Genomic DNA, 56799 nt, shown 5'->3' on the forward strand with positions numbered 1-56799 from the left:
ATCATGCACGGTTCCCGACGCGATCCCACGAATTGAGCGGTAAGATCAACTATACTAGCGGCAAATACTCTCCTCTGTGCAGGCCGCATCATGACCACACAACGCCTCACCCGTGACTGGCGTCTCCCTACCGCTGGGTTGATGCTTCTGGTAATTCTCTTTGCCGGTTTTACCCTGCACACGCACTGGAACGCCTTTATCCAGTGGTGTCTTGCCACACAAATTACCCTGCACCGTTATCTGGTGATGTATCTGCTGCAGCTTAATAATCACCAGTACAGCGGAGGATTATGGCTGTTAACGGGGGCTTTCCTTTATGGTGTTCTTCACGCCATTGGCCCCGGGCACGGAAAATTCATTGTGACAACCTATCTGACTACCAATAAGGAAAGTGAGCTGGCCGCCCGGGTCGTTCCCTTCCTGGGCAGCCTGATGCAGGGCGTGAGCGCCATTCTGTTTGTCTTTATTCTTGCTGTGGGGTTTAACCTCGCCTCAGGGGATATCAGTACCAGCCGCTGGTACGTGGAGAAGATCAGCGCAGTTCTTATTGGCGCATTCGGCGCATTTGTCATTTACCAGGCGCTGAAGAGTCTGCGCCCGCGCAGGATGTCTGTCTCTGCCATTAAGCCACTTCATCAGCACGGCGAACACTGTGGCTGCAGCCATCACGGCGTAGGTACAGACCTGACGCAGGGCGACTGGAAAACCCGTCTGGGCGTGATTCTGGCGATTGGCGCACGCCCGTGCAGCGGGGCGATCATGATTCTGATGTTTTCGAACGCGCTGGGCATTGTCACCTGGGGGGTGGCCGCAGTCATGACCATGTCTCTGGGAACCGCCCTCTCTATTGTGGGGCTGTCCCTTGCTGTAAGGTACGCCCGCGAACGCACGGTGACCTGGTTCGGAGAAAGCGCCTCATTAAGATGGCTGGTACCGGCAGTCAAAATAGCCGGAGGGATAGTCCTGATCCTGTTCGCGACAGTGCTGTTCCTGACGGTGATCCCCATCAGTGCCAATGGCGACTACATCGCTGCCGGATGCTAATAAAAGAAAACCCGCCGTTGGCGGGTTTATTTATTACTCGTTGATGCGTGGATGCTGATCCACCAGTCGGGAGCGTTTTTTCTGCAGCTCTTCAATCTCGGCGTCAATATCCTCAATCTTCTGCTCTACATTATCGTAGTGCTCACGCAGGATCTCTTTCGCTTCCTGGATATCCGATGCCGCAGGCGTTGCGCCTTTCAGAGGACGATTTGCCGTCTCCTTCATGGTAATACCGGTAATCAAACCAATCACCGCGATCACCATCAGGTAATAAGCAGGCATCATCAGGTTCTGTGTGCTCTCCACCAGCGAGGCGGCAAGCGTTGGGGTCAGACCGGCAATCAGCACCGAGATGTTAAAGGCTGCGGCCAGCGCGCTGTAGCGAATGTGGGTCGGGAACATTGCGGGCAGCGTTGAGGCCATCACCCCGATAAAGCAGTTAAGGATCACCGCCAGCATCAGCAGACCGGCAAAAATCAGCCCCAGCACATCACTGTTAATAAGAATAAATGCCGGGATTGCCAGAGCAAACAGCGCAACGCTTCCCAGAATAATGAACGGTCGACGACCAAAACGGTCGCTCAACAGGCCCATAATCGGTTGCACAAACAGCATACCCACCATGATGGCGATAATAATCAGCACACCGTGATCTTCCGAATAGTGCAGGTTATGCGACAGATAGCTCGGCATGTAGGTCAACAGCATGTAGTAGGTCACGTTGGTAGAAATCACCAGACCAATACAGGTCAGCAGGCTGCGCCAGTGCTTAGTGGCAATCTCTTTGAACGATACCTTAGGACCATCCTGCAGCCCTTCGCGGTCACCCTGCTCCAGTTTATCGACGTGCTGCTGGAAAGCAGGCGTCTCTTCCAGCGCATGACGCAGGTAGAGGCCAATAATCCCCAGCGGCAATGCCAGGAAGAACGGAATACGCCAGCCCCAGTCGAGGAAGTTATCTTCACCCACCACGGTTGAAATCAGCACCACGACGCCCGCACCCAGGACAAACCCGGCAATCGAGCCGAAGTCCAGCCAACTTCCCATAAAACCGCGCTTACGGTCCGGGGAATACTCGGCAACGAAGATCGAGGCACCGGTATATTCACCGCCTACGGAGAAGCCCTGGGCCATCTTACAAATCAGCAGGAGAATGGGTGCCCAAATGCCGATGGTGGCGTAAGACGGTATAAGGCCGATACAGAATGTACTGATCGACATAATAACGATGGTGATAGCAAGGATCTTCTGGCGACCATATTTATCGCCGAGCATACCGAAGAACAGACCGCCCAGCGGGCGAATCAGGAAGGGAACGGAGAACGTACCCAGTGCGGCAATCATCTGCAGGCTGGGATCGGCCCCGGGGAAAAACACTTTACCTAACGCATAGGCCACAAAACCGTAGACACCAAAATCGAACCATTCCATCGCATTACCGAGCGAGGCTGCGGTAATCGCTTTACGCAGCTTTGCGTCATCAATAATGGTGACGTCGCGAAGCGTGATGGGTTTAATCTTTTTCCTTCTCAGCATAGCTATCCTCGTTGACTCGGCCCTGTCTGTTTCACAGTCCAGTATGCGTTCTGTGAACCATGGGATCCGCTCCATGCGAATCGCCTTATTCAAGCGTAGCAGGTTTACTTACATTGACGTTTTACATCGATACAACCGAACCTGTTGACGCCTGCCTGGGCAGTTAATGACCTTTTTACCCTACCAGCGTTTATATTTGTGATCAACTTCACATATATTTTTGCGTCTGGTCAACTCAGTCCAATTTTTGTCAAGGAATGCCAATAAGCACTTCCTTACCCTCCCCAAAAGAACATCCTCACGCGCGTTTTTATTTCTTTCGTAACAGAAAAACAAACCACGTTAATTCACATCAACTTTACATAAATTTTCATCAACAGGATCCGGCCTCAAGCTTTACATTGAATATGTGACAAAGATAACTAAAACGATGTTTTATTTTCATTGAATCAATATTCCAATGATCGCATGATAAATCCGAATACAACGTTTTATGTGTTTTCAAAAGAGGCTAATCGCGAGCACACATTTAATTATGTTGCTGGGTCATCGAAAAAAGACGGCAAGCAATAAGAGCAATCAATTGAATTTATTGACTAATTTTTAACACCTATCCCCCGTGCTGCGGGATCCGATGTGAGGTTTGTCTATGAAGATTAAAGCCACGATAGAACGCATTCCTGGCGGTATGATGCTGGTTCCGCTGGTGCTGGGCGCGATCCTGAATACCCTTGCTCCCAATACCGGAGCTTATTTTGGCGGTTTCACTAAAGGCATGATAACGGGCACGGTTCCGATTCTTGCCGTCTGGTTTTTTTGTATCGGCGCGTCCATTAATTTGCGGGCAACGGGTACCGTATTACGGAAATCCGGAACGCTGGTGATAACCAAAATAGCGGTAGCCTGGGCGGCGGCAATGATATGCGCAATGTTCATTCCAGAGAATGGAATTCAGACCGGGTTCTTCGCGGGATTATCGGTCCTGGCAATTGTCTCGGCGATGGACATGACCAACGGCGGATTATACGCCAGCCTGATGAACCAGTACGGAACGAAAGAAGAGTCCGGCGCATTTGTGTTGATGTCACTGGAGTCCGGCCCATTAATGACGATGCTGATCCTGGGGTCTGCTGGCCTGGCCTCGTTTGAACCCCACCACTTTGTCGGCGCGATCCTGCCCTTCCTGGTCGGTTTCGCCCTTGGCAATCTCGATCGCGATCTGCGTGATTTCTTCAGCAAAGCCACGCCGGTGCTGATCCCTTTCTTCGGTTTCGCACTGGGGAACACCATCAACCTGAAGGTCATTCTCGATACAGGCCTGCTGGGCATTGTGCTGGGTGTCGCCGTGATCGTCATCACCGGCATTCCGCTGATTATTGCTGACCGCGTAATCGGAGGAGGAAACGGCACGGCGGGCGTCGCCGCCTCTTCAGCCGCAGGTGCTGCTGTCGCAAACCCGATGATTATTGCTCAGATTAACCCGGCCTTCGAACCGGTCGCTGCTTCAGCGACAGCACTGGTTGCCGCGAGCGTGATTGTCACCGCGATTCTGGTGCCCATCATCACGGCGCTGTATGCGAAGCGCTACGGGAATATGCATGAGACCCAGCCTGAACCGAAGCCAATAGAAGCGAATCATTAACACACCGCACCAGATCATCCCCTCTCCCCTCGGGGAGAGGATCGGGGTGATAAGGTATTCATCCAAAAATTTCTTCCACCATCCCGTCCACCAGCCGTTTTGCCGAACAGAGCCGCGGCATGCCCAGCGCGACGGTCTGCCAGTTTTGCGTCACTGACCAGCTCACCGGATGTTGATCCGCCTGACACCAGTCCCCCAGCCAGCCCAGCATATCTTTATGATCGATTAAGCCCGGAGAGGCCGGCGTTGTAAGCCACTGGTGATAGAAATGGCGGGTCGTGGGTGACGCATTGATCCCCTGCGCCAGATAATTAGCCGCCATGCTGCGCAGGTTATCCTTAAGCATTGCCGCCACATCTTCATTCGCGAGGCGGCATGCGTCACCAAATGCCCCCCAGCGCAGCTCTTCCAGGACGATAAAACAGCGCCCGGCCAGCGACCAGCCATCATAATGTCCGGCCCGCCAGCGGGTAAAAATCTGCTCGCTGTGCTCGCCCGCCTGCACCGTCAGCCCGCGCTGGGTTAGCGCCTTCTCTTTCCAGGCGGCGCGTTGGGTAAAATGAGAAGAGAGTTCAGCGTACTGCTGCATCAGTCCGGGGGACTGCTGGGCGCGCGGGTGCGTCTGCTGGCGCAAAGCAATCAGTTTCTCTGCCATCAGCGTCAGCGCGAGATGACCCGGGTCAAGCATGCCGGCCAGTTTTTCCGCCAGCCCCAGGCGCAGCGCCGCATTTTCATTGAGCATACCCGCCATCGCCCAGGGGCGTAGCCGGGTATGCGTCATGATTTCCTGAGTCAAACGCTCACGAAACTGAAGCTGTTGAGGTCCCAGGTGAGGATGACGCGCCGCGTCCACTCCCTGAACCAGATCGACCATAAATTTTGGATTAATACACTCCAGCGTTCGCCCGGGGCCATCCAGTAGTGGTGTTGTCATGGTTGCTCTGCCGCGAATAGAGTTTGAATATCATCGCGTAACAGTCGGGTATCTTCCTGTATCCACGTCGCAGTAGTAATACTTTGCTTCAACAACTGGCAGAGCGCTCGGGTTGAATGCTCATTCTGTTGACGCACTGCGAGGCTATCACGCAAGCTTTCCTGTAACCCGGTCAGGCACAACGAAAATTCTGCAAAGAACGTTGCCATTCCTGCCGTAACAGAGACATCGACCTGCGCGGACAAAGCTTTACGTATTTGTTCACAAAACAGCTCAATATGTTGCTTAAATCTGTCATGTAGCTGCGCAATATCGATAACATAGCGCGTGCGCGTTTCCACATACTCATCCCAGCCCCAGCCCGGATTATTGAGCCAACGAGAGACTGTTTCACGCATGCTGCTCCCGCCGGATGGGTGGCCAGCCTGGCTGTCATCCTGCGCAATCGCATCGTTAAACAGCGCTCGCGTATTGAAGTTAAGCTGGCTTGCCTGAAACGCGGGGAAACTGATCCGCGCCCGAAAACCCGCATGGCTCAGATGCTCTTTAATACGCGTTTCGATGGGGCGCATGGCTTCGTTCAGGGAACGCGCCAGCGTAGATTCAAGCTGGTCGAAGCGTAACGCCAGCTCCCGGCAAATCTTCGTCTGTGCATCCAGCATCACCAGCTCGCAGGAGGAGCGGATTTTACTCAGCGCGATCTGCGCCTGCCCTTCATCTTCCAGAACCAGCTGTTTCAGCTCGTGCAGCTCGTCACCGCGAAGGTTCTGCCGATCGATACCTGCCAAATCAAGAATATGCTGAGCGCTGAACACCTCACCAATCGCCTGGTGAAGCGCAGTTTTTTGGGCTCCCATAAAGTCCGTAGTGGCGTTCAGAGCCTCTTCAACCTCATGTTTCACCTCATCGCTCACCACGCTCTGACGCGTCTGCAGAAGCGCCATGTCCTCTTCCAGACGTGCGATGTTCAGTTCCAGCGCCTCAAAAGCCACCGTCAATCCCTGATAGCGGAAGTCGAGGTACTCCCGGGCATTTTGCGCGTAGTTAAGCAGCTTATGCGAGGCCGAACGCAGCGCGTAAAGCGAAGCATTGGCATAGGCGGCGTAAATCAGTTTGCGTATCGGTTGTTCGAATAGCGAATCTTCCCAGAGCAAATCGGCAGAATGACGAATATGGTCGATATCGTCCAGGTCCGCCGTGCGCCAGCGACGTCCAAGCGCAGCTTCAGCAAAATCCTGCACCCAGGGTTGCTCCTGATGATCCGGTAGTTGTCCGTGGGTACTCATCTCGTAGCGAGCGCGGTTCGCCAGATAGGCCCACATGGACGAAACGGGGTAGATCTGGCCAGGCGAAATATTGCCTTTCATTAAGGTGCCGGAGATCATCGCCCGGATCTGCTCTTCATCGTCGCTATTGCGATCTTTCTGATCGAATTTATTGACCAGCGCATACAGCGGCACGGATTTTCCCGCCGCAGAAATGGCCTGGCGGACTTCTTCATCAGAGATGGATTTAAGCTGGGTATAATCCATCACGGCCAGCACCGCCGACGCGCGGGACAACTGCTCGCTGAGCATTTTTTGCAGGTGCGGCTGTCCGGCCTCATTCGGCCCGGGCGTATCGAGCAGCGTCAGCTGTCCGAGGTGAGCATCCAGACCCGCAAGATGCACGAACTCCACTTCAATTACCGGGATATGTTCGATAGCCGCATACTCAGAGAACGGAAACTCTACACCTAATGCCTGGGAAAGCCTCACCAGGTCGTTGAGACTTTTCAGACAGTGAAATATCGGCTGTGCGCCCAGGTGATGCTTCTCAAACGCTTCCCCTTTTTCAATGCGCTCCAGCAGCGTATTCATGTCTTTATCAATTTCCAGACGCTGAGCCAGCTTCCCGCGGTCGTAATCGCATAGCTTTTTCTGGAGCAGTTGGATCAATTCATCAATGGGCGAGGCATGCGAGAAATGCAGCACCGGCTCCTTCTGACCCGGCGTGTGGCGAATCAGGGTAGGAAGTGCCGTCATCGGACGATTGCGATTCGGCAACACTTCGGTCCCCACAATCGCATTAATGGTGGTTGATTTCCCCGCCTTCATGGTGCCCACAATAGCCAGGACCATTTCCAGCCGGGTTATTTTTCGTAATTCATTATTCAGCATCGCCTGCTGCGCTTCGACGCCGCGCGCGCTAAAATGCAAAGGTAAAACGTTGTTCTTTTCACCCGTAATAGCAGCCGCAGTGCTCTCCAGCATCGCAGTCGGCATTGATTTCAACGTATCGAGGTTTTGCAGGGCAAGCTGTAGCAAACGCTCAGCTTCCTGGCTTAATTCAAAAATGGTCTGTGTGTGCATGATAAAAGCCTTTCCTTAACGCAAATTTATTACTTTTATTAAGCCACTGGTATTAATTATGTTGTTCAGGCTTATATGATTACGTGTGGAAAACATGTTCGCCGAAATATAACTGATTGATGATAATCAGAAATAATTCACTATCCTTGCATGGCGTGTATAGCTTCCCTCCTGGCCTGACAGCCAAAAGAAAAAAAGCGTAGCCCATTTTTAAGAAACTTCAGGATATATCATCATTATTTCCCCCCTAAAAAGAGAGGTAATACCCCACTGCCATAAGATATGTAGAGCAGCGAAGTCCAGAGATAAATAACAATGTGTCGCTTCACCTTATCCGAAATGAAGGAACGTAGCAATTTGCCGCAATAAAATATTCGATATATTTAGCGTCATTTCTTCCCACCGTGTTAATGAGGTCAGCATCGCTTAACTGACTGACAGGAAGTGTCACTCCCGATACGTTTTTTGCATTTTTTTAATTCACAATGTCACCGACAAACGTGTGGATTTGCGCTATACTTGCCGCCTTTTTCGGCACGCTGCCGTCATTTAGCTGGCACTTTCCAGCGCGTTTACACTTTTTGAGGATACCGATATGTCACTCCCACACTGCCCAAAATGCAATTCTGAATACACCTATGAAGATAATGGCATGTTCATCTGCCCGGAATGCGCTCATGAGTGGAATGATGCCGAACCATCAAACGATGCTGATGCACTTGTCGTCAAAGATGCGAACGGCAATCTGCTGGCGGACGGCGACAGCGTAACCGTGATTAAAGATCTGAAAGTGAAAGGCAGCTCTTCCATGCTGAAGATCGGCACCAAAGTGAAGAATATCCGTCTGGTTGAAGGCGATCATAATATCGACTGCAAAATTGACGGCTTCGGTCCGATGAAGCTGAAATCAGAGTTTGTGAAAAAGAACTGATTTACCCGCCCGGTGGCGCTTCGCTTACCGGGCTTTCGGGCACTACACTTAACGGGCTTATCTTACGTGAGGTAAAGATTATGCCGTTAAGTCCCTACATCTCTTTTGCCGGCAACTGCGCTGAGGCCACCGCCTTTTACCAGCAAGCCGTCGGCGCAGAACTTCTCTATAAAATCACCTTCGGTGAAATGCCAAAAAGCGATAACAACGAAGAAGGCTGTCCGTCCGGTATGCAATTTCCGGATTCGGCTATCGCCCACTCCAACGTCCGCATTGCGGGCAGCGATATCATGATGAGCGACGGGATGCCGCCCGGCAGCAACGCGCAGTACGCGGGTTTTACGCTGGTGCTTGACACCCAGGACGTCCATGAAGGCAAACGCTGGTTCGACAACCTCGCCGCGGGCGGGAACATCGACATGGCCTGGCAGGAAACCTTCTGGGCACATGGTTTTGGTAGAGTCACCGATAAGTACGGCGTGCCGTGGATGATTAACGTCGTTAAGCAACAAACGTCGTAGGCAGGACACGCGCAGCGCAGCCAGCAAAAGCGCGCGGTGGCGCTGCGCTTACCGGGCCTACAGTAACTGTCATCGCTTTCACTTCAACTCTTCAAACTCCCGCAACCTGCACTTAACCCAAATGTCACATTGATGCGCCAGCATGAGGCCACATTTATCGTGAGGCCCAGCACATGCAAACCGTCATCCGCGTCGAGAAACTGAGCAAGACCTTCAATCACAACAAGGCTCTGCATGCCGTTGATCTGACCGTCCGGCAGGGCGACATGGTGGCGCTGCTGGGGCCATCCGGCTCGGGTAAATCTACCCTTCTGCGCCATTTGAGCGGGCTTATCACCGGCGATAAAACGCCGGAAAGCCACGTCGAGCTGCTGGGTAATACCGTACAGCGCGCCGGGCGTCTGGCGAGCGATATCCGCAAGAGCCGCGCCCAGACGGGCTACATCTTCCAGCAGTTCAACCTGGTAAACCGCCTGACGGTGCTGCAGAACGTGCTGATTGGCGCGCTCGGCAGCACCCCGTTCTGGCGCACCTGTCTGCGCTGGTTCTCCCCTTCCCAGAAGCAGGAAGCCTTACAGGCGCTGACCCGCGTCGGCATGGCGCACTTCGCCCACCAGCGCGTCTCCACCCTGTCCGGTGGGCAACAGCAGCGCGTAGCGATTGCGCGCGCGCTGATGCAGAAAGCGCAAATCATTCTTGCCGACGAACCCATCGCCTCGCTGGACCCGGAGTCCGCCCGCATCGTGATGGAGACCCTGCGCGACATTAACCAGAACGACGGCATCACCGTAGTGGTCACGCTGCATCAGGTGGATTACGCCCTGCGCTACTGCGAGCGCATCGTCGCCCTGCGTCAGGGGCACGTGTTCTTTGATGGCGCGAGCCATCAGTTTGATAACGAACGTTTTGACCATCTCTACCGCAGCATTAACCGCGTCGAAGAGAACGCGCAGGCTGCTTAATTAAACCCGATCCGAGGAAAGTACATGAGCTACAAAGCCGTTGCCGCGCTGGCCTTTACCAGCATGTTCAGCATCAGCACCCTGTTAAGCCCAGCGTATGCGGAAGAGCAGGAAAAAGCGCTGAACTTCGGCATTATTTCGACGGAATCACAGCAGAACCTGAAGCCTCAGTGGGAACCGTTCCTGAAAGATATGGAAACCAAACTGGGGATCAAAGTGAACGCCTTCTTCGCCCCGGACTATGCGGGCATCATCCAGGGGATGCGCTTTAATAAAGTGGACATCGCCTGGTACGGCAACCTCTCCGCCATGGAAGCGGTGGACCGAGCGAACGGCCAGGTCTTTGCCCAGACCGTCGCGGCCGATGGCTCCCCTGGCTACTGGAGCGTGCTGATCGTTAACAAAGACAGCCCGATCAACAACCTCAATGACATGCTCGCCAAACGCAAAGAGCTGACCTTCGGCAACGGCGACCCGAACTCTACCTCCGGCTACCTTGTCCCTGGCTACTACGTCTTCGCCAAAAACAACGCCTCCGCCAGCGACTTCAAGCGCACCGTAAACGCCAGCCATGAAACCAACGCGCTGGCCGTGGCCAACAAGCAGGTGGACGTTGCCACAAACAACACCGAGAACCTCGACAAGCTGAAAACCTCAGCGCCGGACAAGCTTAAAGAGATCAAGGTTATCTGGAAATCGCCGTTGATCCCGGGCGACCCGATCGTGTGGCGTAAAAACCTGTCCGAAAGCACCAAGGACAAGGTGTACGACTTCTTCATGACCTATGGCAAAACGCCGGAAGAGAAAGCGGTTCTCGAACGTCTGGGCTGGGCACCGTTCCGTCCGTCAAGCGACCTGCAGCTGGTTCCGATTCGCCAGCTGGCGCTGTTTAAAGAGATGCAGGGCGTGAAGGACAACAAGGGGCTGAAGGACGAGGAGAAGACCAGCAAAGTGGCCGAGATTCAGGCCCAGCTTGAAGACCTCGACCGCCTGACCGCCGCGCTCGGCGCGATGACCAGCGTGAATAAAGCGGTGCAGTAACTTTGTCCCCTCTCCCTTGAGGGAGAGGGAGAACAGATTAAGGAGCCAACATGCAAACCATCACTTTCCCGCCGCCAAAGCGCAGCTGGTTCTCGCTCATAAGCTGGGCCATCCTGCTGGCGGTGCTGGTTATCTCCTGGAAGGGCGCGGAAATGGATCCGCTGCTGCTCTTCAAAGACGCGGGCAACATGGCGACCTTCGCCGCCGACTTCTTCCCGCCGGACTTCAGCCAGTGGCAGGACTACCTCAGCGAAATGGCGGTCACCCTGCAAATCGCCGTCTGGGGCACCGCGCTTGCCGTCATTCTCTCCGTTCCGTTTGGCCTGATGAGCGCCGAAAACATCGTGCCGTGGTGGGTATACCAGCCCATGCGCCGCCTGATGGACGCCTGCCGCGCCATCAACGAAATGGTCTTTGCGATGCTGTTCGTGGTCGCCGTCGGCCTGGGTCCGTTCGCGGGCGTTATGGCGCTTTTCATTCACACCACCGGCGTGCTCTCCAAGCTGCTCTCCGAGGCGGTCGAAGCCATTGAACCAGGTCCGGTGGAAGGCATCCGCGCCACCGGCGCCAATAAAATCGAAGAGATCCTTTACGGCGTCCTGCCGCAGGTGATGCCGCTGCTCATCTCCTACTCCCTGTACCGCTTCGAGTCCAACGTCCGCTCCGCCACCGTCGTCGGCATGGTCGGCGCAGGCGGGATTGGCGTCACCCTGTGGGAAGCCATTCGCGGTTTCCAGTTCCAGCAAACCTGCGCCCTGATGGTGCTTATCATCGTCACCGTCAGCCTGCTGGATTTCCTCTCTCAACGTTTGCGTAAGCACTTCATCTGAGAAGCGAGGCTTTGTTTTCTATGCACTTATCCAGACATCCGACCAGTTACCCCACCCGATGGCAAGAGATCGCGGCAAAGCTCGAAGTGGAGCTGCGCACGCACTACCGCTGCGGGGACTACCTCCCTGCCGAGCAGCAGCTTGCTGACCGCTATGAAGTCAATCGCCATACCCTCCGCCGCGCCATTGACCAGCTGGTCGAGCGCGGCTGGGTCCAGCGCCGTCAGGGCGTGGGCGTGCTGGTGCTGATGCGCCCGTTCGACTACCCGCTGAACGCCCAGGCGCGCTTTAGCCAGAACCTGCTGGATCAGGGCAGCCATCCGACCAGCGAAAAGCTGCTCTCGGTATTAAGACCGGCCTCCAGCCACGTGGCGGACGCGCTGGGTATTCAGGAGGGCGACAACGTCATCCACCTGCGCACGCTGCGCCGCGTCAACGGCGTGGCGGTGTGCCAGATCGATCACTACTTCGCGGACCTCACCCTCTGGCCGGTGCTGCAGAATTTCTCCAGCGGATCGCTGCATGATTTTCTCCAGAATGCGACAGGCATTGCGCTGAAACGCACCCAGACGCGCATCAGCGCCCGCCGCGCGCAGGCGAAAGAGAGCAAAGTACTCGAAATCCCCAATATGGCCCCGCTGCTCTGCGTGCGCACCCTCAACCACCGTGACGGCGAGATCGACGCGACGGAATACTCCGTCAGCCTGACCCGCGCCGACATGATCGAATTCACCATGGAGCACTGAATGCACTTCGATACCGCCACCCGACAGCGCTGGATGCGCGTGCTGGCCCACAGCCAGCCTGCTGCGCTCTCTGCCCGCATGATCGCCCTTGCCCTGGCCCCCGGGTACGACCTCCTCCGCGCGCCGGAGATCGGCCTCGTTCAGATCCAGGCGCGCATGGGCGGCACCGGAGAACGCTTTTTCGCCGGAGATGCCACCCTCACCCGCGCAGCGATCCGCCTGCACAGCGGCACGCTGGGCTACGGCTACGTGCTGGGGCGTGATAAAGCGCACGCCGAGCGCTGCGCGGTCATCGACGCGCTTTTACAGGAACAACCGCATTTCCAGACGCTGATGGAAACCCTTATTTCCCCGCTGGAGGCCGACCGCGCCGCACGTCTTGCCGCGCGTCAGGCCGAAGTGAATACCAGCCGGGTCGACTTCTTTACGCTCGTTCGCGGAGACAACGCATGACGCTTCAACCCGCTTTTACCCTGGCCGTCCAGGATGCCCAACACAGTTTTCGTCGCCTGCTGAAAGCCATGAGCGAGCCGGGCGTGATTGTCTCGCTGCACCAGCTCTCTCAGGGCTGGCTGCCGCTGAACCTGGCGACCACCAGCGTGCTGCTGACCCTGGCCGACAACGATACCCCGGTATGGCTTTCGGGCGCCCTGTCTAACGATATCGCCAGCCAGAACCTGCGTTTTCACACCGGCGCCCCGCTGGTTGAACAGCCGCAGCAGGCAATCTTTGCCGTGGCCGACGAACAAATCAGTCATGAACAGCTGAATGCCCTGAGCGAAGGCTCCGCCGTCGCCCCGGAAACCAGCGCCACGCTGATTTTGCAGGTCACCAGCCTGAGCGGCGGCCGCATGCTGCGCCTGACGGGGGCAGGCATCGCCGATGAGCGCATGGTTGCGCCGCAGCTGCCGGAGTGCATCATTCACGAGCTGACCGAGCGCCCGCACCCGTTCCCGCTGGGCATTGACCTGATCCTGACCTGCGGCGAGCGCCTGCTGGCCATCCCGCGGACCACCCACGTGGAGGTGTGCTGATGTACGTTGCCGTCAAAGGGGGCGAGAAGGCTATCGCCGCCGCCCATGCGCTGCAGGCGCACAGACGACGGGGCGATGAACAGCTCCCTGAGCTGAGCGTGGCCCAAATCGAGCAGCAGCTAAACCTCGCCGTCGACCGGGTGATGACCGAAGGCGGCATCGCCGACCGCGAGCTGGCGGCGCTGGCCCTGAAGCAGGCCAGCGGCGATAACGTGGAAGCGATCTTCCTGCTGCGCGCCTACCGCACTACGCTTGCCAAACTGGCGGTGAGCGAGCCGGTCAACACCGCGGAGATGCGCCTGGAGCGCCGCATTTCTGCCGTTTATAAAGACATCCCCGGCGGCCAGCTGCTTGGCCCTACCTGTGACTACACCCATCGCCTGCTCGATTTTACCCTGCTGGCGAACGGCGAAGCGCCGCCGCTCAGCTCCTCTGACGCAGAACAGGAACCGTCTCCGCACGTTTTCAGCCTGCTGGCGAAACAGGGCCTGGCGAAGGCGGAAGAAGATTCAGGCGCGCAGCCGGATGACATCACCCGCACGCCGCCGGTTTACCCGTGCTCGCGCTCGTCCCGCCTGCAGCAGCTGATGCGCGGCGACGAGGGCTATCTGCTGGCGCTAGCCTACTCCACCCAGCGCGGCTACGGGCGCAACCACCCGTTTGCCGCCGAAATTCGCAGCGGCTACATCGACGTCGAAATCGTGCCGGAAGAGCTAGGTTTTGCGGTGAACGTCGGCGAACTGCTGATGACCGAATGCGAAATGGTGAACGGTTTTGTCGCGCCTGAAAATGAAGACCCGCACTTTACCCGCGGCTACGGGCTGGTATTCGGCCTCGGCGAGCGCAAGGCCATGGCCATGGCGCTGGTCGACCGCGCCCTGCAGGCACCGGACTACGGCGAGCACGTTGCAGGCCCGGCGCAGGACGAAGAGTTCGTGCTGGCCCACGCGGACAACGTTGAGGCCGCCGGTTTTGTCTCACACCTCAAGCTGCCGCACTACGTCGATTTCCAGGCCGAACTGGAACTGCTGAAACGCCTGCAACGGGAGCGCAAACATGGCTAACTTAAGCGGCTACAACTTTGCCTATCTGGATGAGCAAACCAAACGCATGATCCGCCGAGCGATACTTAAAGCGGTGGCGATTCCGGGCTATCAGGTGCCCTTCGGCGGCCGCGAAATGCCGATGCCCTACGGCTGGGGCACGGGCGGCATTCAGATTACCGCCAGCGTGATCGGCGAGGCGGACGTGCTGAAGGTCATCGACCAGGGCGCCGACGACACCACCAACGCCGTGTCGATCCGCAGCTTCTTTCAGCGGGTAACGGGCGTCGCGACCACGGAAAAAACCGAAGACGCGACGCTGATCCAGACCCGCCACCGCATCCCCGAAACCCCGCTGGCTGAAGATCAGATTTTGATTTTCCAGGTGCCGATCCCGGAGCCGCTGCGCTTTATCGAGCCGCGCGAAACGGAAACCCGCACCATGCACGCCCTGGAAGAGTACGGCGTGATGCAGGTGAAGCTGTATGAGGATATCGCCCGCTTCGGCCATATCGCCACCACTTATGCGTACCCGGTGAAGGTGAACGGGCGCTACGTGATGGACCCGTCGCCAATCCCAAAATTCGATAACCCGAAGATGGACATGATGCCGGCCCTGCAGCTTTTCGGCGCCGGGCGCGAAAAACGCATCTACGCCGTTCCGCCTTACACCCGCGTGGAAAGCCTGGATTTCGACGATCACCCGTTTACGGTGCAGGAGTGGGACGAGCCGTGCGCCATCTGCGGATCCAAACACAGCTATCTGGATGAAGTGGTGCTGGATGACACGGGCAAACGGATGTTTGTCTGCTCCGACACCGATTTTTGCCGCCAACAGAGCGAGGCGAACGGCCAATGAAACCGCTGCTTTCGGTTAATAACCTGACCCACCTGTACGCCCCGGGCAAAGGCTTTAGCGACGTGTCGTTCGAGCTGTGGCCGGGCGAAGTGCTGGGCATTGTCGGCGAGTCTGGCTCCGGCAAAACCACCCTGCTGAAATCCATCTCCGCGCGCCTGACGCCGCAACACGGCGAGATACTCTACCAGGGACACTCCCTCTACGGCATGAGCGAGGCCGAGCGCCGCCGCCTGCTGCGCACCGAGTGGGGCGTGGTGCATCAGCACCCGATGGACGGCCTGCGCCGTCAGGTCTCTGCGGGGGGGAATATCGGCGAACGCCTGATGGCTACCGGCGCGCGCCACTACGGCAACATCCGCGCTACGGCGCAGCACTGGCTTGAAGAAGTTGAAATTCCCGCCTCGCGCATCGACGACCTGCCGACGACCTTCTCCGGTGGGATGCAGCAGCGCCTGCAAATTGCCCGCAACCTGGTGACCCATCCGAAGCTGGTGTTTATGGATGAACCCACCGGCGGGCTGGACGTATCCGTGCAGGCGCGACTGCTCGACCTGCTGCGCGGCCTGGTGGTGGAACTGAACCTTGCGGTGGTGATTGTCACCCACGATCTGGGCGTGGCGCGCCTGCTGGCGGACCGTCTGCTGGTGATGAAGCAGGGCCAGGTGGTGGAAAGTGGGTTAACTGACCGCGTGCTCGACGATCCCCACCATCCCTATACCCAGCTGCTGGTGTCGTCCGTGTTGCAGAACTAAGAGGCCAACATGATCCACGTACAAAACGTAAGTAAGACCTTTGTGCTCCACCAGCAAAACGGCGTGCGCCTGTCGGTGCTGCAAAATGCCTCTCTGGAGATTAATCGCGGCGAATGCGTGGTGCTGCACGGCCACTCCGGCAGCGGAAAATCGACCCTGCTGCGCTCCCTGTACGCCAACTATCTGCCCGACGAAGGCCATATTCATATTCGCCACGGCGATGAATGGGTCGACCTGGTACAGGCTCCCGCGCGTAAGGTGCTGGAGGTGCGCCGCTCAACGATCGGTTGGGTGAGCCAGTTTCTGCGGGTGATCCCGCGGATATCCGCCCTGGACGTGGTCATGCAGCCGCTGCTGGATCTTGGCGTGCCGCGCGAAACCTGTGCCGCCAAAGCCGCCAGCCTCCTGACGCGCCTCAACGTGCCCGAGCGCCTGTGGCACCTTGCCCCGTCGACCTTTTCCGGCGGCGAGCAGCAGCGCGTCAACATCGCCCGCGGCTTTATTGTCGACTACCCGATTTTACTTCTGGATGAACCCACCGCCTCGCTCGACGCTAAAAACAGCGCGGCCGTGGTGGAACTGATCGAGCAGGCCAAAGCGCGCGGGGCGGCGATCGTCGGGATCTTCCACGATGAGAGCGTTCGCACCCGCGTCGCGGACAGACTGCACCCGATGGGGACAAACGTATGATTATCAATAACGTCAAGCTGGTGCTGGATAATGAGGTGGTTGACGGCTCGATTGAGATCCAGGACGGAACAATCCGCGCGTTTGCTGAAACCCAGAGCCGCTCGCCCGAGGCGATGGACGGTGAAGGCGGCTGGCTGCTGCCGGGGCTGATTGAACTGCATACCGATAATCTGGATAAATTCTTCACCCCGCGCCCGAAGGTCGACTGGCCCGCTCATTCTGCGATGAGCAGCCACGACGCGCTGATGGTCGCCAGCGGCATCACCACCGTACTGGACGCGGTGGCCATTGGTGACGTGCGCGACGGCGGCGACCGTCTGGAGAATCTGGAGAAGATGATCAACGCCGTAGAGGAGACGCAAAAACGCGGCCTCAACCGCGCCGAGCACCGCCTGCACCTGCGCTGCGAGCTGCCGCACCACACCACCCTGCCGCTGTTTGAAAAGCTGGTAGGCCGCGAGCCGGTGTCGCTGGTCTCCCTGATGGACCACTCGCCGGGGCAGCGCCAGTTCGCCAACATTGAAAAGTATCGCGAATACTATCAGGGCAAATATTATCTCAGCGATGCGGAGATGGCGCGTTACGAAGAAGAGCAGCTGGCGCTTGCGGCACGGTGGTCGCAGCCTAACCGTCTCAGGATTGCGGCGATGTGCCGGGACCGCAATATCGCGCTGGCCAGCCATGACGATGCCACGCACGATCACGTGCTCGAATCCCACCAGCTTGGCAGCGTGATCGCCGAATTTCCCACCACGTTCGAGGCGGCTGAAGCCTCCCGCAGGCACGGCATGAACGTGCTGATGGGCGCACCGAACATCGTGCGCGGCGGTTCACACTCCGGCAACGTCGCGGCAAGCAAGCTCGCGTCCCTTGGCCTGCTGGATATCCTCTCGTCCGACTACTACCCCGCCAGCCTGCTCGACGCGGCGTTCCGGGTGGCCGACGACGAGGGCAATCGCTTTACGCTGCCGCAGGCGATTCGCCTGGTAACGAAAAACCCGGCCTCGGCGCTTAATCTGCAGGATCGCGGCGAGATAGCCGAAGGCAAGCGGGCGGATCTGGTCCTGGCCCACCGCAGGGGCGAGCACGTTCATATCGACCACGTCTGGCGTCAGGGAAAGAGGGTGTTCTGATGGGAAGACTTATCTGGCTAATGGGGCCGTCCGGCTCCGGTAAGGACAGCCTGCTGTCCGCCTTACGGCAGCAGGAGCATCCCCAGCTGCTGGTGGCGCACCGTTACATTACCCGGGCGGCCAATGCGGGGAGTGAAAACCATATCGCCCTGAGCGAGCAGGAGTTTTTTACCCGTGCCGGGCAAAATCTGCTGGCGCTGAGCTGGCACGCCAATGGCTATTACTACGGAATCGGCATCGAGACCGATCTGTGGCTGCATGCGGGGTTCGACGTGCTGGTCAACGGCTCGCGTGCGCATCTTTCGCAAGCGCGCGCCCGCTATGGGGCGGCCCTGCTGCCGGTCTGCCTGCAGGTTTCACCGGAGGTCCTGCGCAGCCGGTTGCAGATACGGGGTCGTGAATCCGCCCGCGAGATCGACCAGCGGCTGGAGCGTGCGGCGCGTTACACCCCTTCCGACTGCCATATCCTTAATAACGACGGAAGTTTGCTACAGTCAGTCGATACCTTTTTATCGCTTATCCGTCAGAAGGAGAAACAGCATGCCTGACTGCAGGCTTCGTCCCGCCACCGCCGACGATACGCAAATCGTCTATGCGTTAATCTGCGAATTGAAACAGGCCGAATTCGATCGCCAGGCGTTTCACGCGGGCTATCTTGCCAATCTGCAGGATCACAACATGCGCTACCAGCTTGCCGAACTGGACGGGCAGGTCATCGGCATGATCGGCCTGCACCTGCAGTTTCACCTCCATCACGCGCGCTGGATCGGCGAGATCCAGGAGCTGGTGGTGATGCCGCAGGCGCGCGGGCTAAAGGTGGGCAGCCAGCTGCTGGCCTGGGCGGAAGGGGTGGCACGAGAGGCGGGCGCGGAGCTGACCGAGCTCTCCACCAGCGTGAAGCGCACCGACGCCCACCGTTTTTACGTCCGTGAAGGATATACGCAGAGCCATTTCCGATTCACCAAACCGCTGTAGAGGTGCGTTATGAGTCTGACAATCACGTTAACAGGAACCGGAGGCGCCCAGCTCGTACCGGTCTTTGGCTGCGACTGCGCGGCGTGCCGCCGGGCGCGCCTGCAGGAGACCTATCGCCGTCGCCCCTGTAGCGCGGTGGTCAAATTCAACGATGCGGTGACCCTGCTGGACGCGGGTATTCCGCACCTGATGGACGACTGGGCTGCAGGCAGCTTTCAGCAGTTTTTGCTGACCCATTACCATATGGATCACGTTCAGGGGCTCTTCCCCCTGCGCTGGGGCGTGGGCGCGACGATCCCCGTCTACGGTCCGCCGGATGAAGCGGGATGCGACGACCTGTTTAAACATCCGGGGATTCTGGATTTCAGCCATACGGTCGAACCCTTTGTCATGTTTGAGCTTCAGGGAATGCGGGTAACGCCGCTGCCGCTCAACCATTCGAAACTGACCTTCGGGTATTTGCTGGAGTCAGCCCACAGCCGCGTGGCCTGGCTTTCCGACACCGCCGGGCTGCCGGAAAAAACGGTGAAGTTCCTGCTTAACAATCAGCCGCAGGCGATGATTATCGACTGCAGCCACGAACCGCGCGACGAGACGCCGCGAAACCATTGCGACTTAAATACCGTGATGGCGCTAAACGAGGTGATTGGCTGCCCGCAGGTGATCCTGACGCACATCAGCCATCAGTTTGACGTGTGGATGATGGATAACCCGCTGCCCGACGGCATTGAAGCAGGGTATGACGGGATGGTGCTGGTCCTGGACTAGGTTTTCTCCCTCTCCCGTGGGAGAGGGGTGGGGTGAGGGCAACAGGCCGCACTTAGCCTCGATCGTAATCGTCTTCCAACCTGCGCTCGTCCTCTTCCAGACGACGTCTGTCGTCATCCAGCTGGCGCTGGCGCTCGTCTAAACGGCGGCGCCTGTCTTCGAGCTGCCGACGACGATCGTCGTACTGTCGACTGTCGATTTGACGGCTGCGGTCATAACGATCGTCGTCGTCATTGCTTCGGCTGCTGCTGGGGTTGTAGGCATCGTTGATCGCCTGCTGAATGTTGCCAATAGCATCATCAACAATGTCGGCATGAGCCAGTTGGCTGGTGAGAGACAGCAGACCAAATAACAGAGCAGTTGAGTAACGTTTCATAAGGCCAGACTCGCAGGTGAACTGGCCTTACGATAATGAACGGCAGGAAACGGGGGTAGCGGAGGAATCTCAAATTCAATTGTGTCCTGGGACTTCCATCAGTTGATTCGCACGCTGTTTATTTTCTGCGACCAGGACGATGCCATAGCATTTTTGATCCGGCGAATGGCTCCAGATACGATCTTCGGGGATACACCCTCCGTCATAGATAACCTTGCTACCATCATACGGCCAAAATGCGCCCTGCTCGGTATCGAGAACAAATACAGCGATTTGGTCAGACTCGCGGGCAATTTTCTGCCAGAGCATCTTCCCACCCTCATATTGTTCAAAGTCGCTGACAAGCGTCACGCCACACTGTAATACCAGGGCTTCATACAGGCGAGTTGCCAGTCCCTTGTCACGCTCGGCGGGATCAACGCAGATACCTTCTACCTGAATAACATTGGCATCTTCCCAACAGCGCTCGACGGCAATGATATCTTCACCCAAATGCGTTTTACGTTGTAAATCCAGGGCAGCAACAACCCGATGCCGGGGAACCCCATCGAAGGTTTCGATATCCGCTTCAATAATCGCAGCTCTTGGCGTCTGGCTATCAAAAATAACATGTAGCACTCGCCCGGAAAGCTCAAACTCATCAACGAGTTTAAACGACCTGGCAATTGTGCTCGGGCTGTATGTTGTAGGCATCACGATCATTTGTGAGTCCCCCTTTGTGAGTACCGGCATAATTCCTTTTATATCCCAATCTGCTAAATTTTGCGCAGATTAACATCACCGGCGTTAACGATGCTCTTGATGAAATCCTAAACAGAGGCATTTAAAAACATATTTTCCGCAGAGCCTGCGCCAGCTGCACCCGCGTAAACGGCTTACGCAGTAGCTGAACGTCCGGCAGCTGAGGATTATGCGTGGGCCGTAAATCCTGGCCGCTGATCAGCAGCACCGGAAGCTGCGGATAGTGGCTGCGCACATGGCTAATCACCTCGGCTCCGCTCAGGCTTCCCGGCAACATCAGGTCGCTGATAAACATGCCAATATCCGGCGACGCCGCCAGCATGCTCAGCGCCTGCTCGCCGTTGTCCGCTTCGAGCGTCAGATAGCCAAGCTGGTGCAGCTGCTCGCACAGGGTCTGACGGACATCCGCCTCATCTTCCAGCACCAGCACCAGCCGCTCGCTATCGACGGAGGCGGTGGCAGATAATGCTTCATCAACTGCAGCAGCGGGCAGCGTCGAGCGCGGGAGGTGTAGCCGCACGGTCGTTCCCTGCCCCGGCGCGCTCTCGATCTCCACGCGACCGCCGGACTGGCGGACAAAGCCGTAGACCATCGACAGGCCTAATCCGCTTCCGCTCCCGGTCTGCTTGGTGGTGAAGAACGGCTCAAAGACCCGGGATTTCACCTCCTGCGACATGCCGCTGCCGCGGTCAATGACCTCCAGCGCCACCATATCCTGCCTGCGCCCGTCGCTGCGGGTGACGCGCTGATTCCAGGTCCGAATTTTAATCACTCCGCTTTGCCCTTCCATCGCATCGCGCGCGTTCATCACCAGGTTGATGATGGCGTTTTCCAGCTGGCTGACGTCTATCCAGGCGGGCCATGCAGGGGATTGCGCTTCAATCTCCAGGGTCAGGGTAGCAGGCAGGGAGTGGCGCAGCAGTTCCCGGAGGTTCTCCAGCAGCGGCAGCATCTCTACAGCATGCGGGGTCAGGGATTGCTTGCGGGAAAACGCCAGCAGTCGCTGGGTCAGCAAGGCGCCACGCTCGGCCGCCTTTAGCGCCCGGGTAATGCGCGGCGCGTCTTTTGATTCAGGTTCGGTGAGCTCAAGACTGCCGATGATCACCGCCAGCAGGTTATTAAAATCATGCGCCAGCCCGCCCGTCAGCTGTCCGACGGCCTTCATCTTCTGGCTGTGCAGGAGCGCCTCTTCAAGCCCCTGACGCTCAATGCGGTCGATCTCCATCTGCGTTGTTTTTTCTTTCAGCAGACGCGTGGTGTGTTCAAGCGAGGCGGTGTTGCGGGCAAAAACGTTGAACGCGCGCGCCAGCTCGCCCAGCTCATCGCGCCGCTGCAGGGCGGGAACGGAGACATCCTGTTCGCCGTGAGCAAGACGCGACATCGCCCGGGAAATGGCCGTCAGGTTTGAGGCCAGATGGCGGTAGATATACCAGCAGGCACACCCGGTGATGATCAACGCCAGCACGGCGAAGATGCTGATAAACACGCTGATGGATTGCAGTTCGTGATGGCTCTGGGCGGTGCGAAGCCGGGAGGCCTGCGCCACCTGCTCCACGTACTGATTGATGTCGCTGTTGAGGATTGCCACCAGCGCCTTGATGTGGAACATATACCAGCTTATCGCCAGATCGCTCTCCTCCAGCTGCTTCGACAGCGGGCCTAGCTTACCTAGCTCGGCATTAAAATCAGGCAGAACTTCCTTCACAACCGGCTGTGCGGCACTCCGGGGCAGCGTTGCGGCAACTGCGTCCAGCTGCTGAACGGTCGCGCGCGGCGAAGGGGTGTCAATGGCGGCGGCGATCAGCCGGTCCATCTCCATCAGTTGCTGCGCATTCGGTACGTTGCTGTCATAACGGCTGTTGATGTCCTGCAGATGGCGCAGGTAGCTCTGGCTTTGATACAGCGAGCTCAGCAGCGCGTTACGCTCCAGATGGCGTCGCTGTCCTCGCTCCAGCATCTCCGTCACGCTCTGCTGTAACTCATTGCTTCGTTGAATAATACGCGCCACCAGGGCCGGCTCCTGCTGCGCCAGCGGCGCCTCCGCAAGCTGCTCCAGCGAATGGCGCAGGGCCATTTGCGTCTGCTTCAGGCGCTCGGCTTCCCCTTTGTACTCGAGCGCCCCCACCACCTGCGAGAGCCGCACCGCCGCCGTCGCCACGTTGGCGGTATCGCGGGCCAGGTTCATGCTGCCGGTCATATCGTCCAGCGTTTGCTGCTGCACCTGCTCCTGGATTTGACTGGCGTGACGGAAGCCGAGCACCGCCACGCCGCTCACCATCAGCGTCACGGCGACCACCAGCAGATTGAAAATCAGCAGGCGACCGCGGGCGCTGGCGAAGAACGGGGGGCGGCGTGATGGCATGGATTGAGGCTCCTTTGCGGTTTGTTGCCCTCACCCTGCCCCTCTCCCACAGGGAGAGGGAAAAGGAAAATGTGATGGCGATTAGCTATTCATAACTATGACAAATATGAACAGCTTCTGACATTTTGCATTTACGCACCTGTGATGAAGTGCAGAAATCGGCATTCACAGGAGATCCGCCATGAGCAGAACCCCGGTATTAGAGATGCGCAGCATTGCCAAAACGTTTGGCAGTTTCCACGCGCTCAAGGGCGTGGATTTGACGGTGTTTCCCGGTGAGATCCACGCCCTGATGGGCGAAAACGGCGCGGGAAAAAGCACGCTGATGAAAATCCTCGCGGGGGCCTATACCGCGACCGGCGGCGAGATCCTGATCGACGGCAAGCCGTTTCACATTAAAGGGCCGAAAGATGCGCTGGCCGCAGGCATCACTCTGATTTATCAGGAGATGCAGCTCGCGCCCAATCTGACCGTAGCCGAAAATATCTTCCTCGGCAGCGAGCTGTCGCGCGGCGGGCTGGTCCAGCGCAAGGAGATGGCCGCCCAGGCGCAGGCGGTGATTGACCGCCTCGGCGCGCAGTTCAGCGCCACCGATCGGGTGATGAAGCTGACCATTGCCGAACAGCAGCAGGTGGAAATTGCCCGCGCGCTGCACCGCAACAGCCGTATTCTGGTGATGGATGAACCCACCGCCGCCCTCTCCTCCCGCGAAACGCATCGCCTGTTTGAACTGATTTTGCGCCTGCGCGATGAAGGGATGGCGATCATCTATATCAGCCACCGCATGGCGGAGGTCTATGAACTCTCTGACCGCGTCAGCGTTCTACGCGACGGGCAGTACGTCGGCAGCCTGACGCGCGACAAGCTGAACGCGTCGGAACTGGTGAAGATGATGGTGGGCCGCCCGCTAAGCGACCTGTTCAACAAGGAGCGTGATATCCCCCTCGGCAGCCCGCGTCTCAACGTCCACCACCTCACCGACGGTAAAAAAGTACAGCCGTGCAGCCTGCAGGTGCGTTCCGGCGAAATCGTCGGGCTGGCGGGCCTGGTGGGGGCCGGACGCTCCGAGCTGGCGCAGCTCATCTTCGGCGTGCGTAAAGCCACCGGCGGCATGATTGAGGTCGACGGCGAGCCGGTGGTGATCCACTCCCCGCGCGCGGCCATCGAAAACGGCATCGGTTTTCTCACCGAGAACCGCAAGGAGCAGGGGCTGTTTCTGGAGCTGGCGGCGCAGGAGAACATCACCATGGCGACGCTTGAGCGCGACGCCACCTTCGGCATGTTAAACCGCAAAAAAGCGCAGTCGATTTCCGATGACGCCATCGCCCTGCTTAACATCCGCGTGCCCCATGCTCAGGTGCGCGCGGGCGGGCTCTCCGGCGGAAATCAGCAGAAGCTGCTCATCTCCCGCTGGGTGGCGATTGGCCCACGCATTCTGATTCTGGACGAACCCACGCGCGGCGTGGACGTCGGCGCGAAAAGCGAGATCTACCGCATCATGAACCAAATGGCCCGCAAAGGGGTGGCAATTTTAATGATCTCCAGCGAGCTGCCGGAAGTGGTGGGGATGAGCGACCGGGTGTATGTGATGCGGGAAGGCAGCATTGCGGGCGAGCTCCACGGGCGCGACATCTCTCAGGAAAACATCATGACGCTGGCAACCGGCGTAAACGACACTCATCATCAGGCGGTGTAACCATGACACATTCAACCAGTCCGCAGCAGGTGGCGAAATCCGCTTCCGCAAAAAAAATGCTGATGAGCGATCTGATGCAAACGGTCGGCATCCTGCCGATTCTTATCCTGATTGTGGCGGTATTTGGCTTTATCGCCCCGAACTTCTTTACCGAGAGCAACCTGCTCAACATCACCCGTCAGGCGTCGATCAACATCGTGCTCGCGGCGGGAATGACCTTCATTATCCTGACCGGCGGGATTGACCTCTCGGTGGGGTCGATTCTCGGCACCACGGCGGTGGCGGCGATGGTGGTGTCGCTCATTCCCGAATTCGCCGGGCTGTCCATTCCGGCCGCGCTAATGCTCGGCATGGTGCTGGGCCTGTTCAACGGGGCGCTGGTGGCCTTTGCCGGGCTGCCGCCCTTTATCGTCACGCTCGGCACCTATACGGCGCTGCGCGGCGCGGCCTATCTGCTGGCCGACGGTACGACGGTCATTAACTCCAACATCAACTTCGAGTGGATCGGCAATAACTACCTCGGCCCGATCCCCTGGCTGGTGGTGATCGCCCTGGCGGTAATTGCGGTGTGCTGGTTCATCCTGCGCCGCACCACGCTCGGCGTTCACATCTACGCCGTGGGCGGCAACATGCAGGCGGCGCGCTTAACGGGCATCAAGGTCTGGCTGGTGCTGCTGTTTGTCTACGGCATGAGCGGCCTGCTCTCCGGCCTCGGCGGTGTCATGAGCGCCTCACGCCTGTACAGCGCTAACGGCAACCTCGGCACGGGTTACGAGCTGGATGCAATTGCGGCGGTGATCCTCGGCGGCACCAGCTTCGTCGGCGGGATCGGCACGATCACCGGCACGCTGGTCGGCGCATTGATCATCGCCACCCTCAATAACGGCATGACGCTGATGGGCGTCTCCTATTTCTGGCAGCTGGTGATCAAAGGGGCGGTGATCATCATTGCGGTGCTGATCGACAAATACCGTACCCGACACCATCAAAGTGCATAACAACAATACCCTACGAGTGAGGAAGACAAGATGCGTTTGAAACCCTTAGTAACCGCGCTCTGTGCTGGCGCGCTGCTTGCCGCAACGCCGTTTGCGCAGGCAAAAGATCTGAAGTCCATTGGCGTGACGGTGGGTGACCTGGCCAACCCGTTCTTCGTGCAGATCACCAAAGGTGCCGAGCTGGAAGCGCGCAAGCTGGCGGGGGATAACGTCAAGGTGACGCTGGTCTCCAGCGGGTACGATCTGGGCCAGCAGGTGGCGCAGATCGACAACTTCATCGCCGCGAAGGTGGACATGATCATCCTCAACGCCGCGGACTCTAAAGGGATCGGCCCGGCGGTGAAGCGCGCGAAGGACGCCGGGATCGTGGTCGTGGCGGTTGACGTCGCGGCGGAAGGGGCTGATGCCACCATCACCTCCGATAACACCCAGGCGGGTGAGATGGCCTGTAAGTACATTACTGACCGCCTGAAAGGGAAAGGCAACGTGGTGATCATCAACGGGCCGCCGGTCTCAGCGGTGCAAAACCGCGTGGAAGGGTGCCAGACAGAGTTCAAGAAACATCCGGATATCAAGGTGCTCTCGGATAACCAGAACGCCAAAGGCAGTCGTGAAGGCGGCCTGGAAGTCATGACCTCCCTGCTGGCGGCCAATCCGAAGATCGACGGCGTGTTTGCGATTAACGATCCGACCGCGATCGGCGCCGATCTGGCCGCGAAGCAGGCGCAGCGCAATGAGTTCTTTATTGTCGGCGTGGATGGCAGCCCGGACGGTGAGGAAGCGCTGAAGCGCGAAAACTCCCTGTTTGTCGCGACCCCGGCGCAAGATCCGCAGGTTATGGCGGCAAAAGCGGTGGAGATCGGCTATGACATTCTTCAGGGCAAACCTGCGCCGAAAGAGCCCGTGCTGATCCCGGTGACGATGATCGATAAAAAGAACGTCGGCACGTATAAGGGGTGGACGGTTAAATGATCCTTTTCCCTCTCCCGCAGGGAGAGGGAACTGTTTTCAAGGAGTCCCCATGAAACGCTCCGACATCAATGAAATTCTCGGCCACACGCGACAGTTCTTTTCCATGCACGACGTGCATCTCCCGCCTTTTGCCAGCTTTCCGCCAACAAAATGGCAGCAGCTTGACCAGGCCGCGTGGCAGGAAGTGTTCGATCTCAGGCTCGGCTGGGACGTGACGGCGTTCGGCGGCAACAGCTTTGCCGCAGAGGGCCTGACGCTGTTTACCCTGCGCAACGGCTCGCCCAACGGCGTACCTTATGAAAAATGCTATGCCGAAAAAATCATGCACGTTCGAGACGGCCAGGTCACGCCGATGCATTTTCACTGGCGCAAGCGCGAAGACATCATCAACCGGGGCGGCGGGAACCTGATTGTAGAATTGTGGAATGCCGGGGCGCATGAAGAGACGGAAAACACCGACGTGACGGTCACCGTCGACGGCTGCCGTCAGACCCACGCGCCCGGCAGCCAGCTACGCCTCACACCAGGGGAAAGCATCTGCCTGACGCCCGGTCTTTACCACAGTTTCTGGGGCGAACGCGGCTTCGGTGACGTGCTGGTCGGGGAAGTGTCCTCGGTCAATGACGATGAACACGACAACCACTTTTTGCAGCCCGTTGCCCGCTATAACAACATCGAAGAAGACGAACCGGCGCTGCTGGTGCTGTGCAACGAGTACAACCTGTTTCGGATATAAGGGGTAAATAATGCCATTAATTTCTCTTGCCGACGGTCTTGCGCACGCCAGACAGCACCGCTACGCGCTGGGCGCGTTTAACGTGCTCGACTCCCACTTCCTGCGCGCGCTGTTCGCCGCCGCAAAACAGGAACGCTCGCCGTTTATCATCAACATCGCCGAAGTGCATTTTAAGTACGTGTCGCTGGATTCTCTTGTCGAAGCGGTTAAGTTCGAAGCCGCCCGTCACGATATTCCCGTGGTGCTCAACCTCGACCACGGCCTGCATTTTGACGCCGTCGTGCGCGCCCTGCGCTTAGGGTTCAGCTCGGTGATGTTCGACGGCTCTACGCTGAGCTACGAGGAAAACATCCGCCAGACGCGGGAAGTGGTGAAAATGTGCCACGCGGTCGGCGTGTCGGTGGAGGCGGAGCTGGGTGCGGTCGGTGGCGATGAAGGCGGCGCGCTTTACGGACATGCGGATGAAGCCTTCTTCACCGATCCGCAGCTGGCGCGCGAATTTGTTGATTCAACCGGCATCGACGCGCTGGCCGTCGCCATCGGCAACGCGCACGGCAAGTATAAAGGCGAGCCGAAGCTCGATTTCCCGCGCCTGGACGCCATTCGCCAGCAGACGGGGCTGCCGCTGGTTTTACACGGCGGCTCCGGGATTAGCGATGCTGACTTCCGCCGCGCCATTGAGCTGGGCATTCATAAAATCAATTTCTATACCGGGATGTCGCAGGCCGCGCTCGCCGCCGTGGAGCAGCGCATGGCTAACCGCCAGCCGCTGTACGACGAGTTTGCCGAGCTGCTGCTGGGGATAGAAGAGGCGATTACGGATACGGTCGCCGAACAGATGCGCATCTTCGGCAGCGCGGGGCAGGTATAATGGAACGTAAAGGCATCATCGCCGCAGGCAATATGCTGGTGGACCACGTCCACCAGATCGTGCAGTGGCCGGAGCGCGGCTGGCTGGCGGAAATCACCCACAGCGAACGCTCAACCGGCGGCGCGCCGCTCAACGTCCTGCTGACGCTGGCAAAAATGCACGTTGGCCTGCCGCTGCAGGCGGTGGGGCTGATTGGCGAAGACGGCGACGGGGACTACATTCTGGCGATGCTCGACCAGTACCACGTCAACCGCCAGCGCGTACAGCGCACCACCTTTGCGCCAACCTCCATGTCGCAGGTGATGACCGACCCCAGCGGACAGCGCACCTTTTTCCACTCGCCCGGGGCCAACCGCCTGCTGGATCTTCCCGCCTTCGATCGCTTAGACGGATCGATGAAGATCTTCCATCTCGGCTATCTCCTGCTGCTCGACAGCCTGGATATGCCCGATGACGAATTTGGCACCCGCAGCGCGCGGCTGCTGGCGCAGATGCGCGACCAGGGGTATGAAACCTCGCTCGATCTGGTTTCCCGCAAGGGCGACCCGCGCTATCAGCCGCTGGTGCTCCCTGCCCTTCGCCATCTCGACTATCTGGTGATTAACGAGCTGGAGGCCGGTGAGTTTAGCGGCCTGACAATGCGTGACGAAAACGACGCCCCGCACATTGCCCATATCGCGGACGCCGCGGCGCAGCTGCTGGCGGCCGGCGTACGCCAGCGGGTGGTGATCCACTGTCCGGAAGGCGCATGGGGAGAAGCTCGCGGTGAAGAGGGTCGCTGGATCCCGTCATGGATGCTGGAGCAGGAAGAGATTATCGGCAGCGTCGGCGCGGGCGATGCCTTTTGCGCGGGCTTTTTATACGGCTGCCATGAATCGCTCCCGCTAACAGAGAGTATTTATCTGGCGCACGCCTGCGCGCGGGCAAGCCTGCTGGCCGCCAATGCGATTGACGGCGCAAAAACGCTGGCCGAGCTGCAGGCGTTTATTCGCGAGAGCATTTAATTTAACAATAATTGCGATTTTTCATTACAGTTCTATGAATTTTATATTCCCGAACTACACTCTCTCCATCTGGCATATTCGGCGTGGGCAGCACTCTGTCCGCACGCTTTTCCGAAATGAGATAGAAAGAGGACAAGGGAAAAATGTTCGCAGTCATCATCATCGGTATTTTCATTATCAGCGTTATTTATGCGCATTCCCGCGGCAAAGAAAAACAGACGCTTTCCCGTCAGCTCTTCGACCATTCGACGTTTATGGCGCCCATCAATATGTTTATGACGGCGTTTTCTTCCCTGCCCGCCAGGCAGCCTTTCTTTGAAACAGAGCGCTTCCCGGAATTAAATAAGCTGACGGAAAACTGGCTGGTTATTCGCGAAGAGGCGCTGCGTTTGCAGCACCATATTAAGGCGGCGGAAAATAATAACGACGCTGGCTTTAACACCTTTTTTAAACGCGGCTGGAAACGGTTTTACCTGAAATGGTATGCCGATGCCCATCCCTCCGCGCAGTCTTTATGCCCGGTGACGACCCGGCTGGTGAGTGAAATCCCCTCGGTGAAGGCGGCCATGTTTGCCGAGCTGCCGGCGGGTGCAAAGCTTGGCAAGCATCGTGATCCCTATGCGGGCTCGGTTCGTTACCATCTGGGGTTATTCACACCGAATGACGACCGCTGCTTTATTGAAGTCGACGGGCAGCGCCACAGCTGGCGGGATGGTGAAGCCGTTATTTTTGATGAGACCTACGTCCACTGGGCAGAGAATAAATCGGATCAAACGCGCATTATTCTCTTCTGCGATATTGAGCGTCCGATGAAATGGCGCTGGGCGCAGGCGGTTAACCATTGGGTGGGGACCACGCTGATGTCTGCAGCCAGCTCACCGAATGACGAAAATGACAGCACCGGCGGCATAAACCGCATTTTTAAATACGTTCATGCGGGCCGCGAGCGGGGGCAGCGTCTGAAAAAAAGAAACCGTAAGGCCTATTACGCCCTCAAGTATCTGTGCATCATCGCAATTTTTGCCGCCATCATTGTTCCGGCGATAACGTAAGCCTTATGCTGCCTGTTCGGGCCGGCTCACGTCGGTGGCAAACACGTAACCCAGTCCGCGAATGGTTTTGATGAGCGCAGGCTGATGCGGGTTAGCCTCTATTTTCCGGCGCAGGCGCATGATCAGCACGTCAATCGTGCGGTCGAACACGTCGGCGCTTTCGCTGTGGGTCAGCTCAAGCAGCCTGTCACGGCTTAGCACCCGACGGGCATTCTGCGTGAGCGCCAGCAGCAGGCCATACTCGCCCTGGGTTAAGGGGACGGGATTACGCTGCGGATCGCTCAGCTCGCAGCGGGTGGTATCAAGCGTCCATCCGTTAAACGCAATGCCCGCGACAGGCGCTGCGGAGGGTTCCGCAGCCAGCACGCCCGTACGGCGCAGCACCGCTTTCACGCGGGCGACCACCACGCGCGGGTTAAACGGTTTGCCAATATAATCGTCGGCCCCCATCTCCAGCCCCACCACCACGTCTGACTCGCTGCCCAGCCCGGTTAACATCACAACCGGTAGAGCCGGACGCTGCTTTTGCAACTGCAGCAGAACCTGCAGGCCATTAATATCCGGCAGCATCATATCCAGCAGCACAAGCGCGATATTCGGCTCCTGTTGTACCCGGCGAAGTGCATCCTGGCCGTTATGGCAGACAAGCACGCTAAAGACGTGCTCGCTCAGCACGTCCTGAAGCAGTTCGCAGACTGCCGTATCGTCATCAACCACCAGAATCGCCGGTTTCATCGTATGCTTCCGTCAGGGGATTATGTTAATTCTGAACTATTCTGCCGTCGGCTCCAGTCAAAAGGTTTTTTCAGTGACGGAAATTCAACCCATGTCACATCCGCCGCCCTGTCGACACGTCAATTTTGACGATTGGCTGCTTTTTGTCAGGGTTTTCACCCCGGATGGGCCGTAAAGTCAGGGGATACCCATACAAAAAACATGGCATAGAAGCTGCATAGTGGGTGCGAACGATTCGATTAACTGGAGCAGACTGATGAAAAAAGTCGTCACGGTTTGCCCTTATTGTGCCTCAGGTTGCAAGATCCACCTGGTGGTCGATAACGGCAAAATCGTCCGGGCGGAGGCCGCGCAGGGGAAAACCAACCAGGGCACGCTGTGCCTGAAAGGTTACTACGGCTGGGATTTTATTAACGATACCCAAATCCTTACCCCGCGCCTGAAAACCCCTATGATCCGCCGCGAGCGCGGCGGCAAGCTGGAAGCCGTCTCCTGGAACGAGGCGCTGGATTACGTCGCCACGCGCCTGAGCGCCATCAAGGCCAAGTATGGCCCGGATGCCATCCAGACCACCGGCTCTTCCCGCGGGACGGGAAATGAAACCAACTATGTGATGCAAAAATTCGCGCGCGCCGTTATTGGTACCAATAACGTCGACTGCTGCGCTCGCGTCTGACACGGCCCATCGGTTGCAGGTCTGCACCAGTCGGTCGGTAACGGCGCAATGAGTAATGCCATCAACGAGATAGATAATACCGATCTCGTCTTCATCTTTGGTTATAACCCGGCGGATTCTCACCCTATCGTCGCGAACCACGTTATTCGCGCTAAACAGAATGGGGCGAAAATCATCGTCTGCGATCCGCGCAAAATTGAAACCGCGCGCATTGCGGATATGCATATTGCATTGAAAAACGGCTCAAACATCGCGCTGTTGAACGCAATGGGGCACGTCATTATTGAGGAGAACCTGTACGACCAGGCGTTTGTCGCGACCCGTACAGAAGGCTTTGAAGAGTATAAGAAAATAGTCGAGGGCTATAGGCCTGAATCCGTCGAAGCGATCACCGGCGTCAGCGCGCAGGAGATTCGTCAGGCGGCCAGGATGTATGCCGGGGCGAAAACCGCCGCCATCCTCTGGGGCATGGGCGTGACCCAGTTCTACCAGGGCGTGGAAACCGTGCGTTCCCTGACCAGCCTCGCGATGCTGACGGGAAACCTTGGCAAGGCCCACGTTGGCGTGAACCCGGTGCGCGGTCAGAATAACGTGCAGGGCGCCTGCGATATGGGCGCGCTGCCGGATACTTATCCGGGCTACCAGTACGTGAAGTTCCCGGAAAACCGCGCCAAGTTCGCGAAGGCCTGGGGCGTGGAAAGCCTGCCGGAACACACCGGGTATCGCATCAGCGAGCTGCCGCACCGCGCGGCGCATGGCGAAGTGCGTGCGGCCTACATCATGGGTGAAGATCCGCTTCAGACCGACGCCGAGCTTTCTGCAGTGCGTAAAGGGTTTGAGGATCTGGAGCTGGTGATTGTCCAGGATATCTTCATGACCAAAACCGCGGCGGCGGCGGATGTGATTTTACCGTCGACCTCCTGGGGCGAGCATGAAGGCGTCTACACGGCGGCGGACCGCGGCTTCCAGCGCTTCTTTAAGGCGGTCGAGCCGAAGTGGGATCTGAAAACGGACTGGCAGATCATCAGCGAAATCGCCACCCGCATGGGCTACCCGATGCACTACAGCAACACCCAGGAGATATGGGACGAGTTGCGCAGCCTGTGTCCGGACTTCTACGGCGCCACCTATGAAAAAATGGGTGAGCTGGGGTACATCCAGTGGCCGTGCCGGGATGAGTCGGAGGCCGATCAAGGGACGTCCTATCTCTTTAAGGAGAAATTCGACACCCCGAACGGGCTGGCGCAGTTCTTCACCTGCGACTGGGTCGCGCCGATCGATAAACTCACCGACGAGTATCCGATGGTGCTCTCCACCGTACGTGAAGTGGGCCATTACTCCTGCCGCTCAATGACCGGTAACTGCGCCGCGCTGGCCGCGCTGGCGGACGAACCGGGCTATGCCCAAATCAACACCGCAGATGCTGAACGCCTTGGTATTGAGGACGAAGCCCTGGTGTGGGTGAACTCGCGCAAAGGGCGGATCATCACCCGCGCGCAGGTCAGCGATCGCCCGAACAAAGGGGCGGTCTATATGACCTACCAGTGGTGGATTGGTGCCTGCAACGAGCTGGTGACGGAGAACTTAAGCCCGATAACCAAAACGCCGGAGTATAAATACTGTGCCGTCAACGTTGAGCCGATTGTGGATCAGCACGCGGCGGAACAATACGTGATAGAGGAATATAACAAGCTAAAAGCCCGACTGCGCGAAAGCGCAATGGGTTAGAGCCGTTAATTGATCGTTGAATAAAGGGAGTGATATATTCACTCCCTTTTTATTTCCCATTAATTCATAAGAAATAGAAATTATTATTCTGTAAAGCGGCTCGCAGAAATAATGTAATTTACGCAGAATACAATTACATCTTTGCATTTTAATTCAGAGAGATAAGATATGCGGCGGGTGCTTAAGACTTTCTGTCTTGAGCATTGTTGAGGGACAGAAAGTGGAAAGCCCCGGGAAATTTTCATTTACCCGAGGCTACTCCCTCAACTACCAACAGGTTGAGAGTAGCCTCTTATTCTTTTTTTGACAAGGAGTAAAAGGCATGACGCCATTAAAAACTGCGTTAGGCATCGTCTTTATTGTTTGCCTGACGATAGTGATCTTTACCTTTATTACTCGCGGTAAGCTCTGCGAGTTTTCAATAAAGAGTGAGCATCAGGAGGTGGCGGCTAAATTAGCCTGCAACCCAGGCTAATCTCTACGGGCGGAACAACGGTTCCGCCCGGCTTGTAGGATGCTGAGGTCTTAATGCACCCGTTTTTTTCTTTTGCGCCCGCGATTATACTGCGCGGCGTGTACCCAGATGATAAGAATCCATGAAAGCCATTTTTCTGTTGTTATTGTTTTTAACGTCCTTTGCCCGCGCGGATGAGATAGGCAGCCAGTATCGGAAACAGGCGGAAGCCGGCGATGCCCGCGCCCAGTATTATCTTGCCGATACGTACTTCAGCTCCGGCGACAGCAAGCAGGCCGCGCTGTGGGCCGAGAAAGCCGCGAAAGGCGGCGATGTCGACGCCATGGGGTTGCTCTCGCAAATCCTCTTTACGCAAGGTGATTACGCACAGGCCAAAGCCCTGGCCCAACAGGCAAACATTGCTGGCAGCAAACGCGGTGCGATCATGCTGGCGCGCATTCTGGTGAATACTCAGGCGGGGAAAACTGACTATTCCCAGGCCATCAGACTGCTGCAAACGGCGACCGAAGATATCGACAGCGACTCTGCGGTCGATGCCCAACTGCTCCTGGGGCTGATTTATGCCAACGGCGGCGAGGTAGCGCAGGATGACGTGCAGGCTGCCTCCTGGTTCAAGCGGAGTTCAGCCCTTTCGCGTACCGGCTATGCCGAGTATTGGGCTGGGATGCTGTTCAGGCAGGGTGAGAAAGGCTTTATCACGCCCAATAAACAGAAAGCACTGTACTGGTTGAACCTGAGCTGTACGGAAGGGTTTGATACGGGGTGCGAAGAGTTTGATGCGTTGAGCGGGGAATAAAATCCCCTCACCCTAACCCTCTCCCCAAAGGGGAGAGGGAAGACAACGTTACATTACTGGTCAGCAGTCTTATCAAAACGACCCAGCACCTCGCGTTCATACGCCAGCGCCTTTTTACGATCGAATTTGTGTTCCCACTTGGCGATAACCAGCACCGCCAGCGCATTACCCACCACGTTCAGCGCCGTACGCGCCATGTCGAGGATACGGTCCACACCGGCGATAAAGGCCAGACCTTCCAGCGGAATGCCGACGCTGCCCAGCGTCGCCAGCAGCACCACGAACGAAACGCCCGGTACGCCTGCGATACCTTTAGACGTCACCATCAGCGTCAGTACCAGGACGATCTCCTGCCACAGCGACAGGTCAATGCCGTACAGCTGGGCAATAAAGATAGCGGCGATACTCTGGTATAGCGTCGAACCATCCAGGTTAAAGGAGTAACCGGTCGGCACCACGAAGCTGGTAATAGAGGCAGGCGCGCCGTAGGCTTCCATCTTCTCAATAATACGCGGCAGCACGCTCTCAGAGCTTGCCGTGGAGTAGGCCAGAATCAGCTCATCTTTCAGGATACGGATCAGGATCCAGATGCTCAGCCCGCACAGACGCGCCACGATGCCCAGCACCACCAGTGCGAAGAACAGGATGGCGAAGTGCACCAGGATCACCAGCTTCGCCAGCGGCCACAGGGAGGCAAAACCGAAGTTCGCCACGGTGACGGCGATAAGCGCAAACACCCCTACCGGCGCGTAACGCATCACCATGTGGGTCACTTTAAACATGGTCTCGGAAATAGAGCGGAACACGGTCACCAGCGGTTCACGGTGCGTCGCGGGCAGAGAAGAGAGCCCCAGACCAAACAGTACCGAGAAGAAGATGATCGGCAGCATTTCGCCCTTCGCCATCGACGCCACGATGTTGGTCGGCACCAGCGACAGGATTGTGCCCATCAGGCCATGCGCATGGCTCTGCACGTCAGCGGTCGTACTTTGGTATTTCGAAATATCCACCGTTGCCAGCTGCGACATATCGATCCCGGAACCCGGCTGGAACACGTTCGCCAAAGTGATACCAAGAATGATCGCAACCGTAGTGATCACTTCGAAATAGATAATGGTTTTTGCACCAATACGACCTAACTGCTTCGCATCGCCGACGCCCGCAATACCGACCACCAGCGTCGAGATCACAATCGGAACCACAATCATCTTGATCAGATGAATGAAGATATCCCCTGCCGGTGAGAGCAGGTTCGCAATCAGCCATTCGCGGCTGTCGCTGTGATAGTGAAGGTAACTGCCCAGCAAGATGCCCAGCACAAGGGCGATTAAGATCTGCCAGGCCAGGCTGACTTTAACGTTTTTCATAGAAACTGACTTCCTCAATGAAGCGCCTTATTCACTCAAACTGCATGAATATGGAGACATACTGAAAGAGTATGAATTGTGTTGCGTTGGTTTATGGGATTTTTTAACGCGGCGTATGAGTATCATTTGCGCGACCTGTTGCGCAAGCCTTAAAGAACGACGCGTTTCACTCACAAAAGCGACGATGACGGCAGTTTGTTCTAATTCTGATAAATAACCTTTTGTTATAAAAACGCTTTTTTAAACATAAATGTGAATAATCGTCAGCATAAATTATTTTCCTTCAAAGATTCATTCGCTCAATTTTCATACTCTTCAAACAATGCGTGATCTGCAGCCCAAATAATAAACAAAGCTTGTAAAGCCCCTACAATTAACGTTTTTGCGACATATTATTAACATCTTACAAGGAGAAAAAAAGCCATGAGCCAAATACACAAACATGACATTCCCGCAAATATTGCGGACCGTTGCCTGATCACCCCGGAGCAGTACCACGAGAAATATCAGCAATCTATCACCGCCCCGGACACCTTCTGGGGTGAGCAGGGTCATATCCTTGACTGGATCAAACCTTATCAGAAGGTGAAGAACACCTCCTTTGCGCCCGGCAATGTCTCCATTAAATGGTTTGAAGATGGCACCCTGAACCTGGCGGCGAACTGCCTTGATCGTCACCTTGCCGAGCGCGGAAACGAGACGGCGATTATCTGGGAAGGCGATGATGCCTCCCAGAGCAAACACATTACCTATAAAGAACTGCACCGCGACGTGTGCCGCTTCGCCAACGTCCTGCTGGAAAAAGGCATTAAAAAAGGCGATGTGGTCGCTATCTATATGCCGATGGTGCCGGAAGCGGCGGTAGCCATGCTGGCCTGCGCGCGTATTGGTGCGATCCACTCCGTTATTTTTGGCGGTTTCTCACCAGAAGCGGTTGCGGGCCGTATTGTCGATTCCAGTTCAAAACTGGTGATCACCGCCGATGAAGGCGTGCGCGCCGGACGCGGAATCCCCCTGAAGAAAAACGTCGACGAAGCGCTGAAAAACCCGAACGTCAAAACGGTCAGCAACGTTATCGTCCTTAAGCGTACCGGCGGCAAAATCGACTGGAACGAGGGGCGTGACCTGTGGTGGAGCGACCTGATTGAAAAGGCGAGCGACCAGCATCAGCCGGAAGAGATGAACGCAGAAGATCCGCTCTTCATTCTTTACACCTCCGGCTCGACCGGTAAGCCGAAAGGCGTGCTGCACACCACCGGCGGCTATCTGGTCTACGCGGCCACCACCTTCAAATACGTCTTTGATTACCATCCGGGCGACATCTACTGGTGTACAGCCGACGTGGGCTGGGTTACCGGACACAGCTACCTGCTGTACGGCCCGCTGGCCTGTGGCGCAACGACGCTGATGTTTGAGGGCGTACCGAACTGGCCGACTCCGGCGCGGATGTGTCAGGTGGTCGACAAGCATCAGGTCAATATTCTCTACACCGCGCCAACGGCGATCCGCGCATTAATGGCGGAAGGCGATAAAGCCATCGAAGGCACTGACCGCTCTTCATTGCGCATCCTCGGTTCCGTGGGTGAGCCCATCAACCCGGAAGCCTGGGAGTGGTACTGGAAGAAAATCGGCAACGAGAAATGCCCGGTCATGGACACCTGGTGGCAGACCGAAACCGGCGGCTTTATGATCACCCCAATGCCGGGCGCCACGCAGCTGAAAGCAGGCTCGGCAACCCGTCCGTTCTTCGGCGTGCAGCCTGCGCTGGTGGATAACGAAGGTAACCCGCAGGAAGGCGCCACCGAAGGCAATCTGGTGATCACGGACTCGTGGCCGGGTCAGGCGCGTACCCTGTTTGGCGATCACGATCGCTTCGAGCAGACCTACTTCTCGACCTTTAAAAACATGTACTTCAGCGGCGACGGCGCGCGCCGTGATGAAGATGGATATTACTGGATTACCGGACGCGTGGACGACGTGCTGAACGTCTCCGGCCACCGTCTGGGCACCGCGGAGATTGAATCTGCGCTGGTGTCGCATCCGAAGATTGCCGAAGCCGCCGTTGTCGGCATTCCGCACAACATCAAGGGCCAGGCAATTTACGCTTACGTCACCCTGAACCACGGGGAAGAGCCGTCGCCAGAACTCTATGCTGAGGTGCGCAACTGGGTGCGTAAAGAGATTGGCCCGCTGGCGACGCCGGACGTGCTGCACTGGACCGACTCGCTGCCGAAAACCCGCTCCGGCAAAATCATGCGCCGTATCTTGCGCAAAATCGCGGCAGGGGACACCAGCAACCTCGGTGATACCTCAACGCTCGCGGATCCTGGCGTGGTGGAAAAACTGCTCGAAGAGAAGCAGGCCATCGCAATGCCTTCCTAGTGTTTTCTCCCTCTCCCCTCACCCTCTCCCCATAGGGGAGAGGGGATAAAAACAAACCAACCTTACCTTTGGAGACTCTGTGATGAATGACCATATTTGTCAGCAGATAGAGAATAGTGCGCACTACAGGGAGCTCGTCGATAAGCGGCAACGGTTTGCCTTCACCCTTTCCATCATCATGCTGATTATCTATGTCGGCTTTATTCTGCTGATCGCCTTTGCGCCGCACTGGCTGGGCACCCCGCTGCACGAGGGCACCAGCGTGACGCGCGGTATTCCGATTGGCATTGGCGTCATCGTGATTTCATTTGTGCTGACCGGCGTTTACGTCTGGCGCGCGAACGGTGAATTCGATCGCCTTAATAAAGCGGTACTGCAAGAGGTAAAAGCATCATGAAGAGAATTCTGACGGCGCTCGCCGCCACGCTTCCCTTTGCCGCCCACGCGGCAGATGCGATTACCGGCGAGGTACAGCGCCAGCCAACCAACTGGCAGGCGATTGTGATGTTCCTGATTTTCGTGGTGCTGACGCTGTATATCACTTACTGGGCGTCGAAACGCGTGCGCTCCCGTAACGATTACTACACCGCAGGCGGCAACATTACCGGCTTCCAGAACGGGCTGGCGATTGCGGGTGACTTTATGTCCGCCGCCTCGTTCCTCGGGATCTCCGCGCTGGTGTACACCTCCGGCTATGACGGCCTGATCTACTCTCTCGGCTTCCTCGTCGGCTGGCCGATCATTCTGTTCCTGATTGCCGAGCGCCTGCGCAATCTGGGCCGCTACACCTTCGCCGACGTGGCCTCGTATCGCCTGAAGCAGGGACCGATTCGCACCCTCTCCGCCTGCGGTTCGCTGGTGGTGGTGGCGCTGTACCTGATTGCGCAGATGGTGGGTGCGGGTAAATTGATCGAACTGCTGTTCGGCCTGAACTACCACATCGCGGTAGTGCTGGTGGGCGTGCTGATGGTGATGTACGTGCTGTTCGGCGGCATGCTCGCCACCACCTGGGTGCAGATCATCAAAGCCGTTCTGCTGCTGTTCGGCGCCAGCTTTATGGCCTTTATGGTGATGAAGCACGTTGGCTTCAGCTTCAATAACCTGTTCACCGAAGCGATGGCGGTCCACCCGAAAGGGGAAGCCATTATGAGCCCGGGCGGGCTGGTGAAAGACCCTATATCCGCACTCTCGCTTGGTCTCGGCCTGATGTTCGGTACCGCGGGTCTGCCGCATATACTGATGCGCTTCTTCACCGTGAGCGATGCGCGTGAAGCGCGCAAGAGCGTCTTCTACGCTACCGGCTTCATGGGCTACTTCTATATTCTGACCTTCATCATCGGCTTTGGCGCGATCATGCTGGTGGGGGCGAACCCGGCGTTTAAAGACGCGGCGGGCGCGCTGATTGGCGGTAACAACATGGCGGCGGTGCATCTGGCGGACGCGGTGGGCGGCAACCTGTTCCTCGGCTTTATCTCCGCCGTGGCCTTCGCCACCATTCTTGCGGTGGTTGCGGGTTTAACGCTGGCCGGCGCGTCGGCGGTGTCGCACGACCTCTACGCCAACGTCTTCCGCAAAGGCGCGAGCGAGCGCGATGAACTGAAGGTCTCGAAAATCACCGTGCTGGTGCTGGGCGTCGTGGCGATTCTGTTGGGCATTCTGTTCGAGAAGCAAAACATCGCCTTTATGGTGGGGCTGGCCTTCTCGATTGCGGCCAGCTGTAACTTCCCGATCATCCTGCTCTCCATGTACTGGTCGAAACTGACCACCCGTGGGGCGATGATTGGCGGCTGGCTGGGGCTGCTGACGGCGGTGATCCTGATGATTCTGGGCCCAACCATTTGGGTGCAGATCCTCGGTCACGCAAGCGCCATCTTCCCGTATGAATACCCGGCGCTGTTCTCTATTGCCGTGGCGTTTATCGGTATCTGGGTCTTCTCGGCCACCGACAATTCGCCGGAGGGTAACCTGGAGCGTGAGAAATTCCGCGCCCAGTTTATCCGTTCACAAACCGGTCTCGGTGTTGAGCAGGGCCGCGCGCACTAAGCCTTTCTCCCCGGTCATTCTGGCCGGGGAGCTTAAAACATCACCCACGCCACCAGCGGCGCAACCAGCACCATTACCACGCCCGACAGCATCATGACCAGGCTCGCGACAACGCCCTCCTGCTGGCCCAGCTCATAGGAACGTGCCGTGCCCGCGCCGTGCGACGCCGCGCCAAACCCCGCGCCTTTGGCCATCCCTTCCCGAATAGAAAGCCGCAGAAAGAGCATATCGCCCACCGCCATCCCAAAGACGCCCGTCACCACCACAAACAGCGCCACCAGGTCCGGCTGTCCGCCGAGGGGTTTAGCCGCCGCCAGCGCGAACGGCGTGGTCACCGAGCGCACGGCCAGGCTGCGCTGAATTTCGTCGGGCAGCGTAAACAGCCGCGCCAGCCAGACGGAGCTACAGACCGCGACCACCGTGGCGGTAATCACGCCTGCGCTGAGCGACATCCAGTGGCGTTTGATAATCGCCAGGTTGTCGTAAACGGGCACGGCAAAGGCGATGGTCGCCGGGCCGAGCAGCCACAGCAGCCAGTGGGATTCACCAATATAGTTTTGCCAGGAGATATGGCCGAAGACCAGCATCAGCACCAGCAGGATCGGCGTGAAGACCAGCGGCATCAGCGGCAGGGCATGAAAACGGCGATACAGCCGCTTGTTGGCAAAGTAGATCCCAAGCGTCGCGATCAGGCACAGGACGCTGATCTGAAAGTTAGTCATGTTTGTGCCTGCTGATTTCAAACCGGTACACTTTATCCACAACCCAGGCGGTCGCCCCCAGCACCATCAACGTACTCAGCGCGATGACCGCAAAGATTCGCCAGCCGTCCACCATCAGCAGCTGCGCATAGTTCACCACCGCCACCACGGCAGGGACAAAGAACAGCAGCATCTCCGCCAGCAGCCAGCGCGCCCCGGCGCGCACCCAGTTAAGGGGGATTACGCGACAGAGGATGAGCGTCAGCATCAGCAGCATCCCCACCAGGTTGGCAGGCAGCGGCAGGTGGAGCCAGCCGACAAGATATTCGGCGAAAACAAACAGTCCCGCGTAGAGTAGTACCTGAACCGGGACCTGGAGTCGTTGTACAACGGCAGGCGTAACACGGCTTAACGCCACGGCCATGGGGGTTTTCCTCAAAAATGAGACGAGGCGCCAGTATAGTGAGCGCACGGTGTGGACTGAAATGAATTAAAATCATCACAGGTATAGTTTCGAGGAATAATCATGGACATAAGAACGCTGCGCTATTTTGTCGAAGTGGTTCGTCAGCAAAGTTTTACCCGCGCAGCGGAGAAGTTGTTTGTTACCCAGCCCACCATCAGCAAGATGCTGAAAAACCTCGAAGATGAACTGAACTGTACCCTATTGATCCGCGACGGGCGCAAGCTGCTGCTGACCGACACCGGACGCGTGGTGTTCGAGCGTGGGCTGGCGATTCTGGCGGAGTTCCGCCAGCTGAAAGCAGAGCTGGACGATATTAATCATCTGACCAAAGGAGTGCTTCGCCTCGGCATTCCACCGATGGTGGGGATGATGATGGCCGGGCCGATTAGCCTGTTTCGCCAGCGCTATCCCGGCGTAGAGCTGAAAATCTCGGAGTTTGGTGGGTTAACCGTCCAGCAGGCCGTCACTAACGGCGAGCTCGACGTGGCCATGACTGCCCTCCCCGTTGAGGAAGAGAGCGGCCTGGCGACGCTTCCGCTCTTTAGCCACCCGCTGTGCGTGCTGGTTCCCCGCTCCGGCGACTGGCTGAAGTTAGACTCGGTGAAGCCTGAACTGCTCGGCGAGCATCCTCTGCTGATCTACAACGAAGACTTCGCTCTCAGCCGCCAGCTGATGACGCTGTTTAACCAGCATAACGTCAAGCCACGCATTGCGGTACGCAGCGGACAGTGGGATTTCCTGGCGGCGATGGTGCAGGCCGGCGTGGGGATTGCCATTCTGCCGCAGCCGATTTGCGAGCGTCTGGATAAAAACACGCTGCGCTGGATCCCACTGGAGAGCGATCTGCACTGGCAACTGGGCATGATCTGGCGTGAAGGGGTCTATTTGTCGCAGAGCGCGCAGGCGTGGCTGCAGTGTTGTGAGGGGTTTTGGGTGCCCACACCCTAACCCCTGGGCTCGATCGGTTCCCTCTCCCCTAAGGGGAGAGGGCCAGGGTGAGGGGCACAAACAGCGCTACTGATTCTCTATCAACAGCGCTTCCAGCAGGTCCAGATCGTGCAGCAGCTTTTGCAGCGTCTCGTTGCTGATCTGGCGCGTGGCGCGCAGGTGGTACAGTTCGGCACGCTCTGAGCGCAGCGCCGCCAGGCGGAACCGGCGTTCCAGGTTCTCCTCCTGCAGCGAGCTTTCCACATCGTTACGCCCGTCCGCGCGGCGGCGAAGGTTACCAATTACGCGGGAACTCACTTCCGTCAGCAGCTGATTATCGATGTTCTCTTCCGCATCCGCGGCCAGACGCTCTTCCATTTTCTGGATGGCGACAATCGCCACTTCGGCGGTGGCCGCACGCGCAATGCGCTCTTCCTTGTGCTGCTGGGTCGAATCGCCAACATCAATATGCTGCAGCAGGATCGGCAGCATAATCACGCCGACAAACAGTGAGAAGAGAATCACGCCCGCCGCCAGGAAGACCAGCTCGTAGCGTGCTGGGAAGACATCGCCTGTCGGCAGCAGCAGCGGAATGGAGAGCACACCGGCAAGGGTGATCGCCCCGCGTACGCCCGCAAAAGAGGCAATCAGCAGTTCACGCGTTGTCCACGAGCCGAACTCCATCGGTTTTTTCTTCAGGAAGCGGACGCTGAAGTTTTTCATCGTCCACAGCCAGCCGAAACGAACCAGCATCAGCGCCAGGTAGATCAGCACGATGTCGGTAAACAGCATCCAGACCTCAACGTTCGGGTCGGCCTCCGCCGCCACCAGCGAGGACTCCATAATGCCAGGCAGCTGCAGGCCCAGGAGCAGGAACACCATGCCGTTAAAGACAAACTCCAGCATGGCCCAGGTGCTGTTTGCACGCAGGCGCATGGCCAGCGGCGCGCGGCGCATTACGCCGGAACGGGTAATGGTCATCCCTGCCGCAACCGCTGCCAGAATGCCCGACACGCCGATATGTTCGGCAATCAGATAAGAGGCAAACGGCAGCAGGAACAGCAGTACGATCTGCGTAGCGGGTTCATCGCCGCCCCAGCGGCTGAGGAAGCGCAGCGAGCGGCCGTACAGCCAGCTCACCACGAAGCCTGCGAGAATACCGCCAATCGCCACCTTGAAGAATTCCAGCGTTGCGCCGCCGACGGTAAAGACCATCGTACCCATCGCTACGGCCACGGCAAACTTCAGGGCGACCAGGCCGGAGGCGTCGTTCATCAGCGCCTCACCCTGTAAAATCCCCATGATTTTCTTCGGAATACGGCCTTCACCCACAATGCCGGACAGCGCCACGGCATCGGTTGGCGACAGCACGGCGGCCAGCGCAAAAGCCGGTATTAACGGAATGCCCGGCACCGTCCAGTAGATCAGGAAACCAATCCCGACGACGGTGACCACCACCAGCGCAAGCGCCAGGCCGAAGATCTCTCGCCCGTGCTCAAGGAATTCGCGCGTGGGCGTTTTCCAGCCATCGGCAAACAGCAGTGGCGGAATAAACAGCACGAGGAACAGTTCGGGGTCAAATTCCACGTGCAGGCCAAACGTCGGCCACGCCAGCAGCGCGCCGATGGCAATTTGCATTAATGGCAGGGGGACCTGAAAGGGCAGTACGCGTGTAACCACCCCGGATAGCGAGACCACAAGGGTCATGATGAGTATTGTGAAGAAGATTTCCATGCGTTCCCTGTTTGCTGTGTTGCTTATGTACTCCGGAAGGCGTCGTGCCTTTTATTCTATCTTCCCCAGAGTAACGCAAAAGGCAACAGGATGAGTCCTGAAAATAAAAACGGGCGGCCTGAGCCACCCGTTTTCGCATCAAAGGACAACTTAGATTGCCCAGCCGCCCGCGTAGAACGCCACCAGCGCAACGGCGATAACAACGGTGCCAACGTTCAGCTTGCGCCATTCACCGGAGACCAGACGACCGATCACCAGCGACGCGAAGCCGATCATAATGCCGGTCACGATGTTACAGGTCAGTACGATGAAGACCGCAGTAATCAGGCCAGACATCGCGTCCACAAAATCCGCAAAGTCGATTTTCGCCACGTTGCTCAGCATCAGCAGGCCAACGTACATCAGCGCTGGCGCGGTCGCGTACGCCGGAACCAGGTACGAGAGTGGAGAGAGAAACAGGATCAGCATGAACAGCACGCCGACGGTGATCGCCGTCAGGCCGGTTTTACCGCCTGCCGCCGTACCCGCCGCGGACTCGATGTATACCGCCGCAGGCGCCGCACCCACCAGACCAGAGAAGACGCTGCTCAGGGAGTCAGTGGTCAGCGCTTTGCCGCCGTCAATAATCTGACCGTCTTTATCCAGCAGGTTCGCCTGACCGGCCACCGCACGAATAGTACCGGTCGCGTCAAACACGGCGGTCATCACCAGCGCCAGCACGCTTGGTAGGATCACCGGGTTCAGCGCGCCAACGATATCCAGGCTGCCAATCAGGGAGTTTCCTTTGTCATCGCTCAGCGACGGCATGGCGAAAATGCCGGAGAAGTGGACGTTCGGATCGAAAATCAGGCCCACAATCGACACGCCGATAATGGTCAGCAGGATGCCGCCCGGGACTTTCAGTTTTTCCAGACCGATAATCACCGCCAGGCCGATCAGCGACATGATCACCGGGAAGCTGGCGAAATGGCCGAGCGCCACCGGCAGGCCGTCCAGCGGGTTCTTGATGACCAGACCGACGCCGTTGGCGGCGATCAGCAGCAGGAACAGGCCGATGCCGATGCCGGTACCGTGCGCCACGCCCTGCGGCAGGTTGCGCAAGATCCAGCTACGGATGCCGGTCGCTGAAATAATGGTAAACAGCACACCCATCAGGAACACGGCGCCCAGCGCAACCGGTACGCTGATGTGCTGACCCAGCACCAGGCTGAACGCGGTAAACGCGGTCAGGGAGATGGCGCAACCAATCGCCAGCGGCAGGTTCGCCCACAGGCCCATCACGATAGAGCCCACGCCGGCCACAAGGCAGGTCGCTACAAAGACAGCCGCTGGCGGGAAGCCCGCTTTGCCCAGCATGCCCGGCACAACGATGACGGAATAAACCATCGCCAGAAACGTTGTCAAACCAGCAACGATTTCCTGACGCACGGTGCTGCCGCGGGCCGAAATTTTAAACATGGCGTCAAGTGAACCGCCAGTACGCGCAGATGGCGTAGACATAGAAAACATCCCCTGAGAGTTTTTTAGGAAGTCCGTAAGCGAGGTGGAGACGCCACTGCCAGCTAAACGTCAAATCCTTGTGTTGCGTTTGCGACGAAAGGGCGTCACAAAAAAAGCAAACGTTTAGCTCCGCGCTTACAAACGGGTGGTCAAATTAAGGCAAACGATTATCCAGCCTAATCCCCGCCCTTTTCAACTGAACTTTATCGTTTTTCGCTAAAATTCACTTATGACGCTGAAGAAATAAACAGAGGATGCGCAAACGTTATCATCAATGCGCAATTTGTTTACATTTAATCCTCACCCGGGATGGATAACGGCCCCCCTTGCTCCAGAGTTCTTTGCCAGCCAGGGCTGTTCTCAACCTTACTTTTCCATGCCTGAATATGCGGCAGGTTGTTAATACCGCCGCGCGCCAGCAGGGCAAAAATCGGAAAGCTCATCTGGATGTCGGCCATGCTGAGCGTATCCCCGGCAAACCAGCTGTTTTTAGCCAGATGTGATTCAATAAAGCGCGCATGGGTTTCCAGCTGGCGGTTGAGGTACGCTTTCTGCACCCCCTGCCCCAGCGCTTTCCCCAGGGTTCGGATACCAAACGGCACCGGCGGTTTTCCGAGGCTGCTGAAGACCAGCTTCATTAACAACAGCGGCATCAGCGATCCTTCCGCGTAGTGCAGCCAGAAGCGGTACTGCACCTTATGCGCCGGATCTAAAGGCTTAAGCCGCGACTCGGGATCGTAAGTTTCCTGCAGGTACTCCAGAATGGCGCCAGACTCCGCAAGGATCAGCCCGTTATCTTCGATAACCGGTGATTTACCCAACGGATGTACCTTTTTGAGAGCCTCCGGCGCCAGCATGTTTTTTTGGCGCTGATAGTGAACGATCTCATAAGGCAGGCCGAGTTCTTCCAGCGCCCAGATCGCGCGGTGCGAGCGCGACTGGTTAAGGTGGTGTACCGTGAGCATGGCTTTCTCCTGTTATTCATACTTTTTAACTATAGAAAATTGAACAACACCGCGAAAAAAATTCGGCTAAAAACCGGTCAGCGACGCTGGCGAAAAAACGGGTCTTGCATAGAATTAAAGTGTCAGCACAATCCGGAACCTCCCCAACCAGCTCGACACTGAGGGGTGCTGACGTCGGGGGAAACCCTCCCGTGAACCAGCGGGATAGAGTGAAAGACAAAGACCGGGAAAAACTAAAGCGCCCTTATGTGGCGCTTTAGTTCTTTATGTGCTTTTTGCCGCGCAATCTCAATCCTCTTCCAGCAGCCGCGCCCCCGTCCCCTGCTCGCCCAGTTTGTCGCCGGGGTTACGCAGCGGGCAGTCGCTGCGCGACAGGCAGCCGCAGCCGATGCAGCCATCCAGCTCGTCACGCAGAGCGACCAGCGTGTGAATACGCCTGTCCAGCTCTTCACGCCACTGGGACGACAGCTCTTTCCACTCTTTCGGACTCAGCGTGTGCCCTTCCGGCAGTACCCCAAAGGCCTCACCGATCGTGGCCAGGGGAATTCCGATTCGTTGCGCAATTTTGATTATCGCCACGTATCGGAGCACGTCGCGAGTATAGCGACGCTGGTTACCCCCGTTACGGATGCTCTTGATTAAACCTTTGCTTTCATAGAAGTGGAGCGCCGATACCGCAACGCCGCTTCGCTTCGCCACTTCACCGGGAGTTAAAAGCGCTTTAATTCGCGGCAATCTCTTTTCCATAAAACCTCTTTACCTCAAGTTAACTTGAGGAATTATACTCCCCCGCAGAGAAAACGACGAATTAACCGAGATAGTTGTATCTACAGAGGGGCAACCTTATGTCGCATCAGCAGATTATTCAGACGCTTATTGAATGGATTGATGAACATATCGACCAACCGTTGAACATTGATGTGGTCGCGAAAAAGTCGGGCTATTCGAAATGGTATTTACAGAGAATGTTCCGCACGGTCATGCATCAGACGCTGGGTGAGTACATTCGCCAGCGCAGACTTCTGCTGGCAGCGCAGGCGCTACGCTCAACGCAGCGGCCCATTTTTGATATCGCGATGGACCTTGGCTATGTGTCGCAACAAACCTTTTCCCGCGTGTTTCGCCGCGAGTTTGACCGTACGCCAAGCGACTATCGCCACCAGTTGAATTAATCACTCTCAGTGCAAAGGCTGCTGCTGCCAGGTCATAAATTCCTGGGGCGGCATCGCTTTCGCGAAGTGCCATCCCTGACAAAACTGGACGCCGCGCTTCAACAGCCAGCTCACCTGCTCTGCCGTCTCTACCCCTTCCGCAATGGTTTTCAGGCGCAGGCTCTGCGCCATCTCGATAATATGCTCGGCGATCAGGTGGCTGGTACTGTTGGTCGTTAAGGTATCGATAAACGATTTATCGATCTTCAGGATATCCACGTTCAGCGAGTAGAGGTTGTGCAGGTTCGAGTAGCCGGTACCGAAGTCATCGATCGCGACTTCATAACCCGCCTGACGGAAAGCCTGAATCACCGGCGTGGTTTTTGGCACATCGATAAAACCACGTTCCGTCACTTCAATTTTGATTTGCTGCGCGCGGACGGCGTAGTGGCGAGCCTTGTCGGAAATCATGGCGATCAGCCGCGAGGAGTGGAAATCCGTGGCCGACAGGTTAATCGAAATATAGAGATGCGGATGCTCCGCCAGGAAATGGCCCAGATCGTTGAACACCTCCTCAACGACATAGTCCGTAATCCGCTCGCTCATTCCCTCATTTTCCGCCAGCGGAATAAACTCAGCCGGGCTCATCACCTGCCCGTTAAAACCCGGCCAGCGTAACAACGCTTCCGCACCCACACACTGGTTGTTCTTGATATCAATAATCGGCTGATAGTGGACGCAAAGCTGTCGCTTGTTCAGCGCCCGGTGCAGTAAGCGCCCCGGTGAATTAAGCTCACGATGGGTACGGGACCATACCAGCAAAATAATAATGCTGCAGATCATGCCCAGCGGTAGCGTCAACGTCGCCTGGTGATAAAGCGTTTCATAAAAGCGTTTATTCGATGTCGACACAATGGCCGCAATAGGTCTTTTGGGAGACGTTACGATCGTATAAAAGCGGTTATCTTTTTGAAATACCGATTCCTTATCTCGAATCATCGAATTTAATAAAGAAACATTGGCTTTCTGGCTAACCGAAAAGAAAGCATTGGTTACCGTGTCGTACACACCCCACGAGAGAGAATGATCCGCGGACATGACTTCGCTGTATGAAAGCGGATTGACGACCACCACATAATTTCCGCGCTGCATATATGTCATTTTATAGCCAGTATAAAATGGGGTATCGCGATAATAATAGATAGCGACGTCAGGTTTACGCGTGTAATTAGCGACAGGAATGGCGTAGGGATGATCCGGTGTAAAAACGGTCGAACAAAGAAAATTCTGACCTTCAGCGTAAATTAAATCGGCGACAAACAGGCGGCCACGAACAACGTTCAGCATATATTGACGGTGTCCCGGCGTGCAAAGCTCACCCTGATATTTTTCAGCCTCGTCCCGGGCCAGCTCAACCTGTTGAATAACCAGCTCTGTTTTGTCTAAAGCCAGTTCAGCAAATGTGCGTAGCTGTGCGCTTGTTTCAGACACGGCGCGTAGCTGGGCAAACCATAGGGCAAGCATCACCGGCAGCATAACTACCATGATGATCCCTACCACCCTGAGCATTTTGCGCCGCGCGCTACGATTCATTTCCCGCCCTATATCCCTGCATGTTGTACGCCTGTAGTAATGAAGGCCGGATGCTTTGTTAAACAGGTGATTACGTTGCATGAATCATGCAAAGTTAGCAACTGACTTTTAGTATTAAAAATCTTAAATTTCGTTATGACGATAATATTTTCCCGTAAGTTAAACTGTAAGTATTCGTTCCGTTTCAATTAAGGGAAATAATTATCCAGCCCGCCGGGGCCGACGGAAAGATAACACAACAGACGATCGTTGATTAAGCCAAACGTCTGACAGCATGAAAAAAGTACAACATCGTCATGACGTTTTATGCTATTTGCTCCGGGTACTGTGTTTGTTGATTTATAAATAATCAGTCTTCACCACACTATTTTCAGTAATGGCGGAGAATAACGCCCCGGTTATAAAACCGAATTTGCGGTGTCCCCACTTGCCCGACGGGCGTTTCCGGCGCGTTGTGGGTTCACCTCCTCATGCGCCGAGGCTGGTCCTGCCTACAGAGTCGCTTTTCCTGGGGAATAAAATCCTCTTTTTTGATCGCACAGGCACTGGCGAATAAATCATCAATTGTGATATAGTTCACACATATTTTGTAACGAGAAACACTGTTTCATTCAGTTCGTCTGTTTTGTAGAGGATGGGTTTTATGGCAACCATTACTACCAGCATGGTTCTCCTGCGCTGGCCTTTGTTGAGTGCGGTACTGATGTTTTTAGCCAGCACGCTGAACATTCAGTTTCGTAAATCTGACTATGCGGGTCTTGCTGTCATCAGCACCCTGCTGGGGTTGGGTGCGGCCTGCTGGTTTGCAACGGGTCTGCTTGGTATCACCCTGCTGGATATGGCCGCCGTCTGGGAAAATATTAAAGTGGTGATGGTTGAGGCGATGAGCCACACGCCGCCAGACTGGCCGATGGTGATTACCTGATCCCTTACGGAATAAAAAAACCCAGACGATGGTCTGGGTTTTTTGTTTTAGCACGCGGGAATCAGAACGGAATGTCGTCGTCGAAATCCATTGGCGGTTCGTTAGACGGCGCCGGAGCAGACTGCTGCTGCGGACGAGACTGTGCGCCGCCGCTGAACTGGTTGCCACCCTGCGGCTGCTGAGGCTGACCCCAACCGCCCTGCTGCTGGCTCTGACCGCCACCTGCAGGTGCGCCACCGCCCTGACGGCCACCCAGCATCTGCATGGTGCCGCCCACGTTGACCACTACTTCAGTCGTGTACTTCTCAGCACCGGACTGATCGGTCCATTTACGGGTACGCAGCTGGCCTTCAATATAGACCTGAGAACCTTTACGCAGATATTCTCCGGCCACTTCGGCCAGTTTGCCAAACAGCACAACACGGTGCCATTCGGTCTGCTCTTTCATCTCACCGGTCGCTTTATCACGCCAGGATTCGGAAGTAGCCAGCGTAATGTTGGCAACTGCGCCACCACTCGGCATGTAGCGTACTTCCGGGTCCTGGCCCAGATTACCGACGAGAATCACCTTGTTTACGCCTCTGCTGGCCATGTTCGTGTCTCCTGAATACGTTTCTTAATAGTGTAAACGCGCGAGTGTACCATTTCCATGCTGCACTTTGATAGTTGCGTAGCACGTTCCAGAGTTCTCCCGCAACTCAACATTGTTACACAGCGAATCAGAAAATGCATTCCAATACTGTATATTCAAACAGGTCAAATTGTGTCATAATTAGCCGTTTCTGACAGCCGTTTGTCCTTCAAACAAACCAGGCAATCCGTGTTCCAACCGGGAAAGGTGAATGGATAAGATCGAAGTTCGGGGCGCCCGCACCCACAATCTCAAGAATATCAACCTCATAATCCCTCGCGACAAACTCATTGTCGTGACCGGGCTTTCGGGGTCTGGCAAATCCTCACTGGCTTTCGACACTCTGTATGCCGAAGGACAGCGTCGTTACGTTGAATCGCTCTCGGCGTACGCGCGTCAGTTCCTGTCGCTGATGGAAAAACCGGATGTCGACCATATTGAAGGGTTGTCACCTGCTATCTCTATTGAGCAGAAGTCCACGTCGCATAACCCGCGTTCAACGGTCGGTACCATTACCGAAATCCATGACTACCTGCGTCTGCTGTATGCCCGCGTGGGCGAGCCGCGCTGCCCGGACCACGACGTCCCGCTGGCGGCGCAAACCGTGAGCCAGATGGTCGATAACGTGCTGTCGCAGCCGGAAGGCAAGCGCCTGATGCTCCTTGCGCCAATCATCAAAGAGCGTAAGGGCGAACACACCAAAACGCTGGAAAACCTGGCAAGCCAGGGCTATATCCGCGCCCGTATCGACGGCGAAGTGTGTGACCTGTCCGATCCACCCAAGCTGGAGCTGCAGAAGAAGCACACCATCGAAGTGGTGATTGACCGCTTTAAGGTGCGCGACGATCTCGCCACGCGTCTGGCGGAATCCTTTGAAACGGCGCTGGAACTCTCTGGCGGCACGGCCGTGGTCTCCGACATGGACGATCCAAAAGCGGAAGAGCTGCTCTTCTCCGCCAACTTTGCCTGCCCGATTTGCGGCTACAGCATGCGCGAGCTGGAACCGCGCCTGTTCTCGTTCAACAACCCGGCGGGCGCGTGCCCGACGTGTGACGGCCTGGGCGTGCAGCAGTATTTCGATCCGGATCGCGTGATCCAGAACCCGGAGCTGTCGCTGGCGGGCGGGGCCATTCGCGGCTGGGACAAGCGTAACTTCTACTACTTCCAGATGCTGAAATCGCTGGCAGAACACTACAAGTTCGACGTTGAAGCGCCGTGGGCCAGCCTGAGCCCGAACGTGCACAAAGTGATCCTGTTCGGTTCCGGTAAAGAGAACATCGAGTTCAAATACATGAACGATCGCGGCGATACCTCCGTGCGTCGCCACCCGTTCGAAGGGGTGCTGCACAATATGGAGCGCCGCTACAAAGAGACCGAGTCCAGCGCGGTGCGCGAGGAGCTGGCGAAGTTCATCAGCAACCGCTCCTGTGCTACCTGTGAAGGAACGCGCCTGCGCCGCGAAGCGCGCCACGTATTTGTGGAAAACACGGCGCTGCCGACCATCTCAGACATGAGCATCGGCCACGCGATGGACTTCTTCAATAACCTGAAGCTCTCCGGCCAGCGCGCGAAAATTGCCGAAAAAGTGCTGAAAGAGATTGGCGATCGCCTGAAATTCCTGGTGAACGTCGGCCTGAACTACCTGACGCTATCCCGCTCGGCAGAAACGCTCTCCGGCGGTGAAGCCCAGCGTATTCGTCTGGCGAGCCAGATTGGCGCGGGTCTGGTAGGCGTGATGTACGTACTGGATGAGCCGTCCATCGGCTTGCACCAGCGCGACAACGAGCGTCTGCTCGGCACGCTGGTCCACCTGCGCAACCTCGGCAACACGGTGATCGTGGTCGAGCACGATGAAGATGCGATCCGCGCGGCTGATCACGTGATCGATATTGGTCCGGGCGCAGGCGTACACGGCGGACAGGTGGTTGCAGAAGGGACGCTGAAGGAGATCATGGCGGTGCCCGAATCGCTGACCGGCCAGTACATGAGCGGCAAGCGTAAGATTGAGGTGCCAAAACAGCGCGTAGCGGCAGATCCTGAAAAAGTGCTGAAGCTGACCGGCGCGCGAGGCAACAATCTGAAAGACGTCACCCTGACGCTGCCTGTTGGCCTGTTTACCTGTATCACCGGCGTATCCGGTTCCGGTAAATCGACGCTGATCAACGATACGCTGTTCCCGATTGCGCAGACGGCGCTGAACGGCGCGACGCTGGCCGAGCCGGCGCCGTACCGTGACATCCAGGGGCTGGAGCATTTCGATAAAGTTATCGACATTGACCAGAGCCCGATTGGCCGTACCCCGCGCTCTAACCCGGCAACCTATACCGGCGTCTTCACGCCCGTACGTGAACTGTTTGCCGGTGTGCCGGAAGCACGCTCCCGCGGCTATACGCCAGGACGTTTCAGCTTTAACGTACGCGGTGGCCGCTGCGAAGCGTGCCAGGGCGACGGTGTGATCAAGGTTGAGATGCACTTCCTGCCGGATATCTACGTGCCGTGCGACCAGTGCAAAGGCAAGCGCTATAACCGAGAAACGCTGGAGATTAAGTACAAAGGCAAGACCATCCACGAAGTGCTGGACATGACCATCGAAGAGGCGCGCGAATTCTTTGATGCCGTTCCTGCGCTGGCGCGTAAGCTGCAGACGTTGATGGACGTGGGCCTGACCTACATTCGTCTGGGGCAGTCGGCAACCACGCTGTCCGGCGGTGAAGCGCAGCGCGTGAAGCTGGCGCGCGAGCTGTCAAAACGCGGTACTGGCCAGACGCTATATATCCTGGATGAGCCGACCACCGGTCTGCACTTTGCCGACATCCAGCAGCTGCTGGACGTGCTGCATCAACTGCGCGATCAGGGCAACACTATCGTGGTCATCGAACATAACCTTGACGTGATTAAAACCGCGGACTGGATTGTCGATCTCGGCCCGGAAGGCGGCAGCGGCGGCGGTGAAATCCTCGTCTCCGGTACGCCAGAGACGGTTGCAGAGTGCGAAGCCTCGCACACCGCGCGCTTCCTTAAACCGTTGCTGTAATTGTCACACGGAGAGCTGCTGTCGGGTCGTTTCCGGCAGCAGCTCAACCGCCTGCTGATAGGATGCGTCCACCAGGTAGTAAATTTGTGAGCCTGGAATCGATCCATCCAGATAGACGGTGCTCCAGTGCGCCTTATTGAGGTGCTGGCTCGGCCTCACGTCATCATGCTGCTGACGGAGTAAATCGGCCAGTTCAGGGCTGGTTTTCAGCGACGCCGCCGGACGGCCCTCCACCTCTTTCACCATCGCAAACAGCACATCCCCCACCTTAACCTGCGTGGCTTTCCAGTCGCTATGGACGCTCTGCTCCGCGCCGGGCTTGCTCATGCAGTACTGAAGTATCTCCGAAATTGTCATCTTTATTCCCCTTGTAGCGTGGCGATAATTTTACGCGAACCACCGTGAATGCGATGCTCTCCCAGCCAGATCCCCTGCCACGTTCCCAACAGCAGCCGCCCGTTGTGAACCGGCAGCATAAGCGATACGCCCAACAGGGAGGATTTAATATGCGAAGGCATATCGTCTGCCCCCTCATAGTCATGCTCGTAAGGGGCGTTGTCCGGGACGCTCTTCAGAAAATGGTGCTCCATGTCTGACCGGACGGTGGGATCGCAATTTTCATTAAGCGTGAGAGAGGCAGACGTGTGCTGAAGGAGCAGATGCAGCAAACCCGTTTTGACCCGCGGCAGGTCGCGGATTTGCCCGATGACTTCGTCCGTCACCAGATGAAATCCGCGTGGTTTAGCGCTTAAGGTCAGGGTCTGTTGATACCACATGTGCTGCTCCGTAATGAAAGATGAATCTTTCTAAGTGTGCAGCAAGAAGCCGAAAGGTAAAACCCGCAGCGACGAGATTTGCTTAAAAAAGAGTCAAACTCGTCGCCTGCGGTTTAATACTCAGAGTTCACAATGACCTCTTCGCCAAACTTTCCGGCCATCGGCAGCGGTCGATAGGTCGAGTTAGAGGCACGCAATACCCTGATCCCTCTGGCACCCACGTCATGCGCGGCAGTGATGTCGTTATCCGAATCGCCGTAGAATACTTTGATATTTTTCTTTTCCAGCCACTGGGTTTTGGTGTTTTGCCCTTCTTTGTCACCGGCAAAAATCACCGGATTCATGCTGGCTACCGGGATCTGAAAATCATCCTGCAGGGTTTTGGAGACGGTTTCCGTTTTGGTCTGACTGCGGCCGGTCACAAAGTAAATGCTGTCCCCGCGCTTCACGTGCATGGCAATAAGCGTCCGGGCAACCTCTTTCGGGATGCTGAATTCGTCCCAGCCGTTATTCATTTTTTCCCAGAATTCCGGGTTCTTCAGATACGCTTCGCTGTCGGGCGAATACATTTTTTTTCCGCGCCAGAAGCCCGGGCTGGAGAAGAGAACGGTATCGTCAATGTCAAAACCCACGGCCATTGGCGCACGGCCCATCAGGCTGTTTTCGATTTGAGCCACGGAAACCCAGTGAATGGGCGCCTGCTCTGCAAGCATGGCGGCAGTGGTACCGGTGTAAAGCGGCGTCGGGGCAGAAGCTCGCGCGACGACGGCGCTATTAAGCGAGAACAATAAGCAGGCAGCGCTGAGCGCCAGTGTGATCTTGCGCATATTTTCCCCTGAAAATTCAGTTTGTTATCGTTTTAATTTGAGCGAACGGTCAAAAAACTATCCGACCATAACCCCAGCGGGAGGTGAAGGGAAGGAGTTTTTACTTATGAAGATGAATAAAAAGAAGACGATCACAAAGCGCAGAAGTGACGTGTAGGCCCGGTAAGCGAAGCGCCACCGGGCAAGATTCTTGTACGGCCTGATGTCCTCACCCCAACCCTCTCCCACAGGGAGAGGGGGGAAATGAATAGTGAGTACTTACATTACAGCGGCAAACGCCTGCGCCACGCGATGAACGTTGCTGGAATTCAGACCCGCCACGCACATACGGCCGCTGGCAATGAGATAAACGCCGAACTCTTCGCGCAGGCGATCGACCTGCGCCGCGCTCAGTCCGGTATAGCTGAACATCCCGCGCTGCTTGAGCAGATAGTCGAAGTTATGTCCCGGCACCGCCTCTTTCAGGACGTTAACCAGTTCCTGACGCATCAACAGAATGCGCTTACGCATCGCCTCCACTTCGCCAAGCCAGGACGCTTTCAGCTGCTCGTCACCGAGAACCGTCGCCACCACCTGCGCACCAAAGTTTGGCGGGCTGGAGTAGATACGGCGTACCGTCGCTTTCAGCTGGCCGAGCACGCGGCTGGCTGCTTCGGCATCCTCACAGACTACGGACAGACCGCCAACGCGTTCACCGTACAGGGAGAAGATTTTAGAGAAGGAGTTACTAACCAGAGCAGGCAGCCCGGCGCTGGCTACGGCGCGGA

Annotated in this window: 55 protein-coding genes (1 of these 55 only partly in view); 35 read left to right on the plus strand and 20 right to left on the minus strand. The window is 57.0% G+C overall.

All coding sequences use genetic code 11. From position 1 onward, the window contains the following. Positions 1-90: 90 nt before the first annotated feature. Positions 91-1044, plus strand: coding sequence for a nickel/cobalt transporter (locus tag LRM19_RS18920; protein ID WP_271369621.1), 954 nt, complete (start codon positions 91-93; stop codon positions 1042-1044). A gap of 33 nt (positions 1045-1077) precedes the next feature. Here LRM19_RS18920 and proP read toward each other — a convergent pair whose 3' ends face one another. After that, complete coding sequence (gene proP, locus LRM19_RS18925) at positions 1078-2580, minus strand: glycine betaine/L-proline transporter ProP (protein WP_023334221.1); 1503 nt, start codon at positions 2578-2580, stop codon at positions 1078-1080. Positions 2581-3229: 649 nt separating this feature from the next. On the opposite strand from proP, the gene kdgT reads away from it, so the two are divergent. Next, the gene (kdgT, locus tag LRM19_RS18930; protein WP_115876883.1) at positions 3230-4222 is read left to right on the plus strand and encodes a 2-keto-3-deoxygluconate transporter; all 993 of its coding nucleotides are present in this window, start codon (positions 3230-3232) and stop codon (positions 4220-4222) included. A 58-nt stretch (positions 4223-4280) separates the two neighbouring features. On the opposite strand, the gene LRM19_RS18935 is transcribed toward kdgT, so the two are convergent. Further along, the gene (locus LRM19_RS18935; protein WP_111964169.1) at positions 4281-5156 is read right to left on the minus strand and encodes a diguanylate cyclase regulator RdcB family protein; all 876 of its coding nucleotides are present in this window, start codon (positions 5154-5156) and stop codon (positions 4281-4283) included. Continuing rightward, positions 5153-7507 carry a clamp-binding protein CrfC gene (crfC, locus tag LRM19_RS18940; protein ID WP_271369622.1) on the minus strand — a complete coding sequence of 785 codons (2355 nt, stop codon included), beginning with the start codon at positions 7505-7507 and terminating at the stop codon, positions 5153-5155. Before crfC ends, LRM19_RS18935 begins: the two co-directional genes overlap by 4 nt. 595 nt (positions 7508-8102) lie before the next feature. Between crfC and LRM19_RS18945 the strand changes: the two genes are divergently transcribed. From LRM19_RS18945 to phnP, 16 genes are all read left to right on the plus strand, one after another. Then, complete coding sequence (locus tag LRM19_RS18945; RefSeq protein ID WP_111964171.1) at positions 8103-8438, plus strand: zinc ribbon domain-containing protein YjdM; 336 nt, start codon at positions 8103-8105, stop codon at positions 8436-8438. 80 nt (positions 8439-8518) lie between these two features. Next, positions 8519-8959, plus strand: a complete 441-nt coding sequence (yjdN, locus tag LRM19_RS18950) for a VOC family metalloprotein YjdN (protein ID WP_271369623.1) — start codon at positions 8519-8521, stop codon at positions 8957-8959. A 173-nt stretch (positions 8960-9132) separates the two neighbouring features. Beyond that, on the plus strand, positions 9133-9921 hold the full coding sequence (gene phnC, locus LRM19_RS18955; protein WP_271369624.1) for a phosphonate ABC transporter ATP-binding protein: 789 nt from the start codon (positions 9133-9135) through the stop codon (positions 9919-9921). A 24-nt stretch (positions 9922-9945) separates the two neighbouring features. Beyond that, positions 9946-10962, plus strand: coding sequence for a phosphonate ABC transporter substrate-binding protein (phnD, locus tag LRM19_RS18960; RefSeq protein ID WP_271369625.1), 1017 nt, complete (start codon positions 9946-9948; stop codon positions 10960-10962). Between the two features lie 50 nt (positions 10963-11012). Continuing rightward, entirely contained in the window at positions 11013-11792 is a 780-nt protein-coding gene (gene phnE, locus LRM19_RS18965) for a phosphonate ABC transporter, permease protein PhnE (protein WP_271369626.1), read from the plus strand. A 20-nt stretch (positions 11793-11812) separates the two neighbouring features. Then, complete coding sequence (phnF, locus tag LRM19_RS18970; RefSeq protein ID WP_023326523.1) at positions 11813-12538, plus strand: phosphonate metabolism transcriptional regulator PhnF; 726 nt, start codon at positions 11813-11815, stop codon at positions 12536-12538. Beyond that, positions 12539-12991: a phosphonate C-P lyase system protein PhnG gene (gene phnG / locus LRM19_RS18975; protein WP_271369627.1), complete on the plus strand. Its 453-nt coding sequence runs from the start codon at positions 12539-12541 to the stop codon at positions 12989-12991. It begins immediately after the preceding gene. Further along, entirely contained in the window at positions 12988-13572 is a 585-nt protein-coding gene (phnH, locus tag LRM19_RS18980) for a phosphonate C-P lyase system protein PhnH (protein ID WP_127729318.1), read from the plus strand. The genes phnG and phnH overlap by 4 nt, the downstream gene beginning before the upstream one ends. After that, positions 13572-14636 (plus strand): carbon-phosphorus lyase complex subunit PhnI, encoded by a 1065-nt coding sequence (locus LRM19_RS18985; protein WP_271369628.1) that lies wholly within the window; start codon positions 13572-13574, stop codon positions 14634-14636. The genes phnH and LRM19_RS18985 overlap by 1 nt, the downstream gene beginning before the upstream one ends. Beyond that, positions 14629-15474, plus strand: coding sequence for an alpha-D-ribose 1-methylphosphonate 5-phosphate C-P-lyase PhnJ (locus LRM19_RS18990; protein ID WP_048990321.1), 846 nt, complete (start codon positions 14629-14631; stop codon positions 15472-15474). The genes LRM19_RS18985 and LRM19_RS18990 overlap by 8 nt, the downstream gene beginning before the upstream one ends. Then, entirely contained in the window at positions 15471-16226 is a 756-nt protein-coding gene (phnK, locus tag LRM19_RS18995; protein WP_115876891.1) for a phosphonate C-P lyase system protein PhnK, read from the plus strand. Before LRM19_RS18990 ends, phnK begins: the two co-directional genes overlap by 4 nt. Positions 16227-16235: 9 nt before the next feature. Next, the gene (phnL, locus tag LRM19_RS19000; RefSeq protein ID WP_271369629.1) at positions 16236-16916 is read left to right on the plus strand and encodes a phosphonate C-P lyase system protein PhnL; all 681 of its coding nucleotides are present in this window, start codon (positions 16236-16238) and stop codon (positions 16914-16916) included. Next, entirely contained in the window at positions 16913-18049 is a 1137-nt protein-coding gene (phnM, locus tag LRM19_RS19005) for an alpha-D-ribose 1-methylphosphonate 5-triphosphate diphosphatase (protein WP_271369630.1), read from the plus strand. Before phnL ends, phnM begins: the two co-directional genes overlap by 4 nt. Continuing rightward, complete coding sequence (phnN, locus tag LRM19_RS19010) at positions 18046-18597, plus strand: ribose 1,5-bisphosphokinase (RefSeq protein WP_271369666.1); 552 nt, start codon at positions 18046-18048, stop codon at positions 18595-18597. The genes phnM and phnN overlap by 4 nt, the downstream gene beginning before the upstream one ends. Continuing rightward, entirely contained in the window at positions 18590-19024 is a 435-nt protein-coding gene (gene phnO / locus LRM19_RS19015) for an aminoalkylphosphonate N-acetyltransferase (protein WP_143344544.1), read from the plus strand. Before phnN ends, phnO begins: the two co-directional genes overlap by 8 nt. 9 nt (positions 19025-19033) lie before the next feature. Beyond that, positions 19034-19792, plus strand: a complete 759-nt coding sequence (phnP, locus tag LRM19_RS19020; RefSeq protein ID WP_271369631.1) for a phosphonate metabolism protein PhnP — start codon at positions 19034-19036, stop codon at positions 19790-19792. Positions 19793-19844: 52 nt separating this feature from the next. Here the strand turns inward: phnP and yjdP are convergent, their stop codons facing one another. The 3 genes from yjdP to LRM19_RS19035 form a co-directional block, all read right to left on the minus strand. Further along, positions 19845-20168, minus strand: coding sequence for a DDRRRQL repeat protein YjdP (gene yjdP, locus LRM19_RS19025; RefSeq protein ID WP_033144428.1), 324 nt, complete (start codon positions 20166-20168; stop codon positions 19845-19847). Positions 20169-20243: 75 nt separating this feature from the next. Further along, positions 20244-20870, minus strand: a complete 627-nt coding sequence (locus LRM19_RS19030) for a GNAT family N-acetyltransferase (RefSeq protein WP_008500049.1) — start codon at positions 20868-20870, stop codon at positions 20244-20246. A gap of 121 nt (positions 20871-20991) precedes the next feature. Beyond that, positions 20992-23271, minus strand: a complete 2280-nt coding sequence (locus LRM19_RS19035) for an ATP-binding protein (RefSeq protein ID WP_271369632.1) — start codon at positions 23269-23271, stop codon at positions 20992-20994. Between the two features lie 181 nt (positions 23272-23452). Here LRM19_RS19035 and LRM19_RS19040 point away from each other — a divergent pair, with 181 nt between their 5' ends. The 7 genes from LRM19_RS19040 (at position 23453) to lpxO (ending at position 30600) form a co-directional block, all read left to right on the plus strand. Continuing rightward, on the plus strand, positions 23453-24967 hold the full coding sequence (locus LRM19_RS19040) for a sugar ABC transporter ATP-binding protein (protein ID WP_271369633.1): 1515 nt from the start codon (positions 23453-23455) through the stop codon (positions 24965-24967). Positions 24968-24969: 2 nt separating this feature from the next. After that, positions 24970-25965 carry an ABC transporter permease subunit gene (locus LRM19_RS19045; protein ID WP_133293600.1) on the plus strand — a complete coding sequence of 332 codons (996 nt, stop codon included), beginning with the start codon at positions 24970-24972 and terminating at the stop codon, positions 25963-25965. A gap of 30 nt (positions 25966-25995) precedes the next feature. Further along, complete coding sequence (locus LRM19_RS19050) at positions 25996-26937, plus strand: ABC transporter substrate-binding protein (protein WP_126817613.1); 942 nt, start codon at positions 25996-25998, stop codon at positions 26935-26937. A gap of 49 nt (positions 26938-26986) precedes the next feature. Next, the gene (locus tag LRM19_RS19055; RefSeq protein ID WP_133293599.1) at positions 26987-27673 is read left to right on the plus strand and encodes a D-lyxose/D-mannose isomerase; all 687 of its coding nucleotides are present in this window, start codon (positions 26987-26989) and stop codon (positions 27671-27673) included. Positions 27674-27683: 10 nt separating this feature from the next. Further along, positions 27684-28544, plus strand: coding sequence for a ketose 1,6-bisphosphate aldolase (locus LRM19_RS19060; RefSeq protein WP_248175492.1), 861 nt, complete (start codon positions 27684-27686; stop codon positions 28542-28544). After that, complete coding sequence (locus LRM19_RS19065; RefSeq protein ID WP_025912337.1) at positions 28544-29548, plus strand: carbohydrate kinase family protein; 1005 nt, start codon at positions 28544-28546, stop codon at positions 29546-29548. Before LRM19_RS19060 ends, LRM19_RS19065 begins: the two co-directional genes overlap by 1 nt. Positions 29549-29691: 143 nt before the next feature. Beyond that, complete coding sequence (lpxO, locus tag LRM19_RS19070; protein WP_023293507.1) at positions 29692-30600, plus strand: lipid A hydroxylase LpxO; 909 nt, start codon at positions 29692-29694, stop codon at positions 30598-30600. Positions 30601-30603: 3 nt separating this feature from the next. Here the strand turns inward: lpxO and LRM19_RS19075 are convergent, their stop codons facing one another. Further along, positions 30604-31335: a response regulator gene (locus LRM19_RS19075; RefSeq protein WP_115876903.1), complete on the minus strand. Its 732-nt coding sequence runs from the start codon at positions 31333-31335 to the stop codon at positions 30604-30606. A gap of 256 nt (positions 31336-31591) precedes the next feature. Here LRM19_RS19075 and fdhF point away from each other — a divergent pair, with 256 nt between their 5' ends. The 3 genes from fdhF to LRM19_RS19090 all read left to right on the plus strand — a co-directional run bounded on the left by fdhF (position 31592) and on the right by LRM19_RS19090 (position 35010). Continuing rightward, complete coding sequence (gene fdhF, locus LRM19_RS19080) at positions 31592-33739, plus strand: formate dehydrogenase subunit alpha (RefSeq protein WP_271369634.1); 2148 nt, start codon at positions 31592-31594, stop codon at positions 33737-33739. Between the two features lie 322 nt (positions 33740-34061). Then, positions 34062-34214, plus strand: coding sequence for a Hok/Gef family protein (locus tag LRM19_RS19085; RefSeq protein WP_045909184.1), 153 nt, complete (start codon positions 34062-34064; stop codon positions 34212-34214). A 121-nt stretch (positions 34215-34335) separates the two neighbouring features. Then, on the plus strand, positions 34336-35010 hold the full coding sequence (locus LRM19_RS19090) for a tetratricopeptide repeat protein (RefSeq protein WP_271369635.1): 675 nt from the start codon (positions 34336-34338) through the stop codon (positions 35008-35010). Positions 35011-35063: 53 nt separating this feature from the next. On the opposite strand, the gene gltP is transcribed toward LRM19_RS19090, so the two are convergent. Then, the gene (gltP, locus tag LRM19_RS19095) at positions 35064-36377 is read right to left on the minus strand and encodes a glutamate/aspartate:proton symporter GltP (RefSeq protein WP_024906735.1); all 1314 of its coding nucleotides are present in this window, start codon (positions 36375-36377) and stop codon (positions 35064-35066) included. A 423-nt stretch (positions 36378-36800) separates the two neighbouring features. Here gltP and acs point away from each other — a divergent pair, with 423 nt between their 5' ends. The 3 genes from acs (at position 36801) to actP (ending at position 40802) form a co-directional block, all read left to right on the plus strand. Further along, positions 36801-38759, plus strand: a complete 1959-nt coding sequence (acs, locus tag LRM19_RS19100) for an acetate--CoA ligase (protein WP_271369636.1) — start codon at positions 36801-36803, stop codon at positions 38757-38759. A gap of 82 nt (positions 38760-38841) precedes the next feature. Then, entirely contained in the window at positions 38842-39156 is a 315-nt protein-coding gene (locus tag LRM19_RS19105) for a DUF485 domain-containing protein (protein WP_008503396.1), read from the plus strand. Beyond that, complete coding sequence (gene actP, locus LRM19_RS19110) at positions 39153-40802, plus strand: cation/acetate symporter ActP (protein ID WP_021242771.1); 1650 nt, start codon at positions 39153-39155, stop codon at positions 40800-40802. The genes LRM19_RS19105 and actP overlap by 4 nt, the downstream gene beginning before the upstream one ends. 32 nt (positions 40803-40834) lie before the next feature. Here the strand turns inward: actP and LRM19_RS19115 are convergent, their stop codons facing one another. Together LRM19_RS19115 and LRM19_RS19120 are read right to left on the minus strand one after the other, a co-directional pair. After that, positions 40835-41524 (minus strand): LrgB family protein, encoded by a 690-nt coding sequence (locus LRM19_RS19115; protein ID WP_024906731.1) that lies wholly within the window; start codon positions 41522-41524, stop codon positions 40835-40837. Next, positions 41517-41927 carry a CidA/LrgA family protein gene (locus tag LRM19_RS19120; RefSeq protein WP_021242769.1) on the minus strand — a complete coding sequence of 137 codons (411 nt, stop codon included), beginning with the start codon at positions 41925-41927 and terminating at the stop codon, positions 41517-41519. The genes LRM19_RS19115 and LRM19_RS19120 overlap by 8 nt, the downstream gene beginning before the upstream one ends. A 102-nt stretch (positions 41928-42029) precedes the next feature. On the opposite strand from LRM19_RS19120, the gene LRM19_RS19125 reads away from it, so the two are divergent. Next, the gene (locus tag LRM19_RS19125; protein WP_252093660.1) at positions 42030-42917 is read left to right on the plus strand and encodes a LysR family transcriptional regulator; all 888 of its coding nucleotides are present in this window, start codon (positions 42030-42032) and stop codon (positions 42915-42917) included. A gap of 66 nt (positions 42918-42983) precedes the next feature. Here the strand turns inward: LRM19_RS19125 and LRM19_RS19130 are convergent, their stop codons facing one another. The 4 genes from LRM19_RS19130 to soxR form a co-directional block, all read right to left on the minus strand. Continuing rightward, the gene (locus LRM19_RS19130; RefSeq protein ID WP_008503391.1) at positions 42984-44630 is read right to left on the minus strand and encodes a Na+/H+ antiporter; all 1647 of its coding nucleotides are present in this window, start codon (positions 44628-44630) and stop codon (positions 42984-42986) included. A gap of 150 nt (positions 44631-44780) precedes the next feature. Further along, positions 44781-46130 carry a guanine/hypoxanthine transporter GhxP gene (gene ghxP / locus LRM19_RS19135; protein ID WP_115876909.1) on the minus strand — a complete coding sequence of 450 codons (1350 nt, stop codon included), beginning with the start codon at positions 46128-46130 and terminating at the stop codon, positions 44781-44783. A 293-nt stretch (positions 46131-46423) separates the two neighbouring features. Next, entirely contained in the window at positions 46424-47095 is a 672-nt protein-coding gene (locus LRM19_RS19140) for a glutathione S-transferase family protein (RefSeq protein ID WP_115876910.1), read from the minus strand. A gap of 288 nt (positions 47096-47383) precedes the next feature. Beyond that, positions 47384-47842, minus strand: a complete 459-nt coding sequence (soxR, locus tag LRM19_RS19145; protein WP_008503388.1) for a redox-sensitive transcriptional activator SoxR — start codon at positions 47840-47842, stop codon at positions 47384-47386. A 98-nt stretch (positions 47843-47940) separates the two neighbouring features. Here soxR and soxS point away from each other — a divergent pair, with 98 nt between their 5' ends. Beyond that, entirely contained in the window at positions 47941-48267 is a 327-nt protein-coding gene (gene soxS, locus LRM19_RS19150; protein WP_013095071.1) for a superoxide response transcriptional regulator SoxS, read from the plus strand. Between the two features lie 6 nt (positions 48268-48273). Here the strand turns inward: soxS and LRM19_RS19155 are convergent, their stop codons facing one another. Continuing rightward, positions 48274-49839, minus strand: a complete 1566-nt coding sequence (locus tag LRM19_RS19155) for an EAL domain-containing protein (protein WP_111964200.1) — start codon at positions 49837-49839, stop codon at positions 48274-48276. Between the two features lie 643 nt (positions 49840-50482). Here LRM19_RS19155 and LRM19_RS19160 point away from each other — a divergent pair. After that, positions 50483-50764 (plus strand): YjcB family protein, encoded by a 282-nt coding sequence (locus tag LRM19_RS19160; RefSeq protein ID WP_045261050.1) that lies wholly within the window; start codon positions 50483-50485, stop codon positions 50762-50764. Between the two features lie 61 nt (positions 50765-50825). On the opposite strand, the gene ssb1 is transcribed toward LRM19_RS19160, so the two are convergent. Beyond that, positions 50826-51356 carry a single-stranded DNA-binding protein SSB1 gene (ssb1, locus tag LRM19_RS19165; RefSeq protein ID WP_023310055.1) on the minus strand — a complete coding sequence of 177 codons (531 nt, stop codon included), beginning with the start codon at positions 51354-51356 and terminating at the stop codon, positions 50826-50828. Between the two features lie 250 nt (positions 51357-51606). On the opposite strand from ssb1, the gene uvrA reads away from it, so the two are divergent. Beyond that, positions 51607-54429 (plus strand): excinuclease ABC subunit UvrA, encoded by a 2823-nt coding sequence (uvrA, locus tag LRM19_RS19170; protein WP_271369637.1) that lies wholly within the window; start codon positions 51607-51609, stop codon positions 54427-54429. 3 nt (positions 54430-54432) lie between these two features. Here the strand turns inward: uvrA and LRM19_RS19175 are convergent, their stop codons facing one another. The 4 genes from LRM19_RS19175 to tyrB all read right to left on the minus strand — a co-directional run. Then, a complete protein-coding gene (locus LRM19_RS19175) occupies positions 54433-54786 on the minus strand; it encodes an MmcQ/YjbR family DNA-binding protein (protein WP_008503382.1) in 354 nt (117 codons plus the stop codon). Positions 54787-54788: 2 nt separating this feature from the next. After that, positions 54789-55205, minus strand: a complete 417-nt coding sequence (locus LRM19_RS19180; protein WP_111964202.1) for a secondary thiamine-phosphate synthase enzyme YjbQ — start codon at positions 55203-55205, stop codon at positions 54789-54791. 113 nt (positions 55206-55318) lie between these two features. Beyond that, positions 55319-56032: an acid phosphatase AphA gene (aphA, locus tag LRM19_RS19185; protein WP_271369638.1), complete on the minus strand. Its 714-nt coding sequence runs from the start codon at positions 56030-56032 to the stop codon at positions 55319-55321. 258 nt (positions 56033-56290) lie between these two features. Further along, positions 56291-56799, minus strand: partial view of an aromatic amino acid transaminase gene (gene tyrB, locus LRM19_RS19190; RefSeq protein ID WP_271369639.1) — the 3' end only. 685 nt of this gene lie beyond the right edge of the window; the window shows 509 of its 1194 coding nt (coding positions 686-1194); its start codon lies off the right edge, out of view — the gene reads right to left on this strand; it ends in the stop codon at positions 56291-56293.

Source organism: Enterobacter sp. PI-10, from assembly GCF_027947695.1.
In the GTDB taxonomy this organism is placed as follows: domain Bacteria; phylum Pseudomonadota; class Gammaproteobacteria; order Enterobacterales; family Enterobacteriaceae; genus Enterobacter; species Enterobacter vonholyi.

What these genes read in the sequence shown, in the direction of transcription:
- LRM19_RS18920 (WP_271369621.1), top strand. Translation starts at nt 91, where the DNA reads ATGACCACACAACGCCTCACCCGTGACTGGCGTCTCCCTACCGCTGGG.
- proP (WP_023334221.1), bottom strand. Translation starts at nt 2,580, where the DNA reads ATGCTGAGAAGGAAAAAGATTAAACCCATCACGCTTCGCGACGTCACC.
- kdgT (WP_115876883.1), top strand. Translation starts at nt 3,230, where the DNA reads ATGAAGATTAAAGCCACGATAGAACGCATTCCTGGCGGTATGATGCTG.
- LRM19_RS18935 (WP_111964169.1), bottom strand. Translation starts at nt 5,156, where the DNA reads ATGACAACACCACTACTGGATGGCCCCGGGCGAACGCTGGAGTGTATT.
- crfC (WP_271369622.1), bottom strand. Translation starts at nt 7,507, where the DNA reads ATGCACACACAGACCATTTTTGAATTAAGCCAGGAAGCTGAGCGTTTG.
- LRM19_RS18945 (WP_111964171.1), top strand. Translation starts at nt 8,103, where the DNA reads ATGTCACTCCCACACTGCCCAAAATGCAATTCTGAATACACCTATGAA.
- yjdN (WP_271369623.1), top strand. Translation starts at nt 8,519, where the DNA reads ATGCCGTTAAGTCCCTACATCTCTTTTGCCGGCAACTGCGCTGAGGCC.
- phnC (WP_271369624.1), top strand. Translation starts at nt 9,133, where the DNA reads ATGCAAACCGTCATCCGCGTCGAGAAACTGAGCAAGACCTTCAATCAC.
- phnD (WP_271369625.1), top strand. Translation starts at nt 9,946, where the DNA reads ATGAGCTACAAAGCCGTTGCCGCGCTGGCCTTTACCAGCATGTTCAGC.
- phnE (WP_271369626.1), top strand. Translation starts at nt 11,013, where the DNA reads ATGCAAACCATCACTTTCCCGCCGCCAAAGCGCAGCTGGTTCTCGCTC.
- phnF (WP_023326523.1), top strand. Translation starts at nt 11,813, where the DNA reads ATGCACTTATCCAGACATCCGACCAGTTACCCCACCCGATGGCAAGAG.
- phnG (WP_271369627.1), top strand. Translation starts at nt 12,539, where the DNA reads ATGCACTTCGATACCGCCACCCGACAGCGCTGGATGCGCGTGCTGGCC.
- phnH (WP_127729318.1), top strand. Translation starts at nt 12,988, where the DNA reads ATGACGCTTCAACCCGCTTTTACCCTGGCCGTCCAGGATGCCCAACAC.
- LRM19_RS18985 (WP_271369628.1), top strand. Translation starts at nt 13,572, where the DNA reads ATGTACGTTGCCGTCAAAGGGGGCGAGAAGGCTATCGCCGCCGCCCAT.
- LRM19_RS18990 (WP_048990321.1), top strand. Translation starts at nt 14,629, where the DNA reads ATGGCTAACTTAAGCGGCTACAACTTTGCCTATCTGGATGAGCAAACC.
- phnK (WP_115876891.1), top strand. Translation starts at nt 15,471, where the DNA reads ATGAAACCGCTGCTTTCGGTTAATAACCTGACCCACCTGTACGCCCCG.
- phnL (WP_271369629.1), top strand. Translation starts at nt 16,236, where the DNA reads ATGATCCACGTACAAAACGTAAGTAAGACCTTTGTGCTCCACCAGCAA.
- phnM (WP_271369630.1), top strand. Translation starts at nt 16,913, where the DNA reads ATGATTATCAATAACGTCAAGCTGGTGCTGGATAATGAGGTGGTTGAC.
- phnO (WP_143344544.1), top strand. Translation starts at nt 18,590, where the DNA reads ATGCCTGACTGCAGGCTTCGTCCCGCCACCGCCGACGATACGCAAATC.
- phnP (WP_271369631.1), top strand. Translation starts at nt 19,034, where the DNA reads ATGAGTCTGACAATCACGTTAACAGGAACCGGAGGCGCCCAGCTCGTA.
- yjdP (WP_033144428.1), bottom strand. Translation starts at nt 20,168, where the DNA reads ATGAAACGTTACTCAACTGCTCTGTTATTTGGTCTGCTGTCTCTCACC.
- LRM19_RS19030 (WP_008500049.1), bottom strand. Translation starts at nt 20,870, where the DNA reads ATGATCGTGATGCCTACAACATACAGCCCGAGCACAATTGCCAGGTCG.
- LRM19_RS19035 (WP_271369632.1), bottom strand. Translation starts at nt 23,271, where the DNA reads ATGCCATCACGCCGCCCCCCGTTCTTCGCCAGCGCCCGCGGTCGCCTG.
- LRM19_RS19040 (WP_271369633.1), top strand. Translation starts at nt 23,453, where the DNA reads ATGAGCAGAACCCCGGTATTAGAGATGCGCAGCATTGCCAAAACGTTT.
- LRM19_RS19045 (WP_133293600.1), top strand. Translation starts at nt 24,970, where the DNA reads ATGACACATTCAACCAGTCCGCAGCAGGTGGCGAAATCCGCTTCCGCA.
- LRM19_RS19050 (WP_126817613.1), top strand. Translation starts at nt 25,996, where the DNA reads ATGCGTTTGAAACCCTTAGTAACCGCGCTCTGTGCTGGCGCGCTGCTT.
- LRM19_RS19055 (WP_133293599.1), top strand. Translation starts at nt 26,987, where the DNA reads ATGAAACGCTCCGACATCAATGAAATTCTCGGCCACACGCGACAGTTC.
- LRM19_RS19060 (WP_248175492.1), top strand. Translation starts at nt 27,684, where the DNA reads ATGCCATTAATTTCTCTTGCCGACGGTCTTGCGCACGCCAGACAGCAC.
- LRM19_RS19065 (WP_025912337.1), top strand. Translation starts at nt 28,544, where the DNA reads ATGGAACGTAAAGGCATCATCGCCGCAGGCAATATGCTGGTGGACCAC.
- lpxO (WP_023293507.1), top strand. Translation starts at nt 29,692, where the DNA reads ATGTTCGCAGTCATCATCATCGGTATTTTCATTATCAGCGTTATTTAT.
- LRM19_RS19075 (WP_115876903.1), bottom strand. Translation starts at nt 31,335, where the DNA reads ATGAAACCGGCGATTCTGGTGGTTGATGACGATACGGCAGTCTGCGAA.
- LRM19_RS19085 (WP_045909184.1), top strand. Translation starts at nt 34,062, where the DNA reads ATGACGCCATTAAAAACTGCGTTAGGCATCGTCTTTATTGTTTGCCTG.
- LRM19_RS19090 (WP_271369635.1), top strand. Translation starts at nt 34,336, where the DNA reads ATGAAAGCCATTTTTCTGTTGTTATTGTTTTTAACGTCCTTTGCCCGC.
- gltP (WP_024906735.1), bottom strand. Translation starts at nt 36,377, where the DNA reads ATGAAAAACGTTAAAGTCAGCCTGGCCTGGCAGATCTTAATCGCCCTT.
- acs (WP_271369636.1), top strand. Translation starts at nt 36,801, where the DNA reads ATGAGCCAAATACACAAACATGACATTCCCGCAAATATTGCGGACCGT.
- LRM19_RS19105 (WP_008503396.1), top strand. Translation starts at nt 38,842, where the DNA reads ATGAATGACCATATTTGTCAGCAGATAGAGAATAGTGCGCACTACAGG.
- actP (WP_021242771.1), top strand. Translation starts at nt 39,153, where the DNA reads ATGAAGAGAATTCTGACGGCGCTCGCCGCCACGCTTCCCTTTGCCGCC.
- LRM19_RS19115 (WP_024906731.1), bottom strand. Translation starts at nt 41,524, where the DNA reads ATGACTAACTTTCAGATCAGCGTCCTGTGCCTGATCGCGACGCTTGGG.
- LRM19_RS19120 (WP_021242769.1), bottom strand. Translation starts at nt 41,927, where the DNA reads ATGGCCGTGGCGTTAAGCCGTGTTACGCCTGCCGTTGTACAACGACTC.
- LRM19_RS19125 (WP_252093660.1), top strand. Translation starts at nt 42,030, where the DNA reads ATGGACATAAGAACGCTGCGCTATTTTGTCGAAGTGGTTCGTCAGCAA.
- LRM19_RS19130 (WP_008503391.1), bottom strand. Translation starts at nt 44,630, where the DNA reads ATGGAAATCTTCTTCACAATACTCATCATGACCCTTGTGGTCTCGCTA.
- ghxP (WP_115876909.1), bottom strand. Translation starts at nt 46,130, where the DNA reads ATGTCTACGCCATCTGCGCGTACTGGCGGTTCACTTGACGCCATGTTT.
- LRM19_RS19140 (WP_115876910.1), bottom strand. Translation starts at nt 47,095, where the DNA reads ATGCTCACGGTACACCACCTTAACCAGTCGCGCTCGCACCGCGCGATC.
- soxR (WP_008503388.1), bottom strand. Translation starts at nt 47,842, where the DNA reads ATGGAAAAGAGATTGCCGCGAATTAAAGCGCTTTTAACTCCCGGTGAA.
- soxS (WP_013095071.1), top strand. Translation starts at nt 47,941, where the DNA reads ATGTCGCATCAGCAGATTATTCAGACGCTTATTGAATGGATTGATGAA.
- LRM19_RS19155 (WP_111964200.1), bottom strand. Translation starts at nt 49,839, where the DNA reads ATGAATCGTAGCGCGCGGCGCAAAATGCTCAGGGTGGTAGGGATCATC.
- LRM19_RS19160 (WP_045261050.1), top strand. Translation starts at nt 50,483, where the DNA reads ATGGCAACCATTACTACCAGCATGGTTCTCCTGCGCTGGCCTTTGTTG.
- ssb1 (WP_023310055.1), bottom strand. Translation starts at nt 51,356, where the DNA reads ATGGCCAGCAGAGGCGTAAACAAGGTGATTCTCGTCGGTAATCTGGGC.
- uvrA (WP_271369637.1), top strand. Translation starts at nt 51,607, where the DNA reads ATGGATAAGATCGAAGTTCGGGGCGCCCGCACCCACAATCTCAAGAAT.
- LRM19_RS19175 (WP_008503382.1), bottom strand. Translation starts at nt 54,786, where the DNA reads ATGACAATTTCGGAGATACTTCAGTACTGCATGAGCAAGCCCGGCGCG.
- LRM19_RS19180 (WP_111964202.1), bottom strand. Translation starts at nt 55,205, where the DNA reads ATGTGGTATCAACAGACCCTGACCTTAAGCGCTAAACCACGCGGATTT.
- aphA (WP_271369638.1), bottom strand. Translation starts at nt 56,032, where the DNA reads ATGCGCAAGATCACACTGGCGCTCAGCGCTGCCTGCTTATTGTTCTCG.